Source organism: Periweissella ghanensis (assembly GCF_918814755.1).
GTDB classification, from domain to species: Bacteria; Bacillota; Bacilli; order Lactobacillales; family Lactobacillaceae; genus Periweissella; species Periweissella ghanensis.
Genome location: NZ_CAKKNT010000012.1, coordinates 1 through 53,967, shown reverse-complemented (window position 1 = coordinate 53,967; position 53,967 = coordinate 1). Strand labels below are relative to the sequence as shown.

49 protein-coding genes, 8 tRNA genes, 2 rRNA genes, 1 other RNA gene and 1 riboswitch are annotated in these 53,967 nt (G+C 40.1%); of the genes, 8 read left to right on the top strand and 52 right to left on the bottom strand.

Annotated features, from left to right (window positions below; translation table 11 throughout):
- Positions 1–137: 137 nt before the first annotated feature.
- Together LQZ76_RS05455 and LQZ76_RS05450 are read right to left on the bottom strand one after the other, a co-directional pair.
- A complete protein-coding gene (locus tag LQZ76_RS05455) occupies positions 138–1,076 on the bottom strand; it encodes a GRP family sugar transporter (RefSeq protein ID WP_230098744.1) in 939 nt (312 codons plus the stop codon).
- A 142-nt stretch (positions 1,077–1,218) separates the two neighbouring features.
- Complete coding sequence (locus LQZ76_RS05450; RefSeq protein ID WP_230098743.1) at positions 1,219–1,926, bottom strand: winged helix-turn-helix transcriptional regulator; 708 nt, start codon at positions 1,924–1,926, stop codon at positions 1,219–1,221.
- A 134-nt stretch (positions 1,927–2,060) separates the two neighbouring features.
- Between LQZ76_RS05450 and ssrA the strand changes: the two genes are divergently transcribed.
- Positions 2,061–2,425, top strand: a transfer-messenger RNA (tmRNA) gene (ssrA, locus tag LQZ76_RS05445).
- Positions 2,426–2,563: 138 nt separating this feature from the next.
- Here ssrA and LQZ76_RS05440 read toward each other — a convergent pair.
- From LQZ76_RS05440 to LQZ76_RS05340, 21 genes are all read right to left on the bottom strand, one after another.
- Positions 2,564–2,860 (bottom strand): glycine cleavage system H family protein, encoded by a 297-nt coding sequence (locus tag LQZ76_RS05440; protein WP_230098742.1) that lies wholly within the window; start codon positions 2,858–2,860, stop codon positions 2,564–2,566.
- Between the two features lie 9 nt (positions 2,861–2,869).
- A complete protein-coding gene (locus LQZ76_RS05435) occupies positions 2,870–4,081 on the bottom strand; it encodes an FtsW/RodA/SpoVE family cell cycle protein (RefSeq protein WP_230098741.1) in 1,212 nt (403 codons plus the stop codon).
- A gap of 49 nt (positions 4,082–4,130) precedes the next feature.
- On the bottom strand, positions 4,131–4,340 hold the full coding sequence (locus LQZ76_RS05430) for a DUF2969 family protein (protein WP_230098740.1): 210 nt from the start codon (positions 4,338–4,340) through the stop codon (positions 4,131–4,133).
- Between the two features lie 20 nt (positions 4,341–4,360).
- Positions 4,361–4,642 (bottom strand): membrane protein insertion efficiency factor YidD, encoded by a 282-nt coding sequence (yidD, locus tag LQZ76_RS05425; protein ID WP_230098739.1) that lies wholly within the window; start codon positions 4,640–4,642, stop codon positions 4,361–4,363.
- Positions 4,642–5,637, bottom strand: coding sequence for a rod shape-determining protein (locus LQZ76_RS05420; protein ID WP_230098738.1), 996 nt, complete (start codon positions 5,635–5,637; stop codon positions 4,642–4,644). Before LQZ76_RS05420 ends, yidD begins: the two co-directional genes overlap by 1 nt.
- A 106-nt stretch (positions 5,638–5,743) precedes the next feature.
- The gene (locus LQZ76_RS05415; RefSeq protein ID WP_230098737.1) at positions 5,744–5,968 is read right to left on the bottom strand and encodes a DUF1146 family protein; all 225 of its coding nucleotides are present in this window, start codon (positions 5,966–5,968) and stop codon (positions 5,744–5,746) included.
- 92 nt (positions 5,969–6,060) lie between these two features.
- On the bottom strand, positions 6,061–6,483 hold the full coding sequence (locus tag LQZ76_RS05410) for a F0F1 ATP synthase subunit epsilon (RefSeq protein WP_230098736.1): 423 nt from the start codon (positions 6,481–6,483) through the stop codon (positions 6,061–6,063).
- 11 nt (positions 6,484–6,494) lie between these two features.
- Complete coding sequence (gene atpD, locus LQZ76_RS05405) at positions 6,495–7,895, bottom strand: F0F1 ATP synthase subunit beta (RefSeq protein ID WP_230098735.1); 1,401 nt, start codon at positions 7,893–7,895, stop codon at positions 6,495–6,497.
- Between the two features lie 36 nt (positions 7,896–7,931).
- The gene (locus tag LQZ76_RS05400) at positions 7,932–8,825 is read right to left on the bottom strand and encodes a F0F1 ATP synthase subunit gamma (RefSeq protein WP_230098734.1); all 894 of its coding nucleotides are present in this window, start codon (positions 8,823–8,825) and stop codon (positions 7,932–7,934) included.
- Between the two features lie 32 nt (positions 8,826–8,857).
- Positions 8,858–10,372, bottom strand: a complete 1,515-nt coding sequence (atpA, locus tag LQZ76_RS05395; RefSeq protein WP_230098733.1) for a F0F1 ATP synthase subunit alpha — start codon at positions 10,370–10,372, stop codon at positions 8,858–8,860.
- 21 nt (positions 10,373–10,393) lie between these two features.
- The gene (atpH, locus tag LQZ76_RS05390) at positions 10,394–10,936 is read right to left on the bottom strand and encodes an ATP synthase F1 subunit delta (RefSeq protein WP_230098732.1); all 543 of its coding nucleotides are present in this window, start codon (positions 10,934–10,936) and stop codon (positions 10,394–10,396) included.
- On the bottom strand, positions 10,926–11,444 hold the full coding sequence (gene atpF / locus LQZ76_RS05385; RefSeq protein WP_230098731.1) for a F0F1 ATP synthase subunit B: 519 nt from the start codon (positions 11,442–11,444) through the stop codon (positions 10,926–10,928). Before atpF ends, atpH begins: the two co-directional genes overlap by 11 nt.
- Positions 11,445–11,481: 37 nt before the next feature.
- Positions 11,482–11,712: a F0F1 ATP synthase subunit C gene (gene atpE, locus LQZ76_RS05380; protein WP_168722341.1), complete on the bottom strand. Its 231-nt coding sequence runs from the start codon at positions 11,710–11,712 to the stop codon at positions 11,482–11,484.
- Positions 11,713–11,764: 52 nt separating this feature from the next.
- Positions 11,765–12,484 (bottom strand): F0F1 ATP synthase subunit A, encoded by a 720-nt coding sequence (gene atpB, locus LQZ76_RS05375; protein WP_230098730.1) that lies wholly within the window; start codon positions 12,482–12,484, stop codon positions 11,765–11,767.
- Positions 12,485–13,040: 556 nt separating this feature from the next.
- Positions 13,041–14,318 carry a solute carrier family 23 protein gene (locus LQZ76_RS05370; RefSeq protein WP_230098747.1) on the bottom strand — a complete coding sequence of 426 codons (1,278 nt, stop codon included), beginning with the start codon at positions 14,316–14,318 and terminating at the stop codon, positions 13,041–13,043.
- A gap of 236 nt (positions 14,319–14,554) precedes the next feature.
- The gene (upp, locus tag LQZ76_RS05365; RefSeq protein WP_230098729.1) at positions 14,555–15,184 is read right to left on the bottom strand and encodes a uracil phosphoribosyltransferase; all 630 of its coding nucleotides are present in this window, start codon (positions 15,182–15,184) and stop codon (positions 14,555–14,557) included.
- Between the two features lie 128 nt (positions 15,185–15,312).
- Positions 15,313–16,542 carry a serine hydroxymethyltransferase gene (gene glyA / locus LQZ76_RS05360; RefSeq protein WP_230098728.1) on the bottom strand — a complete coding sequence of 410 codons (1,230 nt, stop codon included), beginning with the start codon at positions 16,540–16,542 and terminating at the stop codon, positions 15,313–15,315.
- A 103-nt stretch (positions 16,543–16,645) separates the two neighbouring features.
- Positions 16,646–17,671 (bottom strand): L-threonylcarbamoyladenylate synthase, encoded by a 1,026-nt coding sequence (locus tag LQZ76_RS05355; protein WP_230098727.1) that lies wholly within the window; start codon positions 17,669–17,671, stop codon positions 16,646–16,648.
- Positions 17,672–17,676: 5 nt separating this feature from the next.
- Positions 17,677–18,504 carry a peptide chain release factor N(5)-glutamine methyltransferase gene (prmC, locus tag LQZ76_RS05350; protein ID WP_230098726.1) on the bottom strand — a complete coding sequence of 276 codons (828 nt, stop codon included), beginning with the start codon at positions 18,502–18,504 and terminating at the stop codon, positions 17,677–17,679.
- Entirely contained in the window at positions 18,497–19,582 is a 1,086-nt protein-coding gene (gene prfA, locus LQZ76_RS05345; RefSeq protein ID WP_230098725.1) for a peptide chain release factor 1, read from the bottom strand. Before prfA ends, prmC begins: the two co-directional genes overlap by 8 nt.
- Positions 19,583–19,640: 58 nt before the next feature.
- Positions 19,641–20,231, bottom strand: a complete 591-nt coding sequence (locus LQZ76_RS05340; protein ID WP_230098724.1) for a thymidine kinase — start codon at positions 20,229–20,231, stop codon at positions 19,641–19,643.
- A gap of 204 nt (positions 20,232–20,435) precedes the next feature.
- Here LQZ76_RS05340 and LQZ76_RS05335 point away from each other — a divergent pair, with 204 nt between their 5' ends.
- A complete protein-coding gene (locus LQZ76_RS05335) occupies positions 20,436–21,785 on the top strand; it encodes a Mur ligase family protein (RefSeq protein WP_230098723.1) in 1,350 nt (449 codons plus the stop codon).
- Positions 21,785–22,498, top strand: a complete 714-nt coding sequence (locus LQZ76_RS05330; RefSeq protein ID WP_230098722.1) for a type 1 glutamine amidotransferase — start codon at positions 21,785–21,787, stop codon at positions 22,496–22,498. Before LQZ76_RS05335 ends, LQZ76_RS05330 begins: the two co-directional genes overlap by 1 nt.
- A 208-nt stretch (positions 22,499–22,706) precedes the next feature.
- On the opposite strand, the gene htpX is transcribed toward LQZ76_RS05330, so the two are convergent.
- Genes htpX through LQZ76_RS05310 form a run of 4 tightly spaced genes read right to left on the bottom strand, consistent with a single transcriptional unit; the run spans position 22,707 to position 26,334 of the window.
- Entirely contained in the window at positions 22,707–23,603 is an 897-nt protein-coding gene (htpX, locus tag LQZ76_RS05325; protein ID WP_230098721.1) for a zinc metalloprotease HtpX, read from the bottom strand.
- A 14-nt stretch (positions 23,604–23,617) separates the two neighbouring features.
- Positions 23,618–24,187, bottom strand: a complete 570-nt coding sequence (locus tag LQZ76_RS05320) for a LemA family protein (protein ID WP_230098720.1) — start codon at positions 24,185–24,187, stop codon at positions 23,618–23,620.
- 51 nt (positions 24,188–24,238) lie between these two features.
- A complete protein-coding gene (locus tag LQZ76_RS05315) occupies positions 24,239–24,928 on the bottom strand; it encodes a JAB domain-containing protein (RefSeq protein ID WP_230098719.1) in 690 nt (229 codons plus the stop codon).
- A 47-nt stretch (positions 24,929–24,975) separates the two neighbouring features.
- Entirely contained in the window at positions 24,976–26,334 is a 1,359-nt protein-coding gene (locus tag LQZ76_RS05310; protein WP_230098718.1) for a bifunctional folylpolyglutamate synthase/dihydrofolate synthase, read from the bottom strand.
- 174 nt (positions 26,335–26,508) lie between these two features.
- On the opposite strand from LQZ76_RS05310, the gene LQZ76_RS05305 reads away from it, so the two are divergent.
- A complete protein-coding gene (locus tag LQZ76_RS05305) occupies positions 26,509–26,961 on the top strand; it encodes a GAF domain-containing protein (RefSeq protein ID WP_230098717.1) in 453 nt (150 codons plus the stop codon).
- A 213-nt stretch (positions 26,962–27,174) separates the two neighbouring features.
- On the opposite strand, the gene adhE is transcribed toward LQZ76_RS05305, so the two are convergent.
- The 3 genes from adhE to LQZ76_RS05290 all read right to left on the bottom strand — a co-directional run bounded on the left by adhE (position 27,175) and on the right by LQZ76_RS05290 (position 31,894).
- Positions 27,175–29,865 carry a bifunctional acetaldehyde-CoA/alcohol dehydrogenase gene (gene adhE, locus LQZ76_RS05300; protein ID WP_230098716.1) on the bottom strand — a complete coding sequence of 897 codons (2,691 nt, stop codon included), beginning with the start codon at positions 29,863–29,865 and terminating at the stop codon, positions 27,175–27,177.
- A 346-nt stretch (positions 29,866–30,211) separates the two neighbouring features.
- Positions 30,212–31,186: a phosphate acetyltransferase gene (gene pta / locus LQZ76_RS05295; protein ID WP_230098715.1), complete on the bottom strand. Its 975-nt coding sequence runs from the start codon at positions 31,184–31,186 to the stop codon at positions 30,212–30,214.
- Between the two features lie 33 nt (positions 31,187–31,219).
- Complete coding sequence (locus tag LQZ76_RS05290; RefSeq protein WP_230098746.1) at positions 31,220–31,894, bottom strand: uracil-DNA glycosylase; 675 nt, start codon at positions 31,892–31,894, stop codon at positions 31,220–31,222.
- A 157-nt stretch (positions 31,895–32,051) separates the two neighbouring features.
- On the opposite strand from LQZ76_RS05290, the gene LQZ76_RS05285 reads away from it, so the two are divergent.
- The gene (locus LQZ76_RS05285) at positions 32,052–32,603 is read left to right on the top strand and encodes an LURP-one-related/scramblase family protein (RefSeq protein ID WP_230098714.1); all 552 of its coding nucleotides are present in this window, start codon (positions 32,052–32,054) and stop codon (positions 32,601–32,603) included.
- Between the two features lie 194 nt (positions 32,604–32,797).
- Here LQZ76_RS05285 and LQZ76_RS05280 read toward each other — a convergent pair whose 3' ends face one another.
- The 5 genes from LQZ76_RS05280 to pepV all read right to left on the bottom strand — a co-directional run bounded on the left by LQZ76_RS05280 (position 32,798) and on the right by pepV (position 39,382).
- Entirely contained in the window at positions 32,798–34,255 is a 1,458-nt protein-coding gene (locus LQZ76_RS05280) for an ABC transporter substrate-binding protein/permease (RefSeq protein WP_230098713.1), read from the bottom strand.
- 20 nt (positions 34,256–34,275) lie between these two features.
- A complete protein-coding gene (locus tag LQZ76_RS05275) occupies positions 34,276–35,013 on the bottom strand; it encodes an amino acid ABC transporter ATP-binding protein (protein ID WP_230098712.1) in 738 nt (245 codons plus the stop codon).
- Positions 35,014–35,382: 369 nt separating this feature from the next.
- Complete coding sequence (locus LQZ76_RS05270) at positions 35,383–36,840, bottom strand: ABC transporter substrate-binding protein/permease (RefSeq protein WP_230098745.1); 1,458 nt, start codon at positions 36,838–36,840, stop codon at positions 35,383–35,385.
- 21 nt (positions 36,841–36,861) lie between these two features.
- Positions 36,862–37,599: an amino acid ABC transporter ATP-binding protein gene (locus tag LQZ76_RS05265; RefSeq protein WP_230098711.1), complete on the bottom strand. Its 738-nt coding sequence runs from the start codon at positions 37,597–37,599 to the stop codon at positions 36,862–36,864.
- A gap of 373 nt (positions 37,600–37,972) precedes the next feature.
- Positions 37,973–39,382 (bottom strand): dipeptidase PepV, encoded by a 1,410-nt coding sequence (pepV, locus tag LQZ76_RS05260; RefSeq protein ID WP_230098710.1) that lies wholly within the window; start codon positions 39,380–39,382, stop codon positions 37,973–37,975.
- A 109-nt stretch (positions 39,383–39,491) separates the two neighbouring features.
- On the opposite strand from pepV, the gene LQZ76_RS05255 reads away from it, so the two are divergent.
- Positions 39,492–40,340, top strand: coding sequence for an NAD(P)H-hydrate dehydratase (locus LQZ76_RS05255; RefSeq protein ID WP_230098709.1), 849 nt, complete (start codon positions 39,492–39,494; stop codon positions 40,338–40,340).
- 234 nt (positions 40,341–40,574) lie between these two features.
- Here LQZ76_RS05255 and LQZ76_RS05250 read toward each other — a convergent pair whose 3' ends face one another.
- The 4 genes from LQZ76_RS05250 to leuS form a co-directional block, all read right to left on the bottom strand.
- Positions 40,575–41,801 carry a carboxylate--amine ligase gene (locus tag LQZ76_RS05250; RefSeq protein WP_230098708.1) on the bottom strand — a complete coding sequence of 409 codons (1,227 nt, stop codon included), beginning with the start codon at positions 41,799–41,801 and terminating at the stop codon, positions 40,575–40,577.
- A gap of 16 nt (positions 41,802–41,817) precedes the next feature.
- On the bottom strand, positions 41,818–43,476 hold the full coding sequence (locus LQZ76_RS05245) for a putative polysaccharide biosynthesis protein (RefSeq protein ID WP_230098707.1): 1,659 nt from the start codon (positions 43,474–43,476) through the stop codon (positions 41,818–41,820).
- A 243-nt stretch (positions 43,477–43,719) separates the two neighbouring features.
- Positions 43,720–44,784 (bottom strand): lipid II:glycine glycyltransferase FemX, encoded by a 1,065-nt coding sequence (locus LQZ76_RS05240; RefSeq protein WP_230098706.1) that lies wholly within the window; start codon positions 44,782–44,784, stop codon positions 43,720–43,722.
- 247 nt (positions 44,785–45,031) lie between these two features.
- Positions 45,032–47,446 (bottom strand): leucine--tRNA ligase, encoded by a 2,415-nt coding sequence (leuS, locus tag LQZ76_RS05235; RefSeq protein ID WP_230098705.1) that lies wholly within the window; start codon positions 47,444–47,446, stop codon positions 45,032–45,034.
- A 363-nt stretch (positions 47,447–47,809) separates the two neighbouring features.
- On the opposite strand from leuS, the gene mnmM reads away from it, so the two are divergent.
- Entirely contained in the window at positions 47,810–48,373 is a 564-nt protein-coding gene (gene mnmM, locus LQZ76_RS05230) for a tRNA 5-(aminomethyl)-2-thiouridylate-methyltransferase MnmM (RefSeq protein WP_230098704.1), read from the top strand.
- A gap of 173 nt (positions 48,374–48,546) precedes the next feature.
- Here mnmM and metK read toward each other — a convergent pair whose 3' ends face one another.
- Positions 48,547–49,752 (bottom strand): methionine adenosyltransferase, encoded by a 1,206-nt coding sequence (metK, locus tag LQZ76_RS05225; RefSeq protein WP_230098703.1) that lies wholly within the window; start codon positions 49,750–49,752, stop codon positions 48,547–48,549.
- Between the two features lie 78 nt (positions 49,753–49,830).
- Positions 49,831–49,924: riboswitch (SAM riboswitch) on the bottom strand.
- Positions 49,925–50,014: 90 nt separating this feature from the next.
- Between metK and LQZ76_RS05220 the strand changes: the two genes are divergently transcribed.
- Entirely contained in the window at positions 50,015–50,806 is a 792-nt protein-coding gene (locus tag LQZ76_RS05220; protein ID WP_230098702.1) for a hypothetical protein, read from the top strand.
- Between the two features lie 89 nt (positions 50,807–50,895).
- On the opposite strand, the gene LQZ76_RS05215 is transcribed toward LQZ76_RS05220, so the two are convergent.
- The 12 genes from LQZ76_RS05215 to LQZ76_RS05160 all read right to left on the bottom strand — a co-directional run.
- Positions 50,896–51,918, bottom strand: coding sequence for an LTA glycolipid anchor biosynthesis glycosyltransferase, IagA/BgsA family (locus LQZ76_RS05215; protein ID WP_230098701.1), 1,023 nt, complete (start codon positions 51,916–51,918; stop codon positions 50,896–50,898).
- Positions 51,918–52,733: a Cof-type HAD-IIB family hydrolase gene (locus tag LQZ76_RS05210; protein ID WP_230098700.1), complete on the bottom strand. Its 816-nt coding sequence runs from the start codon at positions 52,731–52,733 to the stop codon at positions 51,918–51,920. The genes LQZ76_RS05215 and LQZ76_RS05210 overlap by 1 nt, the downstream gene beginning before the upstream one ends.
- A 93-nt stretch (positions 52,734–52,826) precedes the next feature.
- Positions 52,827–52,897 (bottom strand) — tRNA-Cys (locus LQZ76_RS05205).
- 125 nt (positions 52,898–53,022) lie between these two features.
- Positions 53,023–53,106 (bottom strand) — tRNA-Leu (locus LQZ76_RS05200).
- Between the two features lie 38 nt (positions 53,107–53,144).
- A tRNA-Gln gene (locus LQZ76_RS05195) sits at positions 53,145–53,216 on the bottom strand.
- A gap of 7 nt (positions 53,217–53,223) precedes the next feature.
- Positions 53,224–53,296 (bottom strand) — tRNA-His (locus LQZ76_RS05190).
- A 4-nt stretch (positions 53,297–53,300) separates the two neighbouring features.
- A tRNA-Trp gene (locus LQZ76_RS05185) sits at positions 53,301–53,374 on the bottom strand.
- A gap of 42 nt (positions 53,375–53,416) precedes the next feature.
- Positions 53,417–53,490, bottom strand: a tRNA-Asp gene (locus LQZ76_RS05180).
- A gap of 6 nt (positions 53,491–53,496) precedes the next feature.
- Positions 53,497–53,569, bottom strand: a tRNA-Val gene (locus LQZ76_RS05175).
- 38 nt (positions 53,570–53,607) lie between these two features.
- Positions 53,608–53,679 (bottom strand) — tRNA-Glu (locus tag LQZ76_RS05170).
- A gap of 6 nt (positions 53,680–53,685) precedes the next feature.
- Positions 53,686–53,802 (bottom strand): 5S ribosomal RNA (rrf, locus tag LQZ76_RS05165).
- A gap of 75 nt (positions 53,803–53,877) precedes the next feature.
- A 23S ribosomal RNA gene (locus LQZ76_RS05160) occupies positions 53,878–53,967 on the bottom strand; the annotation flags it as partial.

Genomic DNA, 53,967 nt, shown 5'->3' with positions numbered 1-53,967 from the left:
GTTGCACCCGATGCTTTTTTCTTTTGATTATATCTAAAAGGGCCACTAAATGAAATTTAAAATTTCATTTAGTGGCCCTTTTTTTATAGGGTTATGTCACAACCCCTTTTTGCTTTATTTATTTTTTAATCAATGCCTTACTTAGGTAAGTTACTAATTAAGATACCACCGATAACAATCAAGATTGAACCAGCGACGATGAAGCCCATTTGTTTAGACGTTTTACGTTCCTTCAAGATGTAGATGCCACCAAATGTTCCCACAATAATTCCCATTTGGGCAATTGTTACGGCAACCGCTTGACCAATTGTGGCTGTAGAAATGAACATTGCTAAATTACCAACACCCCAGACACCACCAGTCAAGATATTACGCCAAGTTGGTGCTTGGAACATAATTTTACCTTCACGCATAAAGAATAATACAATGATGAAGGCTCCAACAACCATCCCAATTGATTGTGGGAAAATGGTAGCCGTTAAGTAATCAACACCGTGGTTACGATTAGCAACTGCATTTGAGATGTACCCAAATTTGCGCATCATGTTTGGTACGATAAAGTAACCAGCATAACCGATTGTAGAAATAACTAAGGCAATGATTCCACGCGTTGTTTCCGTTGATTTAGCGGTATCACCAGCCGCAAGGGCTGCATCACGCTTAGCTGTAAGGATTGCTCCAATCACAACTAATAAAACGGCTAATGAACCAAACAACCAGGCTTTACCAGTTTGCCATTCACCAAGCACTGTAGCTGCTAAAGCGGCGTTACTTACGATTTGCCCCGCATTTGACCAAGGAATTGCATTTGAAACGCCCATTGCCTTAATCGCTGTAAATTGACCAGCTTGACCCACTGCCCAAAGTAATCCAGATAATAAACCAACTACCCAGATGTTTGACGCCATGTTAATGTGATTTGGTAGCACAAAGCAAAGGAATGTAAGTAATCCAAATACCATGGCACCGAAAGTCATTCCTAAAGTTTGTTGACCGGCTGAACCACCTAGTTTAGTAGAAAATAAACCAGTTGAACCCCAAGCTAACGCAGGAATTAACGCAATAAGTATAAACATAATTCTTCTCTCTTCTCTCTTCTCTCTAAAAGTCAATGAATAATATCAACTTAGATATTTTATACTATTGTAAACGTTTACACAAGTAGGTAACTGAATTTATTTTACAATTTATCAAAATAATAAACCTATAAATTAAAGGTTACTTAAGTCCTTCATCAAACTTATAACCAACGCCCCAAACCGTTTGAATTACTTGTGCTCCATATACTGGAATCTTTTTACGTAAGGTTTTTATGTGGACATCAATTGTTCGTTCATCACCAGCGAAGTCCAAATCCCAAATCAAATTTAGTAAATGTTCTCGACTGAAGACTTGGCGTGGTTTTTGAATCAAAGTTTTCAATAATTCATATTCTTTTAAGGTCAAATGTTCTAAGACGTGATCATCCACTAGTACTTCCCGCGTGGCAAAATTTAATTTAAAATGGCTCGTTTCAATATCATATGTCTTAAAAACTTGGATATCTTCTACTAGTACTGGATATTCATCCCCATACTCGGGTACTAAGTCGCTAAAAATAATTTGCTTTATTTTTCCAACTAAAGTTCTTGGACTAAATGGTTTTGTGATTATATGAACATTATTTTGCTTAATAATCTCACTAACATTAACCGTTAAATAAATAACTGTCTGCTGTTGCATAATTTCCACATCATTCAGTAACGTCAAATCATTGTGATAATTGATATCGATAATAATAAAATCATACCAGCTTAAATTATTTTTTATTTCATTGTTAAATAAGCTTGTCTCCGTCACAAAATCAATTTGCCAATCTTGTTTATGCATAACAGGTTCAATTAATTCACGGATAATTTGCTTTTCTTCAAACATTAATATGCGCATTGTAACCTCCATAAATAATTATGTATTTATAGCCTTTATTTTATATTATAAAAGTAATTAGCCGTTTTAGCGACGTTTGATATTAAAAAAGCTTTTTTGATTATTTTATGATACAATGAAACTTGTTATCTTACGGGGCCGTTTTGGATTCGACGGGTATTGGTCGCGCTATGACTGCATTTAGGGGTTGTGGCCCTATAATCCACTCAGTCAGAATAACTGCAAACAATTCAAACAAAACTTACGCATTAGCTGCTTAATAACCAGTTAGCGTAGTCTAGGGCATGTTTGTCCATGGCGTGCTTTAGACCACTATTAGTGGACTACGCTTTTAAACTTTGATCCAGAGTGCAAAAGCGGAATTTAATTGGATTAGCTTGCTTGATCACGAAGTTAATTCCGTGTGCATGTAAGTGAAATTTAAATAGAATTACTATGAATGTAGATGTTGTAGTAGTGAGATATTCGGACGCGGGTTCGAACCCCGCCGGCTCCATTTAAAACAAGAAAAACGTCGCTAAATTAAATTTTAGCGACGTTTTTCTTTGACTCTAAATTTTCCTATACTTAGTAAAAAATAACGGCTATAGCGCATGCTACAGCCGTTATTTTTTAGTTAATTATCATATGGAGAACGTTACTTTTTCAAATCGACTAACCAATTATCAGCTTGGCTAGTCTTATTTAAAGTTGCTGGGGTTGCAAGTGCAGCTGTGTTAACGGCCACAATTGTCCCAGCAAATGGGGTATCAAAGTCTAAGACGGCTTTGGTGGCCTCAATGCTTGTTAGTGCATCACCCTCTGCTAAAATTGTACCAATCTTTGGTAAATCAACAAAGGTAACCTCACCCAATTCTTCTTGGGTCTTTTCTGTTAAACCAATTCGAACTGTTCCATCAGTGCTTTCAACAGCCCAATACCACTTCTCACTCATAATAATCTCCTATTTATTACTAAATGAACTTCGATTTGTAAACATGTAACTCTTATAATGATACCGCATTGACATGATTAACCCAACCCCAATTAAGTTACCTAAGAGTGCTGAGCCCCCTTGCGAAATAAATGGTAATGGAATCCCTGTCAATGGTAATAATCCGATACTCATTCCGACATTTTCAAAAACGTGGAAAAGAATCATCATCACAACTCCCGTGGCGATATTGGCGTAAAATTCATTACGTGTATCAAAGGTCACGCGAATCATTTGGTAAATAAGTAAAAAGTATAACAAGATTAACAACAAACCACCAATGAAACCAAAGTTTGAGCCAATTACTGAAAAAATCATATCGGATTCTTGCACTGGTACGTGCACGTGCATCACGTTAAAACCATTCCCAGTAATTTGACCAGAGCCAATCGCTTTCATTGATTGCCATAATTGATACCCAGAATTAGAAGTATCACCAGATGGATTTAACCACACATCAACCCGTTGGAATTGATATTGTTGGAAACCAACATGATACAAAAGTTGCCGCCCCCAGTTGGTCGTCACAAACGTTAAAGCAGTCCCACCAATTACGGCAAATGAACCAATCATTGGTCCTAAAATACGCCATGATATCCCTGAAACAATAAGCATTCCACCAAAAATCGCAACGAACACTAACATCGTCCCAAAGTCATTTTGGGCCTTTAACAGCACAATTACCGGTAACAACCACAACACCATCACTCCAAATAATTTGAAATCTGAACGCAAATCACGTTCAGGGTGTTTTGAGTTATATAAAGTAATCACACGGGCCATCATTAAAATGAAGGCTGGTTTCATAACTTCGGAAGGTTGAAAAGTCAGTGGCCCTAACGCAAACCAACTTTTCGCCCCCGTTTTGGCTTCATACGCCCGCGAGTATAAGAACAAGACCGCGAAGAGTAAAAAGACCCCGAGCCCATAAGCATATGGTGCGATTTTCCATAATTGTTCGGCATCAAATTGCATAATTACGACCACAATTACGACACCGATAAAATACCAGACTGCTTGTGGTTTAATCATCGCCATCACATTGACCACATTAGGATCATGTGAGGCAGCAACATAAATCGATATTAGGCCAATGATGGCTAACATCATGACAACAAAAATAATTCCCCAGTCAATTCGAGCTTCATCAATTTTTGTTGTCTTTTTAATCCGCGCTTGCATATTAACCAAGCCTCCATCTCAAATTCAACTTTTTAAAGCACCGTGACTTTTAACTGTGTAAATTGTATTCCGCAATTACCTGACCTAATACTTCGTCAAAACTTTTGCCTTCCAATTGACCACCATCTTCAAATTTAGCAACTACGCCGTCTTCTTTGCTGGTAATTTGGCCAATTTTACGTTTTCCAATCATTACATCAAGAGCCCCGTTCTTTTGCTCTTCAAGTGTAACAGGAACTGTTCGATCTTTTTTTCCCATAGTCTTTCCTTTACAAAATCCTAACCTAATTTATGTTCTTGTTGTGCTTTAGCTATATCGGCAGCATTGGTATTTCGCTGGAGGGAAAATTGATCCGGTACTGGATCGTATCCTCCTGGTACGAATGGATGACACCGCAAAATACGGGCAATTGCCATTAATGTACCCCGCATCGCTCCGTGCTTTTCAAGCGCAACTAAGGCGTAATTAGAACATGTCGGATAGTATCGACATGAAGGCGGAAATAGCGGTGAAATAAATTTCTGATATAAACGCACAAGACCAATGAATGTCTTTTTCATTAATTAAGGTGTTTTTTCTTACTGTTCATGTGTTCGAGTAATTCACCAGCTCCTTGAGCAACGTTATCAAGAGGTGCTTCTGAAATTACTACTGGTACTTGTAAGGCTTCTGATACTAATTCGTCCATTCCTTTAAGTAATGAACCCCCACCAGTCAACATAATACCACGATCAACGATATCTGAAGCTAATTCAGGTGGCAATTGCGCCAAGACACCGTGAGCGGCACTAACGATTTGGGTTAATGTATCATGTAAGGCTTCTTCAATTTCATTAGCATTGATTTCAATTGAACGTGGCATACCATCATAAGCATCCCGACCACGAACTTCCATCGTATCAGGGTTCTTTTGTGGCATCGCTGTTCCGATTTGAATCTTAATCGTTTCAGCAGTCCGTTCACCGATAATCAAGCTGTGGTGACGTTTGATGTAGCTAACGATTTCTGAGTTCATTTTGTCCCCAGCAACCCGAATTGAATCTGAGGCCACAATATCACCAAGTGAAAGCACCGCGATGTCAGAAGTACCACCACCCATGTCAATCACCATGTTACCAGTTGCTTTAAAGATATCTAAACCAGCCCCCACAGCGGCAACCTTTGGTTCGTATTCAAGGTACACTTTGGCCCCACCTGACTTTTCAGCCGCTTGAATAATCGCCTTACGTTCGATTTCTGTGATGTTAGTTGGGGCACAAATCATAATGTTTGGTTTTGACAAGAATCCTTTAACATTCAATTTGTTAATGAAGTATGTCAACATTGCTTCTGTAACATCAAAGTCTGAAATAACCCCATCACGTAATGGGCGAATGGCCCGGATGTTACCCGGTGTCCGTCCAACCATTTGGTATGCTTCTAGTCCAACTGCTAAAACGCGATCAGTTTTTGCATCAACTGCCACAACAGATGGTTCATTCAATACGATACCCTTACCTTCAACATAGATCAGCACATTTGCTGTTCCTAAGTCAATCCCGATATCTTTTGCCATGCTCTTTTTCTCCTTAATTCCTAACTGTTTTACAAAATAATTATAATTATACCATTACCAATGGCGGGCTTCCAAACGCTATCCATGATTTTTATTACTTTTATAGTTAATTAACTAACCCACGTAGTGCTTGGACTTGTTCCACGAAATTAATGAAGAACAAACTAACCAAATAACCGATAATAATTGCCAAAAATATTTTTAACATTTGGGCATAATTTGCCTTAGCAATTACTCGTTCAAATGGGATCGCATTCATAAGTAAAAATGCGACATAGATTAAAATAATTTCTAGACCAATTTGTAGTAGTGCCACAATTCCTGAAGTCATCTATATTCCTCCCTATAAATCTACTTGCTAATCATACCATATCAGCCTAAATAAAAAAGATTGGGAGGCAAAATGCTTCCCAATCTTTTTATTTACTTACCGGTAACAATCTTAATCCGATTAACGGCTCGAGCTAACGCCACTTCAGCGCGCGCAAGTTCGTTTGGATCATGTACCTCATTGGCATGACTAATATGCTGTTCGGCACGTTGCTTAGCCGATTCAGCGCGTTGCACATCAATTGCTTGCGCTGTTTCGGCACTTTCAGCCACCACTGTTAAAGTGTTGTTTGAAAATTCAGCAAAGCCACCATTTACCGCAATATATTCATCATCACTGTCGGCAAACGTCACCTTGATTGCATCAATCTTCAAAGCTGACACAATTGGTTGGTGATTGGCCATCACCCCAATTGCCCCACTAATCGTATTAATAACGGCTAATTTTACGGCATCCCGCGCGAAAACCACGCCATCGGGGGTCACAATGTTGACTGTTAATGTATGTTCAGCCATTGAAAGCCTCCTTACTTAGCCAATGTTTTGGCCTTTTCAACTGCTTGCTCAATTACCCCAACGTTACGGAAAGCATCTTCAGGAAGCTCATCGTGCTTACCTTCTAAGATTTCCTTGAATGAACGGACTGTTTCCGCAACAGGCACATATTCACCCTTCAAACCAGTAAATGTTTCCGCAACTGAGAATGGTTGTGACAAGAAGAATTGAATCCGACGAGCCCGGTTAACAACCGTTTTTTCTTCATCTGATAATTCATCCATCCCAAGAATTGAGATGATATCTTGTAATTCACGGTAACGTTGCAAGACGTGTTGTACTTCAGTCGCAACATCATAGTGTTCTTGACCAACAACTTGGGGATCAAGGGCTGATGATGTTGAAGCAAGTGGATCAACGGCTGGGTAAATACCTTGTTGTGTCAAGGCACGTTCCAAGTTAGTTGTGGCATCCAAGTGCGCAAAAGTCGTGGCTGGTGCTGGGTCGGTGTAATCATCGGCTGGCACATAAACGGCTTGAATTGAAGTAACTGAACCCTTCTTAGTTGAAGTGATGCGTTCTTGCAATTGACCCATTTCAGTTGCCAAAGTTGGTTGATAACCAACGGCTGAAGGAATCCGTCCCAAAAGGGCAGAAACTTCAGAACCGGCTTGCGTGAACCGGAAAATGTTATCGATGAACAAGAGTACGTCTTGACCATTAACATCACGGAAGTGTTCGGCAATAGTTAAACCCGTCAAGGCAACCCGCATCCGGGCACCAGGTGGTTCGTTCATTTGACCATAAACCATGGCAGTTTTTTCCAAAACACCAGATTCTTTCATTTCGTGATACATATCGTTACCTTCACGAGTCCGTTCACCAACCCCAGTAAAGACTGAGATTCCGGCGTGTCCTGAAGCGATGTTGTGGATCAATTCTTGAATTAAAACGGTTTTACCAACTCCGGCACCCCCGAACAAACCAATCTTACCACCACGAACATATGGGGCAAGCAAATCAATAACTTTAATTCCTGTTTCAAGGATTTCAGTTGAGTTTGCCAATTGGTCATAGGCTGGTGCTTCACGGTGGATTGGGTCACGTGGTGCATCAGGCCCAAATTCTTCACCGTTATCGATTGTTTCCCCTAAGACATTAAACACCCGACCAAGGGTTGCTTCACCAACAGGGACCGAGATTGATTCCCCAGTATCAGTAACGCTCATTCCACGTTGCAACCCATCAGTTGAATCCATCGCGATAGTCCGAACAACCCCATCTCCAAGGGCAAGTGAAACTTCAACCGTTAAGGTTACACCTTCACCTTTGTCAATAACTAACGCATTGTTAATGTCTGGCAATTTGCCATCAAGCGGGAATTCAACATCGACAACTGGCCCGATAACTTGTAAAACTTTACCAGTACTCATAATTATGTTAATTCCTTTCGCAAATAAATAAATTTATTAATCTAATGCAGCCATCCCACCGGTAATTTCAGTAATTTCCGTGGTAATCGCTGCTTGCCGTGCACGGTTAAATTGTAGTTCAAGACTACTAATAACATCCTTGGCATTGTCAGTTGCTGAACGCATGGCATTAGCACTCGCGGCATGTTCAGCTGTTTTGGCATCTAAAATGGCGCCGTAAAGCATTGCCTCAACATATTGGGGTAACACTGCTTTTAAAATTGCTTCTGGTGATGGATCCATTTCATAGCTCGCAAGCGAAGCTGTCTCACCAGTTTGTTCAGCATGAATTTGAAGCGTATCTTCTGTAATTGGCAACATTGGCATCACTCGGTATTCATTTGAAATCCGATTAACAAAGTGATTGTAGGCAATTGTTAATTCATCAAAAACATCACTGGCAAACATTGCAATAACAGCTTTCACAATTTCACGAATTTCCATGAATTGGGGAACATCACTAACACCACGGTATTCATAGGTAACATTGAAACCACGTTTCTTAAAGAAATCAGCTCCAACGCCCCCGACCGCCAAAATTTCTGTATTGGCAGGTGTCAAATGCTTTTTAGCAATTAAATCCAAGGTTTGTTTTAATACCGTACTATTATAACTTCCCACTAAGCCCCGATCAGACGTTACCACCAGAATACCCGTTTTGTTGATAGGGCGAACTTCAAGTAGTTCCCCTTGGGCATTAGCTAATACATGGGCTTGTGCCAAGTGGGCTACCACCGCTTTAACGTGTGTTACATAGGCTTGATATCCCGCCGTATGACGTTGAATTTGACTCAACTTTGCAGTTGATACCATTTGCATCGCCCCGGTAATTTGACCAGTTTTCTTAGTCGACGTAATCCGTCGTTGAATATCTTGTAAAGATGCTGGCATGCTATTTCTCCTTCCTCAAATTTCAATTTGCTTTATTTAGCATCAGAAGCTTGGAAGGTTTTCTTGAAATCAGCAATGGCTGCATCCATTTTATCTTCAGCTGGTAAATTGTGGGTTTCAAGAATTTCATCAAAAATTGCTTTTTGTGACGCTTGCACGTAGCCAATTAATTCATCTTGGAACCGTTGAATATCTTCAATGGCAATATCATCGATAAATCCGTGCGTCAAGGCGTACAATACCAACACTTGTTGTTCAACTGGCATTGGTTTGTGAAGTGGTTGTTTCAACACTTCAACCGTCCGACGACCACGGGCTAATTTAGCTTGCGTTGCAGCATCAAGATCCGAACCAAATTGAGCAAATGATTCAAGTTCGTGATATGAAGCTAAGTCAAGTCGCAAGGTTCCGGCAACTTTCTTCATCGCTTTAATTTGGGCATCCCCACCAACACGTGATACGGAAGTACCGGCATCAATCGCTGGGCGTACCCCTGAATAGAATGAATCTGAATCCAAGAAGATTTGACCATCAGTGATTGAAATCACGTTCGTTGGAATGTACGCCGAAACGTCCCCGGCTTGGGTTTCGATAAATGGTAAGGCAGTCATTGAACCACCACCCAATTCATCACTTAACTTCGCTGCCCGTTCAAGTAAACGTGAGTGCAAGTAGAAAACATCCCCAGGGTACGCTTCACGACCAGGTGGCCGACGAAGAATCAATGAGAGTTCACGGTAGGCCGTTGCTTGTTTTGATAAATCATCGTAGATAATCAAAACGTGCTTACCATTAGCCATGAATTCTTCCCCAATAGCTGCTCCAGAATATGGTGCAAGGAATAACATTGGCGCTGGTTCAGAAGGTCCAGCTGACACAACGATGGTGTAATCTAACGCACCTAAACGGCGTAAAGTTTCAACTTGTGTCCGCACAGTTGAGTCTTTTTGGCCAATGGCAACGTAGATAACAATCATGTTTTGATCTTTTTGATTCAAGATTGTGTCAATGGCCAATGAAGTCTTACCAGTTTTACGGTCACCGATAATCAATTCACGTTGCCCACGACCAATTGGTACTAAAGCATCAATCGCTTTAATCCCTGTTTGTAATGGTTCAAAAACTGATTTACGTTCCATAACCCCGGGTGCTTTGTGTTCAACGGGGCGCGTTTTTGTCGTTTCAATTTCGCCAAGGCCGTCAATTGGTTGACCAAGCGCGTTAACAACGCGTCCAATCATCGCTTCCCCAACTGGAACTTCCATGATTCGTCCAGTTCGTTTAACAGTATCGCCTTCACGAATGTCATCAAATTTACCAAGAATAACGATACCAACATCGTTTGATTCAAGGTTTTGCGCCATCCCAAAGACACCGTTTGAAAACTCAACCAATTCACCAGCCATAGCATTGTCAAGACCGTGCACGCGGGCAACTCCATCCCCAACGTAGGTCACGGTCCCAGTTTCTTCAACTGTAAGCTCATCTTGGTAACTAGCTAATTGTTGCTTGATGAGAGCACTGATTTCCTCAGCCTTAATGCTCATACCGGTTTCACCTCTTCATGTTTATTTGACCAACATCTGGCGAATTTTAGCAATTTTAGTTGCTAAGCTACCGTCAATAATCTTGCCGTCAGCTCGCACAATCACCCCTGCGATAATATCAGGATCAATTGTCGTATCTAAAACCACTTTATTAGCACCGAGATGTTGGGCTAAGCGTGCTGCTAATTGATCTTTTTGGTCAGTTGAAAGTTCAACTGCTGTGGTCGCGTTAGCATGCACAATTTTATTTTTATCATTCACTAATCGATTAAAGTATTCAATAATCAACACGACTGCATCAAGATGTTGATATTCAAAAATCATTTGAATAAAATTTGCCACCAACGGATGGGCATCTTGTTTAAGCGTATTAATAATGGCTTGCTTCGCTGAACTTGGCAAGCTTGGGCTCGCTAAATCTTGAACGTAAGCCGGATTACTTACAAAAATTTCGTGAATCGCGTTTAAATCATTTGTTACAAGTTCTAATTCATTATTATCACTGGCTAATTCAAATAAGGCCCGTGAATAACGTTTAGCTAACGTTAGTGAATTAAGCTTCATTGTGCGCACCTAACCCTTCGATATAAGAGTCGATTAACGCTTTTTGATCATCCAACTTTAATTCTTTTTGAATAATCTTGGTTGCGATTTGAACAGATAAATCGGCAACTTCATTTTGAACACTAGCTAAAGCATCGCGGCGAGCTTGTTCAATTTCGGCTTGCGCTGAAACTTTAAGTGAACTTGCATCAGCCTGTGCTTTATCAATAATTGCTTGGCGTTGTTCATTACCTTGGTTCTTGGCATCAGATACAATTGTGGTTGCTTCTTGACGTGAAGCCTTCAATTGTTCTTGCCGCTTAGCTACCAAGTCTTCGGCTTCTTTACGGGCATCTTCAGCCGAATCAATATCTGCGGCGATTTTATCAGCCCGTTCTTGCATCATCTTAGTTACCGGACCCCAAGCAAATATTCTTACTAGGACTAGTAAAAGTGCAAATGAAGCTAAGATAAAGAGCATATCACCGAAATATAATTGATTACTTGCTAAAATATCAACTGAAAACATTATGCCACCTCACTTTCTTCTAAATTTTTAAAGCCGCTTACTTGAAAAGCAAAAGAAGTGAGATAACGAAACCTAAGATTGGCACGGCTTCAACAAGTCCAACCCCGAGGAACATCGCCCCACGTAACTTACCTTCTAATTCAGGTTGACGGGCAGTTCCTTCAATCATAGCTGCGATAACGTGACCATTACCAATACCGGCACCAATAGCGGCACCACCGGCTGCAATACCGGCACCAATTTGAGCTAAGTGACCAATGTTTTCCATTTTGATAAATCCTCCGAATAATATATATTCCAAATTTTTTGATTAAATAAGCTTATAGTTCTTCAACTATTGTTTTCTCAGAGATATAAACCATTGCTAGTGTAACAAAGACATATGCTTGCACACTACCGATGAAGACTGAGAAACCTTGCCAAATGACTTCTAGAATGATTCCTGGAATAAATGTTAATACTCCATGTGAGAATGCAAAACTAGCAATCAAATTAAGCAACATTTCACCAGCCATGATGTTACCGAACAACCGCAAACCTAAAGTCAGGAAGCTTGTAAATTCTTCGATAAGGTTAACTGGGAATAAGAATACGTAAGGACTTAAGTAGTTGTTTTTGAAATACTTCTTAAATCCCAGTGTTGCTACCCCAAGATAGTGAGCCATTACAATCATGATCATCGCTAAGGTCATGGTTACAATTGGATCAGCAGTTGGACTCTTTAAGAATGTAAATTCACCGATTTTAACTTGGAAAATTAATCCAAGTTGGTTGGCGATGAATATAAATATGAAGAGTACAAATGCTAATACGCGCATATTTTGCCCCGTGCGGTTTGGCAATGAAGATTCAACAATTTTATTTGTAAAATCGATAATCCATTCAAGGACGTTTTGTCTGCCGCTTGGACGAATCTGCGGCCGCCGTGACAACCACAAGATTAGGAAAAACGTAATTAACATAACAACCGTGATTGAAATAATGTTTGTTAAGTTAAAGGTTAGTCCTAAAAAGTTAAACAACGGAGCTTTTTCACCCACACTAATTCACCTCTTTTCTCCTTCAAAATTTAGTTTACCGATACTTTGTAATAAATAAATTATCGTTTTTTGTTACTTGTGATAATCATTACTCAAAATACAAACCAAATACTACTCCTTTGCTATAAAAAATACAATCATATTTTTTTAATAAAATTCAGCTTCAAAAGCCTATAAATCAACATATCTAAGTGAGTAAGCGTTTTCATTTAGTTTTCAATTTTTTTTAATTTTACAAAACTAAATTATTAACTTCACAAATTCGTAATATTTAACCATATTTATTATAAATTATATCCAAATAATCTTATGATAATTGTCATTTACTTTTCGTTATGAATAAGGGTCAACATTAGGTTTGTAACATCATAAAATTTTATTTTAGGGACCTCACACTCCTTGTTTAGGTCTGTCTAAACCTTGTGATTTAATTACTATCTTCCATTTTTCTCATTACCTAAGACTCATTACTTACATTATTTTCTGAAAAAAATACGCTATTTTTACAATCAAAATAGCGTATCAAATATTTAAATTTTTCTAAGCAAACTGTACGTTACTCTTTTTCGGACGCAGCTTGCTTTGGCAATACCAAATTAAGGATAATCCCTAAAATTGTCGCCACTGCTAGGCCAGAAAATTGGGTTTGTCCGAGTTGTAAGTAGGCATTACCAATCCCGATAACAAGAATTGTTGAAGCAATCATCAAATTACGTTTAACGTTGAAGTCAATTTTGTTGTCCACGATAATCCGTAAACCAGATGAGGCAATTACCCCAAACAATAGGAAACTAATCCCACCGATAACTGCTCCCGGAATTGATTGAATCAAAGCTGATAATTTACCAACAAAGGCAAACAAGATGGCAAAACTAGCTGCACCACCAAGCACCCAAACTGAGTGCACACGCGTGATTGCTAAGACCCCAATGTTTTCACCATATGAAGTTACCGCTGGTCCACCAAAAATCCCCGCAAAAATTGAGGCAGTCCCATCCCCAGCTAACGTGCGCTTGAGACCTGGATCTTGGAAGAAATCCCGGTTTGTTAACTTGTTAAGCACCATGATGTGACCCATGTGTTCAGTCATCGTAACTAATGCTAATGGTGCCATTGCTAAAATTGCACCTAATTGAAACGTTGGTTTGTAATTAACAAATGGAAGATCAAAAGCTGGTAAAGCAAACCAGTGGGCCGCCATAACTGGAGCAAAATTTACTAAACCTGCGAAACACGCAATAATGTAACCTGTTACAATTCCAAGTAAGATGGGAATTAAACCAAGAAACTTACTCAAGAACATATTGTACGCAATTGTAATTAATAAAGTTGCAATTGCGACCATGAACACCCGAATATCGTAAACACTCTTAGTGGCACTAACGTGTAACATCGTTGCATTAGTCGCCGCTGAACCTGCTAATGATAACCCAATTACCATAACAATTGGACCAACCACTACTGGTGGCAAGATTTTATTAATCCATTCAGAACCAATCACCGTCACTAATAAAGCCACAATTAAGTACACGGCCCCAACTGACCAAATCCCTTGGGCAATCGCTGGATATCCACCAGTTTTCATTAACGCCAACATTGGGGTAATAAAGGCAAAACTTGATCCCATGTAAGCCGGAATCTTCCCTTTTGTAATCAAAATATATAATAGCGTGCCGACCCCGGAACTAAAAAGGGCCACCCCAGGGTTTAAACCAACCAACAAAGGTACTAACACCGTTGAACCAAACATTGAAAACATGTGTTGGAGTGATAATCCAAACCACAATCCCAATTTAGGTCGCTCGTTAACATCCAAAACGACATTGCGCTCCATTTGTTCCATTTTTCTTCCTCCAAAAAATAAAAAAAGACTGCATCCTAGTTTGTACCAGAACACAGTCGTATCATGCCAATCAAATAATTACTCTTAATCAGTTATAAACGAACCTTCTGTGTCTCACAGGACAATGTTAAAGGACAATAAAATTATTACTAAGTATATTACTAGAATTTTGGTTAAAAAGCAACAAAAAAGTTATCTAACATGTTATTAGATAACTTTTTACTTATTTATTTGGTACCAAACAACCGATCACCGGCATCACCAAGGCCTGGAACAATGTAACCGTGTTCGTTTAAGCCATCATCAAGGGCCGCTGTGTAAATATCAACATCCGGGTGTTCGTCTTGAACAGCTTTAACCCCTTCTGGTGCTGATACGAGTACAACTAACTTAATAATCTTGGCGCCACGTTTTTTAAGGGCTTCAATTGCCATATTCGCTGAACCACCAGTTGCTAACATTGGATCAACAATTAAAACTTCCCGTTGATCAATGTCTTCAGGTAATTTAACAAAGTATTCAACTGGTTGTAATGTTTCTTCATCGCGGTACATGCCGATGTGACCAATTCGCGCGGCGGGGATCATGCTAACAACCCCGTCAACCATTCCAAGACCAGCCCGTAAAATTGGCACTACCGCCAACTTTTTACCTGCCAAACGCTTTTTAACCGTCGTGGTAATTGGTGTTTCAATTTCCACGTCTTCCAATGGCATGTCGCGCGTTACGTCATATGCCATTAACATCGCAATTTCATTGACCATTTCACGAAAGACTTTTGTACCGACTTTTTTGTCGCGAATAATCGACATCTTGTGTTGAATCAAGGGATGATCCAAAACTTCAAGCTTACCCATTGTATGTACCTCACTATTCATTTTATCAATGTTAAGTATAGCAAACTGCCGGCAGGGTTTAAACTTAAATTAACTAATAATACCCCAATGTTTATTATTTTTTACTTATTATCAATAAACTTGGCTTGTCAGTTAATCGGATGGGCACCGGTTAATTCGCGTACTGCTTGTTGGTACTGTTCTTTATTAGCAGTGATTTGATCATGGTGCATAAGCACATCAATCATTAACCGGACAACGGCACGAGACGCATGTTCATCAAAGCCCCGCGTCGTAATGGCTGGACTCCCAATCCGAATACCTGAAGTTCCCGCCAAGGTTTCATTAGGAATTGGTTCTTTATTAGTCGTAATGCCAATTGAATCTAATAGCGTTTCCGCTTGTTGGCCATCTAACCCAGATGCAGTGATATCAATATTTAATAAATGATTATCGGTTCCCCCAGTAATCACTCGGAAAGTTCCATCCGTCGTGAATTCATCAGCCATCGCCGCCGCATTTTTTAAAACTTGCTCAATGTAGTGTCCAAATTCTGGTTGTAAAGCTTCACCAAAGGCAACCGCTTTCCCGGCAATCGCATGTTCATGGGGGCCACCTTGAGTACCTGGAAAGACGGCCTTGTTTATAATATCGGCATATTGTGCTTGCGCTAAAATCAAGCCGGCACGGGGGCCACGTAAGGTTTTATGCGTTGTTGAAGTCACCACATCGGCATATGGGATTGGACTTGGGTGCGCACCGGTCGCGACTAAACCAGCAATATGCGCCATATCAACCATTAACAGTGCGCCGACTTCATCAGCAATTGCGCGAAAACGCTTAAAATCAATCACCCGACTGTAAGCTGACGCCCCGGCAATAATCATTTTAGGTTGGTATTTACGTGCTTGTGCTAACACTGCATCATAATCTAATAACTCAGTTGTTGGATCAACACCGTAATGAACAAAATTATATAACTGACCCGAAAAACTAGTCGGTCCACCATGAGTCACATGCCCACCAGCGGCCAAGCTCATTGATAAGACGGTATCACCAGGCTGTAAAAATGCCTGATAGACAGCCGCATTGGCTTGGGAACCTGAATATGGTTGCACATTGGCAAATTCAGCACCAAAAAGCTTTTTAGCACGTTCAATTGCTAAAGTTTCAATCGCATCAATGACTTCATTCCCACCATAATAGCGTGCGCCAGGTAGCCCTTCGGAATATTTATTCGTCAACACCGAACCTTGTGCTTGGCGGACCCCTTCTGACACAATATTTTCTGATGCAATCAATTCAATATTATGTGCTTGACGTGCTTCTTCTTGCTGAATTAACGCCCATAAAGTTGGATCTTGTTCTTGATACGTCATATTTTTCACCTCATTATTTTTTATCATTTTAACAAATTTTAATGATTTAGAAAGCAAAAAAATCCACCAAAATTTCTTTTGGTGGATTAATTACAATTAAATTTTACATGTCCGCATCAAAATATTGACCACTTGATGCTTTACCGAGGCGGTTATTATAAGCTAACCCAACCCCTTCATTGGCAAAATGATGCACGAGGATTGTTTCAACGCCGTCACGTTCATCAAAGTACCGTAAGCCGGCAAAAAGCTTCGCATTAGCCGTTGTCACATCGGTTCCTAATGACCAGACAAAATCCATTCCGGCTAGATGATTAGCTTCAATCACTTCATCCGGAGCCATAATACCAACCGGTTCCAGTTGTTGTTGGGCCCAAATAATAGCGGCGGGCCATGCTTCCGGCGTGACCATGTAAACTGGGACATCTGGTGCATAGTGGCGATATTTCATTCCCGGAGCCTTAGGGGTTTCATCCGCACCAACTTTACGGTGTTCTGAATTAACTGGGCCAATCACAGCTTCTAAGGCTTCTTGAGTAACTGCACCCGGCCGTAAAATAGTTGGCACATCCGTCGTAATATCAATTACCGTTGATTCGACCCCAACTGAGGTTGCTCCATCATCAACAATCCCCGCAATTTTGCCTTGCATATCGTGCCAAACGTGTTGGGCTGTCGTTGGCGATGGTTTACCGGAAGTATTGGCACTTGGGCCCACAATTGGCGTATCAGCAAGCGCAATTAATTGCCGCGTTACATCGCTAGCTGGTAACCGGAAAGCAACAGTTGGCAAGCCACCCGTCACAATAGGTGACAACGCGCCTTCGTTATAACGCATGATAATTGTCAATGACCCCGGCCAGAAGTTAGCAATCAATTTTTCAGCGATTGTTGGAATCTCAGATACAAAACGTTTAACCATATCTACATTGGCCACGGTGACAATCAATGGGTTATCAGAAGGACGATTTTTAGCAGCAAAAACTTTTTTAACCGCACTCTCCTTCGTTGCATCAGCGCCAAGTCCATAGACTGTTTCCGTGGGGAATGCTACGACTTGACCTTTTTTAATTAATTCGGCCGCCGCAGCTAAATCAGTTGTAGCGGTTTTAAACATTTTGGTTTCCAAAATTATTACTCCTTTTCTTGTTTGTTAAATACCCGGATCATCCGATCATGGCTACTTAAATCTTTAATAATATCAACTTGGGCTTGTGGTAAACTAGCTTGCATTATTGCGGCTACTGTTGGCCCTTGGTGCAAGCCAATTTCAAAGTATGCCCGGCCATTAGGCAGTAAATACTGGGCCAAATTTTGAGCGATTGCTTGATAAATTGCTAATCCGTCATTTTCCGCAAAAAGGGCTAAATGTGGTTCGTACTCAAGGACATTTTGATCCATAATAGCCGTTTCAGAAGTTGCAATATATGGTGGATTAGACACAATAATATCATACGTGCCGGTAATGTTAGCAAACACATCACTTAGTGTAAAAGCTAAGTCGACATTATTGGTCGTTGCATTTTGTTTAGCAACGGCTAACGCATCCGGTGAGATATCACTTGCCAGCACTTGCCATTCTGGTCGTTCACTTTTTAAAGTTACGGCAATCGCACCCGAGCCCGTCCCAATATCTAACACCTTTTGGGTCGTAATTGGATTGTCATTTAAAATCAATTCGATTAATTCTTCAGTTTCAAGGCGCGGAATTAACACCCGCTCATCGACCATAAAATCACGCCCAAAAAACTGGGCTGAGCCTAAAACATATTGGACTGGTTCACCAGCATGTACCCGGAGCACAGCGGCTTTAAAATCAGCAAAATCTTCAATTTTATCACGAAGATGCAAAATTAATTGAGAATACGTCCATTGATGTTGGGTCATCAAAATTAAATTAACATCCGCTTCGGCGAGATAAGAAAAAGCCCATTGACGGGCTTCAAAATAATTATTAGGCATTGTTTTTCAACGCTTCCATCTTGGCCGTTTGATCGGCAATCACGAGGGCGTCAATCACATCCCCAAGTTCACCATTCACAATGCGGTCAAGCTTGTTTAACGTTAAGCCGATTCGGTGATCAGTTACCCGGTTTTGTGGGTAGTTGTAAGTCCGAATCCGTTCTGAACGGTCCCCAGTACCAACGGCTGATTTACGTTCTTCAGCATAAGCTGATTCATTTTGTTGCGCAAAGTGATCGTAAACCCGCGCCTTCATGATTTGTAACGCTTTGGCCCGGTTTTGTTGTTGTGAACGTTGATCTTGCATTGATACGACAATCCCAGTTGGCAAGTGCGTCATCCGCACGGCTGAACTGGTCTTATTAATGTGTTGTCCACCGGCCCCTGAGGCACGGAACACATCAACCCGTAAGTCTTTGTCTTCAATTTCGATTTCGACATCTTCAAATTCAGGCATCACCCCAACTGTCGCCGTTGAAGTGTGAACCCGGCCAGCTGATTCAGTTGATGGAACCCGTTGTACCCGGTGTGCACCACTTTCATACTTCAACTTAGAGTAAACGTTAGTTCCTGAAATCATCACTACAACCAACTTGTAACCACCAACTTCGGTCATTGTTTCATCAATAATTTCCGTCTTCCAGCCTTGACTTTCAGCATAACGCATGTACATGTTTAACAAGTCACCAGCAAATAATGAGGCTTCATCCCCACCAGCGGCTCCGTGAATTTCCATGATAATATTTTTATCATCGTTTGGGTCTTTTGGTAAAAGCAAGATTTTAAGTTGTTCTTCAAGTTGACCTTTTTCAGTCTTTAATTCACTTAATTCTTCTTTAGTCATTTCAGCTAATTCAGCATCAAGACCTTCTGATAACATCTCTTCATCTTCAGCAATCGTTTCAATAACGGTTTTGTAGTGCTTGTAAACTTCGTTAGTTTCACGTAATGAACCTTCTTCTTTTGAAAGATCCATAAAACGATTAGTATCAGCAATCACCGCGGGATCACTAAGCATTTCAGCAACTTCATCATAACGGTCTGCTACTGATTGTAATTTTTGAAAAATCTCATCCATTAAAATTGTCTCCTATATAGTACATATCATTTACTTTGTATTTTTAAGCCCACGCCAATTAATCTTCATCAGCTATTGTATCAAGTAATGGGTGGAAATAGTGTTCGCGACATACTGGATAGTAACTTTCATTACCACCAATTTGCACTTGTTCACCTTCATAAACCGGTTTACCATCAGTAACGCGTAAATTCATACTTGCTTTACGACCACAGAACCAGCAAATGGTTTTGATTTCTTCAATCTTGTCCGCAAAAATTAATAATGCTTCGGAACCTTCAAATAAGTGATTTTGAAAATCATTTTTAAGCCCAAATGCTAAGACCGGAATGTTTAACTCATCAACAACCCGCGTTAATTGCAAGACATTTTCACGGGTTAAAAATTGGGCTTCGTCAACTAAGATGGCATAAGCACCTTGATTTAATTCGTTGACCAAGGCAAAAACATCCGTATCCGCAAAAATTGGATGGGCTGGTCGTGACATGCCAATCCGCGAAGCTACTAAGCCTTCACCATACCGATTGTCTAAGCCACTAGTTAAAATAATGACTGATTTCCCTTGTTCTTCATAGTTATGGGCAACTTTCAAAATTTCAATTGTCTTACCACTATTCATTGCGCCGTAACGGAAAAATAATTGTGCCATCGTTAGTCCCTTTCAAATAATAAATTATCTCGTTCGAATTTAATACAATACTATTTACCATTATAGCGGAAATCAAACCGAAACGTAACGAAAAGCCGTGGAAAACTTTTGCTTTTTTTACTAAATCGGCTTTCTCTGGGTATCATCAATAATTTTAAACATGTATAATGATAGCCATACATGGAAATCTAAAGGAGTCACAACATGACAATTCGCAGTTCATTTGCAAGCTTCGTTGGTAAATCAACCTATTGGTTACTCCGTGATGTTTTACATCGTGGTGGTACTTCATTACCTGGGAAAATTGCTACTAATATCGATCCCGATATTTTAAAAAATCTCGCTCAAGACTTCGATGTCGTCTTGGTTACTGGTACAAATGGTAAAACTTTGACCACCGCTTTAATTACCCGCGTATTACGCGAAAAATACCCTGATATCATCACGAACCCCTCTGGTTCAAATATGATTCAAGGAATTACCGGGACGTTATTAACGGCCAAAACTTCTAAAAACCAACGCCCATTAGCCGTCCTTGAAGTTGACGAAGCCAATGTGGTTTTAATTACAAAATATATCAAGCCAAAAGTATTTGTATTAACAAATATTTTCCGCGACCAACTTGATCGCTACGGTGAAATTTACAGTACTTATCAAAAAATTGTCGATGGGATTAAATTAGCCCCTGATGCCACAATTATTGCCAATGGTGATTCACCCATCTTCATGCGTGATGATTTACCAAACAAAAAATTGTTCTATGGTTTTGATCACATGGATCAAAGTGCCGACTTTAAAGTACCAGCCAACACAGATGGGGTCTTATCACCAACGGATAACTCAATTTTGCACTACCACTCAATCACTTACGCTAACCTTGGTGATTACTTCTCAGTGACGGATGGCTTCAAACGACCACCCTTGGCCAATGCGGTCACAAAAATTAATCAATTACACCCTAAATTTTCAAACTTTGATATCAATGGCACCACTTTCCAAATCGAAGTTGGGGGCTTATATAACATTTACAATGCCTTAACAGCCTATGCGGTTGGGCGTTTCTTTGATGTAACTCCAGCACAAATTCACCATGCCTTTGAATCAAATGCGCAAATTTTTGGGCGCCAAGAATCAATTAATGTTGATGGTAAAGATGTCACGATTGTCTTAGTTAAAAATCCCGTTGGGGCTAATCAAATTATTGATATGATTGCTACGGAAGCCGATGATTATTCATTGATGGCGTTACTAAATGCCAACTATGCTGATGGAATTGATACTTCATGGATTTGGGATGCCAACTTTGAAAAGCTCCACCAAACGAACATTAAAAATGTGATTACGGGTGGTGAACGCTACAAAGACTTTAACGTCCGGTTAAAAATGGCTGGCTTCACTGACCAAGCGGTTTATCCTGATTTAAATGATGCCATTGGCGCCATTAAAGCGGTCCCAACTGAAAAAGTTTATGTCATGGCAACTTATACGGCGATGCTCCAATTACGAGCCCACTTATTGGAACAAGGCTACATTAAAGGACGGGTAACAGAATAATGAATGAACAACAATATAACCTACGCGTCGCCCATTTATATGGGGACTTAATGAACACATACGGTGACTACGGTAATATTATTGCCTTACGTTACTATGCCCAACAAATTGGTGTGGACGTCACTGATCAATTAGTTTCGCTCGGGGATGATTTTAATCCTGATAACTTTGATTTTGCCCTTTTTGGGGGTGGTCAAGATTATGAACAATCAATTGTCGCACCTGATTTACAACGTATTGGCCGTGAAGTAACCCGTTTTATTGAAAATGATGGACCAATCATTGCCGTTTGTGGCGGTTATCAATTACTTGGTAACTACTTTATCATGGCTGATGGTACCCGCGTTGAAGGAATCGGTGCCATGAATATTTACACTGAAAACCAATCCACGAGTCGCTTTATTGGTAATGTGACCATTAAAAATAGTGAAACTGGTGAAGAATACCACGGGTTTGAAAACCACCAAGGCCGAACATATTTAAGTGATCAAGAACGGCCCCTTGGCCAAATTGTTGTCGGTAACGGTAACAATGGTGAAGATGGTAGTGAAGGTGTTATTTATCGAAATGTCTTTGGAACCTACTTCCACGGCCCAATTTTAACGCGCAATGGTAATTTAGCCCTTCGCATGCTTGAATTGGCCTTAGTACGTAAATATCCAACGATCGATTGGCATAGTAAATTAGCCAATGTCACACCGGAATTCTTTTAAATAGATCAAAAAGGGAGCGTGACAGAAGTCGGGCGATATCGAGAAATACTAGCAAAAAAGCCGGGAAAAATGAATTTTCTCGGCTTTTTTGTGTATATTTCGAATATATCGGACTTCTGGAGCGCGTTTTGGCAGCAAATTACCACCAGAAAAGCGTTATGTCACAACCCCTTTTTATTCCCGTTATAACTAACTGAAATCTATTTAATTACATGTGTTCAAGCCGGGCAATCCGATCTTCTGTCGCTGGGTGCGTTGAGAATAAATTAGCCGCTGACTTACCTTTAAGGGGATTTTCAATATACAATGCTGCCGAACTTGGATCAGCACTTTCCATTGGCTCAGCCATCGCAATCTTTTTAAGAGCATTAATTAGCCCTTGGGGATTACGTGTTAACTCGACGGCCGTGGCATCAGCTAAATATTCCCGATTCCGTGAAATCGCCATCTGCACAATTGTGGCTGCAATTGGTCCAAAAATAATCAATAAAATTGAAAAGATTAGCCCAAAAATTTGCATCCCATTATTGTTTTCACGTTCATCATCATCTTCACGAACACCACCAAAGAACATAAAGTTGCTACCAAAATTGGCTAGCATCGAAATAATGGCCGTTAAAGCAATCGCAATCGTTGAAATTCGAATATCATAATTCCGAACGTGTGCCATTTCATGGGCCATTACCCCTTCTAATTCTTCACGAGTTAATCGTTCCAAAATACCACTAGTTGCGGCAACCGCGGCATGTTTAGGATCACTTCCAGTCGCAAAAGCATTCGGACTTGGATCATCGATAATAAATACTCGTGGCATTGGGACTTGGGCGACCAAGGCCATATCTTCAACAATATTCCACAATTGTGGTGCTTGTTCTTTTGCCGTTACTTCTTGGGCATTGTTCATACTCATAACGATTTCCGTTGATTGTTCAATCATTAACCAAGCATAGATACCACCGGCAATAACTGCCAAGATGGCCCCAACCATGGCTGACCGAAAAAACATATAACCAATGGCAGCCCCAACAAGCACGACCAAGAACATAAACCCGACTAATAGATAAACTGTCCGCCGTTTATTTTGGGCAATTTGTTCAAATAACATCTTTCGCCTCGCTATTACTTACCGTCTGGTCCAAATGATACCTTTGGTGCTGCTTTTTCTTCTTCAGGGGTTTCCAAGAATTGACTTGGTTCAAAGTGGTGAACTTTGGCAATCATATTCGTTGGGAAAGTTTGTAACTTACCATTATATGCCGCCGTACTTGAGTTAAACAATTGGCGTGAGTAAGCAATTTTGTTTTCAGTATTTGAAAGTTCTTCCATTAACTGACTGTATTGTACGTTCGCCTTTAAATCTGGGTATGCTTCAGCAACCGCAAAGATACCTTTAAGTGATGAAGTCATTTGGTCTGATAAAGCCATTGTTTCAGCGTGGTTATCAGATGGTGTTTGCGCAATTTGGTTACGCAAGCCGATTACTTTTTCTAAAGTACCTTGTTCAAAGTTGGCGTAACCCTTAACAGTTTCTACTAAGTTTGGAATCAAGTCATTCCGACGTTTTAATTGGACATCAATTTGACTCCAAGTTTCTTGCGTGTTCATCCGTGAACGCACTAAACCATTGTAAATTGAAATCCAGATAAATACTAAGATAACAATCACAACAATTGCGATAATAATTCCCATGAAATACTCCTCCGTTTCTCATATAAGTATATTCTACCATATAAACATAATTTATTTCAGCTTCATATTCGCTTCAAGCGTTTTTAACTCATCAAACGTCGTAAAAGCGCCATCCTCACGTAAGCTTGTATAATCATCTGCACCAACAATAAACGAATCTAATAAGGCTATTTCAAAGACATCCGCGGCTTTAGCCATTTCCTTTGATAATCGCATATCATTGGCTGAGGCTTCTGCTTGGCCACTTGGATGATTGTGCGCCAAAATAATACTTTGCGCATTGTACTTCAACGCTTTGCGTATTATATCTCGAATATGAAACGGGCACGTCCGCAACGATCCAATATGAATCACATCAGTGGCCACAATTTGATGACGGGTATCTAATGAAAATAACCAAAGCTGTTCTTGTTCAAGTCCCCGCATTGAGGTAACTAGTTCATTCCCAAAACTTTGACTTCCTAAGACCCGCCCTTGAATTTTAGGCATTGCACGGGCAACACGTTGACCAAGTTCAATTGCAGCTAATAAACTTTGGCGGATTGCTTGATTGGCGGTGACATACTCATCAAGGCATTCCCGTGAAGCGTGTTTAAATCCTTCAAGCGTTTTGAATTTAGCAAAAAAACTGCTAATTTCTTGCTCTTGGGCCGTAGCCGTTAATTGTTTTGACTGAAAGTACGCTTGTAGTAATTCATGATCTTGTAACTGATTTACCGAAACATTATTTTTTTGCACCATCGTTGTTCTCCTTTTGCGTGATGCCATTAGAGTACGATGGTTACTAATTATTTAACCAAAGTCTGCAGCTTTTTTTCATCAAAAGCCGCCCGGACCTCACTAACAAAGTACAATGAACCGGTTAAGAGGATAAAACTATTTTCAGTTGCCGTCGCTTCCGCTGTTACTAAGGCACTTTGCCAATCAGGTGCGGTCTTGATTGCATGCTTAACTTGCGCCGCCACATCGGCTTCATTCACCACATTGCGTTTCCCTGGCCCCGCAAATTCGGTGGCAATTAATTCAACATTCGGAATACTTGCCAATTCATCAGCCATTTTGGCAAATTCTTTATCTGCAAGGGCCGCAAAAATAATCGTAATTTTATCCATAGCCGTAAACTTGCGATCAAACAATTCATGTAAGCCATTGATGGCAGCTACGTTATGTGCCCCATCAATCACTACTCGTGGATTTGTTTGAAGGGTTTCAAATCTACCAGGCCAGTTCGTGTTTTTAAGCGCATCTAAAAGAACTGTTTCATTAAATGTTACAATATTTTCATTTGCTAAATAATAATAGGCTAAGATTGCTAAACTAGCATTCTCAACTTGATATTTACCCAACATTTTAAGTTCAACTAGCGGTAATTGACGTACGCCTACCAACGGTAAAACATCCGCATTTAAAGTCCAGCCAAAAGTTTCATGCCACGGATTAAGACTTGTTTTAAGGTCCATCGTAAAATCATCAAACGACCAAAATGGGACCCGTAATTGATGCGCCGTGGCTTTAATAACACTCCCCGCTTCATCAAGCGCATGCCCACCATAGATCACCGGCACCCCTGGTTTAATAATGGCTGCTTTTTGTTGGGCAATCGCTGTTAGCGTATTACCTAACACATGCATATGATCAAACCCAACTGACGTAACAATACTTAAAATTGGTGTGAACACATTGGTTGAATCAAATAAACCACCAATACCAACTTCTACAATCACGACATCCACTGGATGGGTTGCGAAATATAAAAACATCATCGCCGTAATGACTTCAAATTCCGTTGGTCCACCTTCAATCTCACTTGCGTCCATTGCGGTCACTAATGGTTCAATTTGCTGGACTAAGGCTAGTAATTCAGCATCACTAATCATGACCCCGTTAACCGCAATCCGTTCATTAAATTTAGTAATAAAGGGTGACGTATAAGTCCCCACTGACAAGCCACTAGCAACTAACACATCGCGTAGATATGCTGTTGTTGACCCTTTACCATTTGTACCGGTAATATGAATCCCTTTAATCGTATTTTGCGGATTACCTAAAGCTGCTAAAAGCGCATCCATGCGGTCAAAAGTGGGCGTTTTTTTCCAAACCATCCGTCCATGAATAAAATCAATTGCTTCTGCATATGTTGTAACCATTCCCATGCCTCACTAACTATATTTTAATGATAATCTTAGTTAAAATATTGCTAAAAAGCTATCTTAATTTTATAAATCAGCTAAAAAAACAGCATTTTTACACTTAGCCCTTGCGTTTTATGGTTCAGTTGGTACAATATTTTTAACTTATTAAAAAGAAGTGAGATGAAAGCCATGGAAGATTTAACTTTATTACCTGCTCAACTTGATGCCCTTTTAACTGGTGAAAACAACACCGTTGCCAACTTATCAAATGCGTCAGCTTTGTTGATGCAAACATTACCTGACCTTAACTGGGCCGGCTTTTATCTCTTTGATGAAGCTGCTAATGACTTAGTCCTTGGCCCATTCCAAGGAAAAGTTGCTTGCATGCACATTGCACCTGGTAAAGGTGTTGTTGGCGCTAGCTTTGACAAAAAACAAGTCTTAGTCGTGCCAAACGTGCACGAATTTGCTGGTCACATCGCATGTGATAGTGCTTCAAACTCTGAAATTGTCGCACCAATTGTCGTTGATGATAAAATTGTCGCAATTTTAGATATCGACTCACCTTCACTTGATCGTTTCAGTGAAAGTGATGCCGCCGCAATTACTGAATTTGCAGCCGTAGTTGCTAAACACTTTTAATTTAAAAAGGGTTGTGACATAACTCTTTTCAAGTACTAAATTGCTACCAAAACGCGCTCCAGAAGTCCGATATATTCGAAATACGACAAAATCCTCTGTGAAGAATTTTCTTCATAGAGGATTTTTAGTGTATTTCTCGGTATCGCCCGACTTCTGTCACAGCTCTTTTTTATTTTACATAGATGCGGGGGAGCAAGTATGTCTTATTTAACTTTAAAACTGATCACGTAAAAGTTGTTTAATTTCATCTAAAGATGGTTGGCGTGGATTACCTGGGGTGCATTGGTCGTTGTAAACTAAATCAACCAATTTATCTAATGAATCTTCAAAATGCTTCTTATCAACGCCGTTACCTGATAAAGTTGGATCGATATCAACACTCTTAACCAACGTAGCGATTTCTTTGAGTAAGGCATCAACTAATTCAGCATCCGTTTTACCAGTAAGGCCAAGGTGCCGGGCAATATCGGCGTAATCTTTTTGGGCGGTGTAAGTTTCGTAACGTGGGAATGGGGTCCGTTTAACATTACCGCTAACCGCATTGAAGGCCACCACATGCGGCATCGCAATCGCAATTGCCAAACCGTGTGGTAAATCAAATTCTCCACCAGTCTTGTGGGCAAGTGAGTGGTTAATCCCTAAGAAAGCATTGGCAAATGACATCCCAGCTAACGTTGCAGCGGTGTGCATGTTAGCCCGAGCGGTTTGACCTTCTTTGTTAGGATGGCTTGGATCATAGTTGTATGAAGCGGTTAAGTTTTCAAAAATTAATTTAATCGCTTGTAAAGCCCATGGACGCGTAAAATCAGATGCCATTACTGAAACGTATGATTCAAGCGCGTGTGATAATGAGTCTAAACCTGAGTAAGCCACAGTCCGCTTTGGCACTGTCATCACAAATGATTCATCAACAATTGCCACTTGTGGGGTTAATTCATAATCAGCTAATGGATACTTCACGTGGGTTGCATCATCTGTAATAACTGCAAATGGTGTTACTTCTGAACCCGTTCCAGAGGTCGTTGGAATGGCGACCATTTGTGTTAAGCTTTGGTGTTCAAATTTCACAATCCGTTTCCGAATATCCATGAATTTTTGCTTCAATTGTCGGAATAAATCAGCCATCACAAGTTCGTCATCTAAGGCACCAGGGTGCGTTGCTGAGTATTCGTAAAGTAAGCGCGCGATTTTGGCAGCATCAAGCGCTGAACCCCCACCAATGGCAATAACGGTATCGGGTTGGAAATCAGCCATTTGCTTAGCAATTTCAATGGCTTGATTAATCGTTGGGTCGGGCTTAACGGCCCCATAAATTGACGTTTTCACATGGTTTTGACGGAGGGCAAATTGATCAAGAATCTTATCAACAAAGCCAAATTGAACCATCCCTGGATCAGCCACGATAAAGGCCCGATCAACATTTGCTAATTCTTGCAAGTACGTAATTGAGTTGTTTTCGTAGTAAATGTCTTTAGGTAACCGAATCCATTGTGGGCGGTTACGACGACGAGCGACTGTTTTGATATTCAAAAGATCATACGTTGACAAGTTGTGTGACAATGAGTTCTTCCCCCATGTTCCCGTTCCAAGTGTCATACTTGGGCGTAATGCGTCAGTATAAATATCACCAACCCCACCAATTGAATCTGGTTGGTTAACTAAAATCCGTGATGCTTCAACCGCATCCGCGTATTCTTTAACAAATGGATCATCTTGGGCGCCAATTTGAATTGCAGCATTGTGACCGGCCCCTTGGTAGTTAAGTAAGGCGCGCACAATTGCGATTGTGTTTTGACGATCCTTTGACTTGTAAACCGAAAGAATTGGGCAAAGTTTTTCAGAAGAAAGTTTTTCACCAATATTCTTTTCATCTAGTTCAACTAAAATAACGTCTTTACCAGCTGGCAATTCAATGCCCGCTTGTTGAGCAATCCAACGGCCACTCATCCCAGCGACTTGTCCATTGACACCGTGTTTTTCATTGAAAACAAAGTCTTCCAATTTCTTGTAGTCGGCTTTAGGTAATAAGTATGCCCCTTGTTCATCTAATTTTTTAAGAAAATCTTTGTAAACTTTTTGATCAATTACGACTGAGTTTTCAGTGGCACAAATCATTCCGTTATCAAAACGTTTTGATAAGAGTAAGTCTTCAGCAGCCCGATCAATGTTAGCTGTATAATCAACATAGACGGCCCCATTCCCAGCTCCAACCCCCATTGATGGGTTACCTGAACGTAAGGCTGCATTAACCATGGCTGGACCACCAGTTGCCAAAATTGATGCAATCCCTGGGCTTTGAATTAACGCTGAAGTGTTGTAAATTGATGGTTTTTCGATCCATTGAATAAAGTTGGCTGGTGCCCCCGCAGCAATCGCAGCATCATAAACAATTTTTGCGGCGTGCACAGATGATTTTTGTGCTTGGGGGTGGAAGGCAAAGATAATTGCATTCCGAGTCTTAGCAGTTAACATTGATTTAAAGATTGTCGTTGAAGTTGGGTTCGTGGTAGGCACGATTCCGGCTAACACACCAAGGGGTGCGGCAATTTCAACTTTTCCAGTGACAGGATCTTCATTAATAACGCCAACGGTTTTATCATTTTTAATGGCGTTAAACACAGATTCTGATGCAAAACGATTCTTGGTATCCTTATCTTCGACAACACCCCGACCAGTTTCGTCGTGGGCTTCATGAGCTAATAACAATGAGTTTTCACTACCAGCTAACGCCATTGCCGCAACAATTTTGTCAACTTGTGCTTGTGTAAAACTTGAAAATTCAATCAACGCTTTTTCAGCCTTGCGAACTAAATCAGTTGTAAGAATTTCGGCTTGTAATGTTAATTGTGCTTTTTCTTCGTCAGTTAGAACTTTTTTAGGTGCTTTTTTAATAGCTTCTACCATTTTTCAATCCTCGTTGTATAAAATACTTTGTGCATCTCTTAACAAACTTTATGATACACGAGAATATTATTTTTAGCAAGTTATTTGTGTAATTATCCTCAAACTTTTTAAAAATCAACTAAAACGCCTATATAAAGCTATTATAAGACCTTTTAAAGCCTTTAGAAATAATAAAAACACTAAATTATATTGTTTTTATTATTTGTTAAATAAATCACTAAATATTTAAAAACAGCTAATTAGTTAAGCACCTTGTGGTCAGTGGAAGCTACGATTAGCCACCAAAAAAAGCCTGAATTTACAAAATTCGGGCTTTTTTTGTTTTATGCGGGAACAATCCCGGCTTTTATAAGGCTTGGGCAGCAGTAATTAATGCGACTTTATAAACATCATCGGCGTTACAACCGCGTGATAAATCAGAAATTGGCTTAGCCAGGCCTTGGAGAATCGGACCAATGGCTTCAAAACCACCAAACCGTTGCGCAATTTTGTAGCCAATATTTCCTGATTGTAAATCGGGGAATATAAAGACGTTTGCATGGCCGGCTACATCAGAACCCGGTGCTTTGGCTGCCGCGACACTTGGTACAAACGCCGCATCAAATTGTAGTTCCCCATCAATGGCTAATTGTGGATCCATTTCATGGGCTAGTTTAGTTGCTTCAACCACTTTGGTTACTTGATCTGCTTTCGCTGAACCTTTCGTTGAAAATGAAAGCATGGCAACTTTAGGATCAATGCCAAAGACTTGGGCAGTGTGGGCTGATTGAATGGCAATTTCAGCCATTGTTTGTGCATCAATATCAATGTTGATTGCTGCATCGGAAAAGACATAGCGTTGTTCATCTTTTTGCATAATAAAAGCCCCCGAAATCCGGGTTGAACCAGGCGCTGTTTTAACAATTTGTAAAGCTGGGCGTACAGTATCACCAGTCGGATGCTTAGCACCAGATACCATCCCATCAGCTAATTCCATGTAAACCATCATTGTCCCGAAGTAGTTCACATTGGTAACCCACTTTTCAGCGGTTTCAAAATCAGTCTTACCCTTCCGGCGCTCTACAAGCGCTTTGACCATGGTTTCTAATTGTGCTTTGGGATACGTTTTTGGATCAATAATTTCGATACCAGTTAAATCGAAATGATTTTCATTAGCAGTTGCGGCAATTGCTTGTTCATCCCCTAGCAAAATTGGCTTAATTAAGCCTGTCTGTGCTAAGCGAATGACCGCTGCTTGAATGCGCGCATCTTCCCCTTCAGGAAACACAATTCGTTTGTTGGCGCCTTGAATCTTAGTTGCTAATTCTTCAAATAATCCCATGAGATTACTTCCTCCAAAAATAAGTTATTGCATTTATGCTGGCAAATGCCAATTGATTGGTTGTTGACCATGCGCAATTAAATACGCGTTAGTCTGTGAAAATGGTTTGGAACCAAAAAAACCACGATAAGCTGATAATGGCGATGGATGCGGACTAGTAATAACTAAATTCCGTGATTCATCAATCAGTTTTTGCTTCATTTGGGCCGGTTTACCCCAGAGGATAAAGACGACTGGTTCCGGTTTATCAGCCAATGCTTGGATAGCCGCATCAGTAACTGCTTCCCAACCATGTTGGCGATGTGAATTAGCCTGTCCTTCGCGGACGGTTAAAACTGAATTTAATAATAACACACCTTGTTGCCCCCAAGCTGTTAAATTACCATGCGTAACCGGGGGAATATTTAAATCGGTTGCCAGTTCTTGATAAATATTGCGTAAACTTGGTGGAATCTTAACACCTGGGGCCACTGAAAAACTTAATCCTTGTGCTTGATGTAATTCATGATAAGGATCTTGCCCTAAAATAACCACCCGGGTGTGACCAAAGTCAGTTAAGTTAAACGCATTAAACACTTCTTCCTTGGGTGGGAAAACATTAAACTTTTCTCGCTCACTTTGTAAAAAAGTCGTCAATGCCTTAAATTCTTCGGTTGCAAGCTTTGGTGCTAATACCGCTTGCCAATCATTATGTAACAGTGTGTTCATTAAATTCAAATTTCCATTTCTTCGTTGTCCAAGACCGGTTTTTGTCACAACCATATTATAACTGTTCTTAATTTATTTAGAAACCAATTATCCACAATGCTAGTTAACATGCTAAAATAAGGATAAATAGCAGCCAGCATTTAAAGGAGGTCAAGGGATGCGTAAGTTGTATTTAAAACAAGTTAATACTCGTAGTTCACAAACAGCAACCACTGTTCGTGATATTAATGGTAAAGCTGAATACTTAGTTACCGGTAATTTTGGTCGTGAAGATGCTTTTATTCACGTCTACAATAACCTCGGGCAACTTGTCGTTGAACTTAAACAAACCTCCTTTGGCCTCCTACCCCGTTTTAATATTAAATTTCAAGATGAAGTGGTTGGTTCAATCGGGGTTTCCTTAGGTAGTTTACTGGATGTAATTTATGTCCGTGATCTCAATTGGTTTATCCGTGGTAGCTTGACGTCTGGAACGTATTACGCTTACCATAAGCAAAGTCGCTTAATGAAAGTTAAACCGGTAAAACGCCCAAATGGTTTATTTAATGAACTGGCAATTAAAAATAAAAGCCAAGAGCCCATTTTAATTGGCATTGCGGTTATTTTAAATCGTTGGTTGTTTAATACTAAGCCATCACCTTTAAAAGATATCTTACGGCAACCAATTACATTCGCCTATTCTGATAAGATTACGCTTAAAAATCACTAGTGCTTAATTGGCCCAAATACAATAAAAAAGGGTTGTGACATAACGCTTTTCAAGTACTAAATCGCTACCAAAACGCGCTCCAGAAGTCCGATATATTCGAAATAAGACAATAACCGCCTTGAAGAAAATTCTTCAAAGCGGTTATTTAGTGTATTTCTCGGTATCGCCCGACTTCTGTCACGCTCCCTTTTTATTTAGTTATTACCAAACTTTTTGTCGGCCCATTTAGCAAGGAACGTCAATAAAGTAATCATAATTAAGTACATCATCGCGACTAAGAACCACACGCGGAAACCTTGTGAATTACGTGAAATAATCACCGTTCCTGTTTGCGTCAATTCAATAATCCCAATGGCGGAAAGAATTGATGTATCTTTTAACGTAATAATAAATTGGTTCACAAATGATGGCACCATCAACTTAATCCCTTGCGGCATCACCACTTTACGCATCGCTTTCCAGTAACTTAATCCAAGTGAACGGGCTGCTTCCATTTGCCCATTATCAACTGATTTAAGCCCACCAGCAACAAAGGCTGCGATATAGGCACCTTCATTTAGCATTAACGTAATTAACCCCGCTAAAAGTGCTGAGAATTTATGGCCGGTTAATGATGGAATCCCGATGTAAATAAAGAATGCCAACACCAATAATGGTAAGCCACGGAAAATATAGATAATCGTACTTGCAAAGCCATGACTAAATTTGTTAGGCACAATCGCTAAAATACCAATAATCACCCCAAAAATCGTGGCCAAAATAATCCCCAAAATTGTTAGCATTAAGGTTTGACCGATACCGGCTAAGAATTGGTTTTTGTTTTGTTTAAGCAAACCCCAAATTGAGTTATTAACTGCTGCACTCCCAGCAAACGTTGATTCTTTAGCACCAATATATTTAGCAACAATTTTGTCATACGTACCATCTTTTTTAATCGCGGCAAAACCGGCATTAAATTTGGCGATTAATTCTTGGTTGTGACCCTTTTTAACCCCAAAACCGTAATAACCTGAATTGGCTGGTTTCGTCAAAATTTTTAGTTTAACCCCATTTTGAATCGCATATTTCATAACCGGTTCGTCTTCAAATGTGGCCACGGTATTTCCTAACGCCACATCGTTATACATCGTGTTGGAATCATTAAAGTACGTTACTTTAAAGCCATATTGCTTCTGAATCGATAACGCATAGGCCGCTGCTCCAGTACCGGTTTTAAGTGCGACCGTTTTACCCCGTAAATCATTTAATGACTTAATTTTACTGTTTTTGGCAATGGCGGCAATCACGCCAGTTTTATAGTATGGTGTCCCAAAATCATAGACTAACTTTCGGGCCGGGGTAATGGCCATCCCCGCCATAATCGCATCAAACTGCCCAGATAAGACAGCTTGGGCCCCAGAGTTAAACGAAATTGGTACCAGCTTGTAAGTAAAATGTTCCCGTTTAGCAATTGCTTTTAAAATATCAATATCAATCCCAACATATTGGCCATTTTTATCTTGCAATTCAAATGGGGGATAAGTTGTATCAGTTGTAATCACGTAATGCGGCTCTTTGGTCGCAGCGGCCGCCCCAGTCGTTGTGGTGGCAAGCGTTCCTAATATTACGGCTAACGTTAGCATCACATATTTAATCCAGGCTTTTTTAAACATTTTCCTCTTCCTACTCTCTTTTAAACGTTCAATACTTTGTTTAAGAAATCTTGGGCGCGTGGATCTTGGGGGTTATTGAAAACCGCGTCCGGCGTACCTTCTTCACGAATATATCCATCCGCAAAAAATACCACGCGATCGGCAACTTGTTTAGCAAAGCCCATTTCATGCGTTACGACAATCATGGTCATCCCATCTTCGGCTAAATCACGCATAACTTTCAAAACTTCCCCGACCATTTCCGGATCAAGGGCTGAAGTTGGTTCATCAAATAACATAATACTTGGTTTCATGGCTAAGGCCCGGGCAATCGCCACCCGTTGCTTTTGCCCACCTGATAATTGGGTGGGTTTAGCATCGGCTTTATCAGCTAAGCCCACTTGGGCCAATAATTGACGACCTAACTCATTGGCTTCATCCTTTGTTAGTTTGCCAAGTTCAACTGGCGCTAACGTTACATTTTCCAAAACCGTTAAATGTGGAAATAAATTAAAATGTTGGAAAACCATCCCAATATTTTCACGAACTTTATTTAAATTAGTTTCTTTAGCGGTTAAATCAATACCATCAATTGCAATGCTACCAGCTGTGGGTTCTTCTAATTTATTCAATGTACGCAAAAAAGTACTTTTACCGGAACCAGAAGGTCCAATCATTACTACTACTTCATTTTCTTGAACTTCTAAATTGATCCCTTTTAAAACCTCATTATCGCCATACGATTTATGTAAATCAGTAACCTTAACTTTCGTTGCCATTTTGATACCTCCATATCAATAATTCCAGCATTTCTCAAACTTATCCCGATGAAACCAAACTAATTCATATATTTACCACTAAAAAGAAAAATATTAAGAACAATCTTATCAATTTATAAAATAATGTTCGTTAATTTTTTGAACATAAAAAAAGTAGACTGACTCGAGCGTCGTCTACTTTCTAAAGTGCTAAACTGATAAACCAGTCCCAGAAAATAACCGTCGCAAAAACCCTAATTGATTAGGTAAATTTCGCGCGTTATTATTATTTTCTTGGTACATAGTCATTGATAAGTACTTCCTAATTTCTTGATTATTAAAATTCTATCATTTTTTAGCAATCTTGTCATTAGTTTTATGCTTAATTTATTAGTTATTACCAAATTTTTTGTCGGCCCATTTAGCAAGGAAGGTTAACAAAGTAATCATGATCAAGTACATCATTGCAACTAAGAACCACACCCGGAAGCCTTGTGAGTTACGTGAAATAATCACCGTTCCCGTTTGCGTCAATTCGATAATCCCGATAGCTGAAAGAATTGAAGTATCTTTCAAAGTAATGATAAATTGGTTAACAAATGATGGGATCATCAACTTGATTCCTTGCGGCATGATAACTTTTAACATTGCCTTGCGATATGGCAACCCTAATGAACGGGCCGCTTCCATTTGACCAACATCAACACTCTTTAATCCTCCGGCCACAAAGGCGGCAATGTAGGCCCCTTCATTAAGCGTTAACGTAATTAACCCCGCGGCAATGGCCGGAATCTTAGTCCCAGTTAATGAAGGTAACCCAATGTAAATAAAGAACGCTAACACCAACAATGGTAATCCACGGAAGATGTAAATAATGGTACTTGATAACCCATATGCAAATTTATTTGGCACGACTGCAAGGACCCCGATTAAGACCCCAAAAATTGTGGCAAAGATAATCCCAAAGACCGTTAATTGAAGGGTTTTAATAATTCCACCAATAAATTGATCCTTATTTTGCTTCAATAAGCCAATCAAAGAGTTGTTTTCTTTGGCACTTCCTGCAAAAGTTGATTCCTTGGCACCAAGGTACTTAGCGACAATTTTATCGTACGTACCATCTTTTTTAATCGCGGCATAACCAGCATTAAACTTAGCAAGTAATTCTTGATTTTGACCCTTTTTAACGGCAAAACCATATTGTCCTGCATTAGCTGGTTTCGTAATAATTTTTAATTTAATCCCGTTTTTAATCGCATATTTCATCACTGGATCATCTTCAAACGCTACGGCAGCATTACCAAGCGCAACCGCATTGTACATTGTGTTTGAATCATTGAAATACGTTACTTTAAAGCCATATTTCTTTTGAATTGAAAGTGCATATTGAGCTGAACCCGTCCCGGTCTTTAAAGCCACCGTTTTACCACGTAATTGATTTAAACTCGTAATGCCACTCTTTGGACTAGCAGCGGCAATAATCCCCGTTTTGTAATACGGTGTCCCAAAATCATACACTTGTTGCCGTTCGGGGGTAATGGTCATCCCCGCAATAATGGCATCAAATTGGCCTGACAAAACACCTTGGGCCCCGGAGTTAAAAGCAATTGGGACTAATTTATACGTAAAATGTTCCCGCTTAGCAATTGCCCGTAACATATCCATATCAATTCCGACATATTGCCCATTTTGGGCTTGAAACTCAAACGGGGCATACGTCGTATCCGTGGTAATTACGTAGTGAGGCTCCTTCTTATCAGCATGTACATTAGTCGCACTAAAGACAACTAAGCCTAACAGCATCGTCACTATTAGTGTCCCAAATTTAAGCCATGTATGTTTTTTCATCATATTTTCTCTCTTTCTCGCCTAGACATTTAACACTTTATTTAAGAAATCTTGCGCCCGTGGATCTTGTGGGTTATTGAAGACTTCTTCTGGCGTTCCTTGTTCACGGATGTATCCATCGGCAAAGAACACCACGCGGTCAGCCACTTGCTTGGCAAAGCCCATTTCGTGGGTTACGACAATCATGGTCATCCCTTCTTCGGCCAAGTCACGCATAACTTGTAAAACATCCCCTACCATTTCTGGATCCAAAGCAGAAGTTGGTTCATCAAACAACATAATACTTGGCTTCATTGCCAACGCCCGGGCAATCGCCACCCGTTGCTTTTGGCCCCCTGATAATTGCGTTGGTTTGGCATCAGCTTTGTCGGCTAAGCCCACTTGGGTAAGTAATTGCATCCCAAGTGTCTTAGCGTCTTCTTTTGATAATTTGCCTAATTCAACTGGTGCAAGAATTACATTTTCTAAAACTGACAAATGGGGAAAAAGATTGAAATGTTGGAAAACCATTCCAATATTTTCACGAACTTTGTTAATATCAGTTTTTTTATCGACCAAGTTGTAGCCATTAATTAAAATTTCACCACTCGTAACGGCCTCTAAGTTATTTAACGTCCGTAAAAAAGTACTCTTTCCTGATCCAGACGGACCAATCATTACGACGACTTCATTTTCCTGGACCTCAAGATTAATCCCTTTAAGCACTTCATTATCACCATATGCTTTGTGTAAATCTTTTACGGTTACCTTTGCTGTCATGTTAGTTCCTCCGGCTCCAAGCCATTTATTTTAATCAAAGTTTGGGTTTATTAGTTTTAAATCGCATATTAAGTTTACATCTATCTTTTTTATACATATTTATGAACAATAAAGCAAATAATATGCTAAATATTCGTTTGCTGAAATTATATAAAAAATAGACTTACGTAATTTTACATAAGTCTACTTTCGAAGATTTAATAACTCCATGAGTATCAATCGCTGAAAATAACAAATGCAAAATAAACACAATTACTCGTGGTTTTTTGATTATTATTCTCACTATTCTGCAATTGAAATTTCATGTTTAATTTACCTCAAAACTTTCATTAATAAAAGCTTACCAGTTTTTAAGGAAATTGTCATTATTTTTTTATTTTGTAGCTAAACGTTCAATCGCTTCACCGTAAATGGCAGCGGCCTTCGTTAATGATTCAATGGTCATGAATTCATTAACTTGGTGCATCGTATCTTGGTCCCCTGGGAATAATGCTCCAAAGGCGACCCCACGGTCCATCAAACGACCATAAGTACCACCACCAACAACTTCTGGCTTACCGTCTAAACCAGTTTGGCCATTGTAAACATCAATCAATGTTTTAACGATTTCATCATCTTCAGGCACAAAGTGTGGGGCCATGTGGTGACCTTGAATTTCTACTTCAGCATCAAAGTTATCCAAGTGTTCACCAATCCCACGACCAATGTTTTCAAAGTCAACACCCTTAGGGTAACGGAAATTCAAGTTAATGAAGCCAGGTTGATCAGCTTCGAAACGTTGAATTCCGATGTTCATCGTAAGTGGTCCCATGATGTCATCAGTAAAGTTAATGCCTAACTTAGTTGCAAGCGCGTCATCGTGCACTGCGTGACCTAAGAAGTGAATGTAACCCTTAGCAGTCCCACCAAATGCGAATTGGTCTAAGAAGTTAGCCAAGTAAGTTCCAGCATTTTCACCAATTTCAGGTGAAGCTCCGTGAACTTGCTTACCGTTAACTGTAAATTCAACACCTTCTGGCAATGGATCAACTGAACCAGTTACTTGTGGGTTAGCGGCTAAGTACTTGTTGAACGCATCAATAAGTGCACTTGCATCAGGTGCAGCGACTAACGCAACGGCCTTACCAGGCACCATATTTGGTCGTAAACCTGATTCAAATTTAATTAATTCAAAGTCACCTTCGTTGGTAGCATTAAATTTAACTTCGTAAGTCACGTTTCCTTTTTCACCGTTAATTACTGGGAATTCAGCATCTGGTGAGAAACCCATTGTTGGTTGTGGTTCAACTTCAAAGTAACGATCCATGTCTTTCCAATCGTTTTCTTCATCAGTCCCAACAATAAAACGAACCCGGCGCTTCAATGGTGCACCAGAATCCTTAAGAATCTTCATACCGTAAAAGGCGGCCATTCCGGGACCTTTGTCATCAGAAGCACCACGGGCAAATAATTTACCATCTTTGATCACTGGTTCAAATGGGTCAGTATCCCATCCTTCACCAGCTGGCATTACATCGACGTGGGCCAAAACAGCGACTGATTCTTCAGCATCTTCAGGACCAATTTCAGCATAACCAACGATGTTATCAATGTTTTTAGTCCGGAAACCGGCGGCAGCAGCAATTTCCAAAAACTTTTCAAGGGCGGCTTTTGGTCCAGGACCTACCGGTGCGTCCTTAGTTGCCAGCGCATCATCACGAACACTTTCAATTCGTAACATAGTTTGTAAATCATTTAAAAAATCATCTTGACGTTTCGCAATTTCTGCTTTCCAATCCATCATTGATTAATCCTCCATTTAGTAAGTTAAAATTATTTTATCACAATCTGGTTTGATATAATGTAGTTAATTAATATCAAACGTAAAATTCATCTCCAGGAGGCTTACTTAGATGCAAATCATCGCTGAATCACTCGTCAAAAACGTTATTACGCCCCGCCCAGTTGATTCCTACAAAGGAACCTACGGCCGGGTCATGTTAATTGGGGGCTTTGAGCATTATCATGGGGCGATTATTCTAGCCAGTAAAGCCGCCGTTTACGGTGGTAGCGGCCTCGTTACCGTAGTAACTGCCCCGCAAGCCATCGTCCCTATTAACACCCAATTACCCGAAGCGATGGTGCTTAGTTATCAAGATAATTATCAAGCACTCTTAGCCAGCCAAGATGTGATTGTCATTGGACCGGGCTTAGGAACTTCTACAACGGCCTTAACCATTTTACAAGCGGTATTAGCCCAGATTACACCTCAACAAAGTTTAGTGCTTGACGGCTCGGCGTTAACCTTACTAGCAAGTGAACATTTAACCTTACCGACTACTCGTATAACGGTGCTTACCCCGCACCAGATGGAGTGGCAACGGATTAGTGGTATCAAAATAGCTGATCAAACACCAGCGGCTAACCAAGCCGTCACTGACCAATTAAAGGCCGTTGTCATTGTTAAAAAGCATCACTCGGAACTTTATACGCCCCACGCACCGGCCCAAAAAATTCTCGTTGGCGGGCCTTATCAAGCGACTGGGGGGATGGGTGATACATTGGCTGGCTTAGTGGGATGCTTTTTAGGTCAATTTAACGCCACACCAACTAGTGTTGCCGCCGCCCTTTACTTACATAGTGCGATTGCTGATACATTAGCCCCCACCCACTATGTTGTGTTACCTAGTCAAATCAGTGAACACTTACCAGCAGCTATGGCTCGCCTAACCATGCAAACGTCATCTAATGGGCTGGCTTAAAAAAAGCAACTACTCGCGTAGATACAAATGGTGTTGTGACATAACTCTTTTCAAGTACTAAATTGCTACCAAAACGCGCTCCAGAAGTCCGATATATTCGAAAATACGACAATAACCGCCTTGAAGAAAATTCTTCAAGGCGGTTATTTAGTGTATTTCTCGATATCGCCCGACTTCTGTCACAGCTCCATTTTAGTTTTAGCTAGTGTTTAATGTTGATAAGCACACACTTTTTTATGGCTTAAAATACTTCGCATAGTATTTCGCAAAATTACGATTAGCCCGCCAGTAGTTCATAAACCGTTGGTAGTTCCAATCAGCAGCATACTTATAAGTATACCCATATTTACCTTCATCAAGTAATTTAAGGGCTAAATCGGTCGCCGGATTTTTACGCACATATTTTTTAAAGAGGCGTGGACTGATTGCCATCCAAACTTGCCACTTACTTTGATCAGCATTAGCAAAGACCACATCATCGTTACCAAGCGTGCCATCATAATCACTAATCAAGTAACGCATCCAGTTAACGCCATTTAAACTTGCCCAGAAATTTGAACGCCCTAACCGGACATTCATTTCAAACACTTTAAATTTATGGTCTCGTTCATCGTACTTCAAATCAAAATTAGCAAAGCCGGTAATATTAAGTGATTCCAAGAAGCCCACATATTGGCGATAAATGTCTTCGTTATAATCAGGCATGATTGCCATATGATTACCACGACCTTGGGGACCGGGATCTTCAATTAACGCATGTCCCATCGAAATGACCCGAACTTTATGATTTTGATCAATGTACGCCGTTAAGTTACGTTCATATGAATCATCACCTGGAATCATATCCTGCATCGTAAAGGTACTAGTATAGCCATTTTGATATGCCAATTTAATAACTTCATTTAATTCAGCCGTTGAATTAATGAAATAAATTTTCTTGTGACCTGGGAAATATAAATCCATCCATTCAACTGAGTTGTCTGATTTTAAAATCACGGGATAGCCCCATGGTGAGACAACTTCACGCGTCACATCAGCGGCGGAAATTCGTTTCGTGGCTGGCATATCTAAACCATACGCGGCGGCCAATGGTTCAAAAGTTTCTTTGTGATTTAATTCAATCATCCGGTCATAATCAACATATGGCACCACAAAATATTCACTAAGGGCCGTTTTATGTTTGGCAATTAACGCGGCATACTTATCACCAGAACCAACTAAAATCGTCGATTTACCGGCAGCTTTAAGTGCTTGCCCAATTTTAGTAATTTCCGTAATAAAGATGGGATCATCATTAATCCCTGGTACTAATTGAATATCCACAATCTCACTATTCCGCGTCGCTGTCATCGGATTGGCAGCGGCTAAAATCGTTGATTTAATGCCATAGGCTTCATGAATTTCTCGGGCTGACCCGTAGATACTTTCATCACTACCTAAAAATAAAACTTGGTGTTGCATATTATGCCCCTCTTCATTACTTAATTTTTAATTTACGTTTGAGACCAACGATGCGTTGACCAAAAAGTTGTTCGGCAAATTTAGATTTTAAAATTAAAAATGCATAAACACTACCACCCACGGCCATCGCCAACATCGCTAAGATAAATTGGGTTGCCCGCCCAGTTGAAGTCAAGACTGTGCCTAAACCATACACAACTGCAAGGGCCACTCCGCCCATCACAATGGCACTAATAATTACATAAATGACCATTGGCATCATCGCTTTATAATTAATTTCATACAACGCATTAAGATGGTACAAGATTACGATACTTGCAATCCCAAAACCAATAAACGATGCCACTAATGGTCCCATGGCACCAAATGAAGCGGTTGCTGGTACTTGTAAAATTAATTTTACGATAATCCCAATTACCAATGATTTTAACGCTAAGGCATTATTTGATAGTCCTTGCGTTACCGTTGATAAAATTGTGAATAACCCAAACAAAATGCCTAAGTATGATGAGAATTGTAAAATTAACGTCCCCATCATGGCAATCGTATTGTTACCAAAACCATAAAAAGTAATGTAAAGTGGTCGGGCAATGGCGGCCATCCCAATCGCAGCTGGAATCATAATGACGACAAATAATTCTAACGTAAACCGTACTTGAGAAGCAATTTCTTGCTTATCATTACGCGTATGCGCAGCTGCTAACAAGGGAATGGTCGTACTTCCCATCGCAACGGCTAATGAAATAACAATCATAATTAATTTATTAGCATTAAAATCAAAAATCGCATATTGGCTATTTAATTCAGCATACGTAAAGTTGGTAAACCGTTGCATGATGTCAAAGAATGAATATTGGTCAATAATTTGAAAAATTGGAATCGCTGAACCCACAACAACAAATGGAATCGCTTGGAAAATCACTTGCGCAAAAATCCGTTTGTTAGAAATCACGGCTTCGTCTTTACTGCGTAAACTTAAATCACGGAAATATGAACGTTGGCGATATAAGACCCACATTAAAACGGCAATCCCACCTACCGCCCCAACGAAGGCTGCAAAAGTTGATTGGACAACCGCATTTTGCCACTTACCCTGGTTTAATACTAAAATAAACCAAGTCATAAAGAGCAAGTAGACTACCCGTAAAAGTTGTTCAATAAATTGTGAAAATGATGACGCTGCCATTTGATTGTTTCCTTGGAAAAAACCACGCGTCATACTAAGAATTGGAATAACTAAAATTGCCGGTGCTAATGAGTGCAATACGGGAATCACATTTGGATCACCACCCGATAATTCAGGTGCAAAAAGCCACATCCCACCAGCAGCAATGACCCCGGTAATTAACCCAATAATTAACGATGTCCGGTACAGCTTTAAAGATAAGTTATACTCCTCTTCGGCATTATAACGTGCGACTAATTTTGAAACGGCTGAGGGGACCCCAGCTGTAGCCGCCATTAGCGCTAACGCATATAAATTATAACCCTTTGAAAACAACGCATTTCCTTGGTATTGCGAAGCCCCAAACATGGCTGCCCACGGAATAATATATAGTGCTCCGATTAAGCGCGACATGATACTTCCCGCGACTAACCAAAAGGAGCCTCGTAACATTTGTTTTTTATTATTTTGAATGTTTTGTTGCTCCACTTGAAGCGGTTTTTCAGACATTTCAACTTCCTACTTTCATAACTATACAATCCCTTCATTTTATCTAATTTTTACGCGAATAACAATAAAGCTTTAATTAATAATTACTTACTTCACAAATTTAACCTATGTGCGGATGCCATAACCACGTTAGCTTAAAAATGGCCGTTAGCAAAAAAACGTCCTCGGAAAATTCTCCCAGACGTTTTCTAGCTTTACCACTGCCGTATTTACTTTAACCAAGCGCATACTGCATCAATTTTATTATTCAGCGCTATCAACACTATCAATTAAGTGTTTAGCATCCTTTTGCCGAACCAATTGATCATAAACGGCATCATCAAGGACACAATCGATTTCACCAATGTAAACGCGCGGACTTTCATCCTTACCTAAGAAACCACTCTTAAAACGGTAAAGACTATCTTCAGCATCAGCTGCTCCAACCCCACCAAGGTCATAAGCAGACATACCTTCAGCAACGGCCCATTCCATCATCGCCACTTGAATTACCCGTGGAGCTTCAAAAATTGGCCCTGAAATTGAACCAGCGTACATGTACCAAACTTTATCACCAAAGGCAAAGCCTAACCCGACGGCTAACGTTGCACCATCTTTTTCAGCAACGTAAATCCGCATGATATCATCCGGACCAAAGGTTGCTAACATCCGTTGGAAGTAGTCATATGGTCGGTATGAAATATCGTGACGGTGCGCCATTTCTTCATAGATATCGTAAAAGATTTTTAAATCAGCCTCATCATTGCTGTAACGGGTTGTCACCCCATCACGCCAACCTTTACGAATTTTAGTCCGGACCCGACTTGAAAAGCCAGCTAAGATTTCATCTTGGGTTTGCTTCCCTTGTAAATCAACAACGATGTTAATTCGTGGTTGAATCGTGCCATGTAAGCCTTCTGCTTGAACATTACGCGTTTCGTAACCATGGGCTTTAATTTCGGCATCAAATGCTTCATCATAAGCCACTTCGGGATCCATTCGTAAAACATATACATTTTTTTCAAGTAACGTTGGCTTAACTTCAGCCACTAAGCGATCTAATAAATCTAAGTTATGGGCATCCATAACTGGTCCTTTTGATGCATAAGCAAAGCGCGAACCATTTGCTAATTTAGTCATCAAAATTGAAATAGCGGCGACAATTTGGCCATCGTCCTCAACATATGCATGGAATTGTTCCCAATTATCTTTAACGGCTGCCCAACCTAAATCTTGTGTAATTTGGCCATACTTTGAGCCACGTACAAAATCTTGGAACCGTGAAACTGCATCTTTATCGGTAATATCTAAAATCGGCACTTTTATCATCCAACTTTCTTTTAAATTTCTTCTTTAATCATACACTTTTTACGGCTTAAACTCCGTATTCTGTGAACTTTTTTACTAAAAAATTCCTATTTTTCAGTAATCTCCACAGATTTTAACTTCGCTATAATAAAAATTTAAGGTCGCCTTAAATTATCTTTTTAATTAATAAAGACGCCCAATTCATTTAACGAATTGACCGTCTTTATTATAACTTATTTGTTATAATTTCGGCTAAAATAACCCTTCATTAGTTAGCAACAATGTTGATTAATTTACCTTTGATGTTAATTACTTTACGAACCGTTGCATCGGTAATTTGCTTTTGAATCGCTTCATCGGCAAGCGCTAATTTTTCAAGTTCATCCCCAGCAATATCCGCTGGTACCGTAATCTTGCTACGAACTTTACCGTTAACTTGTAAGACTACTTCGACTTCATTTTCAACTAATTGACTTTCATCATATGTTGGCCAAGCAACAAATGAAATAGTGTCTGTGCCACCAAGGATTTGCCATAATTCTTCACCCATGTGTGGTGCCACTGGTGCAAGTAATTGGACAAACCCTTTAATGTATTCAAGTGGTAATTTTTCCGCTTTATAAGCGTCATTAACAAAGACCATCAATTGTGAAATGGCCGTGTTAAAGCGAAGACCTTCAAAGTCATTGGTAACCTTTTTAACCGTTTGGTGGTAGCTCTTAGTAAGGGCCCCATCATTTTCAGTCGTGATGTTTGCGTTAAGGTGACCATCTTCATCAACAATCATGCGCCAAACACGATCTAACCAACGGCGTGAACCTGAAAGACCATCTTCAGACCACGCAATTGATTGTTCCAATGGTCCCATGAACATTTCATACATCCGTAAAGTATCCGCACCGTATTCGTTAACGATATCATCGGGGTTAACCACGTTACCTTTTGATTTAGACATTTTTTCGTGGTTTTCACCTAAAATCATTCCTTGGTTAACTAACTTTTGGAATGGTTCGCTAGTAGGAACCACCCCTAAATCGTACAAGAATTTGTGCCAGAAACGCGCGTACAACAAGTGTAAGACGGCGTGTTCTTGGCCACCGATGTACAAGTCAACATTGCCCCAGTAGTTTAATTTTTCTGGTGAAGCAAGGGCTTCGTCGTTAGTAGGATCGATGTAACGTAAGAAGTACCATGATGAACCAGCCCATTGTGGCATCGTGTTTGTTTCACGTAATCCTTTACGGCCATTTTCATCTTCAACTTGTAACCAGTCCGTTGCATTAGCCAATGGTGATTCACCATTTCCAGAAGGTTTAATATCTTCCATGTATGGTAATTGCAATGGCAATTGATCTTCAGGAACTAATGTTGCTTCGCCATCTTCCCAGTGAATAACCGGAATTGGTTCCCCCCAGTAACGTTGCCGTGAGAAAATCCAGTCCCGTAGCCGGAAGTTAACTTGCTTGTGACCACGGTCATGTTCTTCTAACCAATCAATCATCGTCGCAATCGCCGTGGCTTTATCCATGCCATCAAGGAACCCTGAGTTAATGTGCGTGCCATCCCCAGTGTAGGCTTCTTCACCATTACCACCTTCAATAACGGGTTTAATTGTTAAAGCAAATTTTTCCGCAAATTCAAAGTCACGCGTATCGTGAGCTGGTACAGCCATAATTGCTCCAGTACCGTATGAAGCAAGCACGTAATCGGCAATCCAGATTGGTAATTTTTCACCATTTACTGGGTTAATAGCGTAGGCACCAGTAAAGATTCCTGACTTGTCTTTGTTAAGGTCCGTCCGTTCCAAATCAGATTTAGAAGCGATTTCTTTACGGTATGCTTCAATTGCGTCTTTATTATCGTCAGTCGCAATTTGGTCAACCAACACATGTTCAGGTGAAAGCACCACATAACTAGCTCCAAATAAAGTATCAGGGCGGGTTGTGAAGACTTCAATCTTGTCTTGGGCGTTTTCAACATCAAAGAAGACACTCGCACCAATTGAACGACCAATCCAGTTACGTTGTTGTTCCTTAATTGATTCTGGCCAGTCAAGACCTTCCAAATCATCAATCAAGCGATCAGCATACGCCGTAATTTTAAGCACCCATTGGCGCATTGGCACCCGGTAAACGGGGAAACCACCGCGTTCAGTCTTACCATCGATAACTTCTTCGTTGGCAACCACAGTTCCACCCATCAAATCAGGGGCCCAGTTAACCATAATTTTATCTTCGTAAGCCAAACCTTTTTTGTAAAGTTGTTCAAAAATCCATTGCGTCCACTTGTAGTACTTAGGATCAGTCGTATTAACTTCACGATCCCAGTCATATGAAAGCCCAAGGGTTTGCATTTGTTTGCGGAAGTTAGCCACATTTTCCTTAGTAATATCAGCTGGGAAACGGCCAGTCTTCATCGCATATTGTTCAGTTGGCAAACCAAAGGCATCAAATCCCATTGGGTGCAACACGTTAAACCCTTGTGAACGTTTCATCCGTGAAACAATATCTGTAGCCGTGTAACCTTCTGGGTGCCCCACGTGAAGTCCTTGACCAGATGGGAATGGGAACATATCCAAAGCATAGAATTTAGGCTTTGATGTATCTTCACCCGTTTTGAAAGTGTCGTTTTTGGCCCAGAAATTTTGCCATTTTTGTTCGATATCTTTATGTTGATAACTCATAGTGTACTCCCTTGTATATATAAAATAAAAAAGTCCCGTAACGTAACTCATAAGCTACGTTACGGGACGATAAAGTCGTGGTACCACCCGAAATTCATGTCAATTTGACATCTCGTGCGTTCTGTATCGGAGAACAAACCCGGCACTCAATGATTCAGTTAACAAGTTCGTTAAACAACAACGTGAATTTACAGCAACCATTCACTCTCTGCGCATGTCTTTTTAACTACTACTTTAACTAAGTGCAAAATGTATATGCATTTATTTTAACAACTAATGAGCATTTGAACAACCCTTTACCGTGCTATAATTAATATCAATTAAATTAAGCGCTTAAGTAAACATAACTTATCGAGGTAATTCATGAAATTAGCAAATGCCCTTACATATAGTCATACCCTTTTAACCACGACTGTCGAACGTGGTGATTATGTCATCGATGCGACGGTCGGTAATGGTCATGATACCGAATTTTTAAGCCAATTAGTTGGTCCCAAAGGCCATGTGCTTGGTTTTGATGTCCAGGCCGCAGCAATTGATTCCGCCACCGCGCGCTTAAAGGCCGCTAAGGTTGCTAATGTGCAACTAGTTTTAGCCGGCCACGAAAATGTCGCCCAATATTTACCCGCCAATCAACCAGTGGGCGGGGCGATTTTTAACCTGGGTTACTTACCTGGGGCGGATAAAGATGTTATCACACAAGGTGAAACAACCTTAGCCGCAATTAATGGGATCCTCCCCAACTTAAAAAAGAATGGTTTAATTGTCCTCGTGGTCTATTATGGCCACCCCGGTGGGCAAGCCGAAGTTAACCAACTCCTCAGTTTTACACAAAAATTACCACAAAAAGCCTACCATGTTTTACAATATCAATTTATTAATCAAGCGAATCAACCACCTTATATTATCGCCATTCAAAAACGGTAATTAAAAAAGAGCTGTGCCAGAAGGCGGGCAATATCGAGAAATACACTAAAACAGGCTGAAGATTTATTCTTCAGCCTGTTTGTCGTTTTATATTAGTATCTACCTTTTGAAACACGTTCTAGCAGTACCTTACTACTAAATTTTAGTTGTGCCACAACCTTTTTAACTTGAACCTAGGCAAAGTAGGCTTTAAGTGCATCCACTTTATCCAATGCTTCCCATGGTAAATCAAGGTCAGTCCGACCAAAGTGACCATAAGCCGCCGTTTTAGCGTAAATTGGACGTTGTAAATCAAGCATTTTAATAATTCCGGCGGGACGTAAGTCAAATAATTGACGAATGGCCGCAACTAATAATTGATCATCAACTTTACCAGTGCCAAAAGTTTCGACCGCGATTGAAACCGGTTGAGCCACTCCAATTGCATATGCTAATTGAATTTCAATTTTATCAGCTAAACCAGCAGCAACAATGTTTTTAGCAATGTAGCGGGCCGCATATGACGCTGAACGGTCAACTTTGGTTGCATCCTTACCAGAGAAGGCCCCACCACCGTGACGCGCCGCTCCACCGTAAGTATCAACAATGATTTTCCGACCAGTTAAACCAGCATCCCCTTGTGGACCACCAATAACAAAACGGCCAGTTGGGTTAATGAAGTACTTAGTATTTTCATCAAGTAATTCGGCTGGGATAACTTTTTCAATAATTTGTTCTTTAACATCTTGGCGAATTTGGTCTAATGAAGCTTCGGCATCGTGTTGCGTTGAAAGCACGACAGTATCAACCCGGAATGGCTTACCGGCTTCATCCAATTCGACAGTCACTTGCGCTTTAGCATCTGGACGTAAGTAAGCCAATGCTTCTGATTTACGTAATTGAGCTTGTTTAAGCATTAATTGTTGGCTTAAAGCGTGCGCCAATGGCATGTAGGTACTGGTTTCATTCGTTGCGTAACCATACATTAACCCTTGGTCCCCCGCACCGATTTGATCAAGTGGGTCAATTCCACCGTCTTCACGGTTTTCAATCGCGGTATCAACCCCTTGGGCAATATCAGGTGATTGTTCATCAATGGCAATCATTACCCCGGTATTGTCACCATCAAAGCCAAATTCGGCATGGTTGTAACCAATTTCCTTAATTTTATCACGGACAACTTTGTTAATATCAACATAGGCGGTCGTTGATAACTCACCAAATACTAGCACTAACCCCGTCGTAACTGAAGTTTCAACCGCAACACGGGCATCTTTATCTTGAGTTAAAACCGCATCTAAAATAGCATCACTGATTTGATCAGCAATTTTATCGGGGTGCCCTTCTGAGACGGCTTCTGAGGTAAATAAGTGTGGTTCTTTGTTCAATTCTTGTGACATGATTCTCTCCCTTAAAATAAAAAAATACGACCATCCTTGACTCGGATAGCCGCATTGAAAGAATTCAATAATCAACTATCTTCATCGGAAATCTTGTTTTACCACCTTGCAACTATGGTTGTAGGTTGGTGTGCGATCATAGGGCAAGTCCCTCCCGCACTCTCAATGAAGAATGATACCTAAATAGTATAGCACTTATGTTGTTAAATGCAAAGATGCTTGTTAAAATTAGGTTTAATGTATTAACTTTGGAGGTTGATTAATGGAAAATCCAACATTGAATTCACAACCACAGCAACGCACCCCAAAAGGTGTTAATTTAATCGAAAAATTAAAGCAATCACCGTTGCAAAAACAGCTCCTTTTAATTATTATCACCGTTTTAAGCCAAAATATTATTTGGTGGACGTACCCGCTTATTTACAGCAAACATTTGGATGGCCAATTACCTGCTGGGAGTTTTGTCTTAGTCGCCTATTCAGTACTAATTGCCCTTGCAATGCATTTTATTTTTAGTTCGCGCTTTCATTCTTTTTGGGCGATGCTCTTTTGTGGTTTAAGCGGCATTGTGACCTTTTCAAGTTTAATTAAGGGCAGTTTTGAAGTTTTTTGTTTATTACTACTTTTCACTGTCTATCTAATTATTCTACAAGTTAAATGGATGCGTTTAAAATCAATTATTGGTTTAGTTGGTTTAGCAATTTTAGCGGCCTTTACAATTCCGTTAGCAATTTTCTACCTGCAAAATAATTATGTCACGAGTAAATTTATTATCACGCTAATTCCATTGGTATTTAGTTATTTATATTTTTTAGTGCCACTATTTTTACCTTCCTCAAAACTACGAACAATTAGTAGCCTGGTGTTAGGTATTGCTTTTTTAATTAATATCATGTTATTACCATTTAATTTATGGACGCTTTTGGCCATCATTATTGTTGCTGGTTCTTGGTTGATTCTTTTTAACCTAGAACTTGATATCCACTTCCAAGTTCCCTTGTACTTCGCTTTACAAACCTTAACCGTGATGGTTATTTTCTTGCAACAACACTAAGCATTGGGCGTTATCGCTGGTATAAATTTTAAAAAGGTCCCCTGAAGTTTTTCTTCAAGGGACCTTTTTTATCTGTTACTAGCGAGCAATTACTTTCCTAGTTGGGTTTTATCAAGTAAAACTTGTTCGTACACTTGCTTAAGTTGCGCACCAACCACCTTTAAATCACGATCAGTTGCTGTTTGGTAGCCCGCTTGTACAATTGTACTCATATCGGTTGTTAACGCCCGTTGGAGCTGTTGATTAAAGGAAGCTACATCATTGGCTTTTAAAACATTCTGCCCATTAAATAACCAACCATCATAGACCGGAATATCACGGACAAGCACGTTTTGTTGCGATGCTAAGGCTTCTAATACCACAATTCCCTCCGTCTCTTCATATGATGGGAATAAAAAGGCATTGGCGCCACTATAGGCCCCTTCAATCACATCACCTGTGATATAGCCTGGGAAAATAACATTATCCGAGTGATCTTCTTTAACAATCCGACGAATATTAGCTGGAATTGCGGCTAAATTAATATGGCCAAACCAAATGAACTTAATTTCAGGATTCAACCGCGCAATCTCAACAAAATCAACAATTCCTTTCCGTGCAAATAACAACCCAACACTAATTACGACTTTAGTATCATCATCGAGGTTAAAATGGGTCCGAAAAGCTTGTTCTTTTTCTAATTTTGGCTCGTATTTCACTAACTCAATTCCATTTGAAATCGGATAAATAGGTTGCTTTAATCCGTAACCAGCAATTAATTTTTTCGAATATGGCGTTGGCGTAATTAAAACATCCGCTTGGCGATACAAACTAACTAAATAGCGCCGATACAATGGCGCGATTAAATTTGAACCAATAAATGAATTCCGAAAATCTTCTTCAGTTGAATGAGCATGATAAATGACCGGCTTATGTTTGCGTTTAGCATCACGAATAACTTTCCAACTATTAATACCATACGTATTGATGTGTAAGACATCATAGTCGTCATTGGGATCAAGTGTGTATTCAACATCATTTGCTGCCAAGGCTTTCATCTGGTGATGCATGGCGTGCCCAATGCCTGAATTCGCAATTAACTTTTGCCCTTCAAAATACAACAATACTTTCATTATAAATTCTCCAACAAACTATCAATCGTTGCTAAAACACCATCATGATTATTATCAGTTAGGGCTTTTAATGGGATTTTGGGCTGCATTTCATCATATGCATTAGGCATCAAAATTCCTTGACCAACGTATTGCAACATTTCTAAATCGTTTTCATTGTCCCCAAAGGCCACAATTTCACTTTTATCAATACCATACTCACGTTGTAATACTTGTAGCCCAGTTGCTTTATTAACGCCACGGGCCAAAATATCAACGCTTCCAAAGCCAGAACCAGTCGCATGTAATTCGTCGCTAAACATTGACCGCAAACTTGCTACATACGGACTTACCTGCTTACTTGGCCAAACAAAGGTGATTTTAAAAATGATATCATCAATTTCCAATAATTTTTCGACTTGATAAAGCGGTGTATAAAAATGCTTTACCTCTGCAAGGGTTGCTCCCGTTGCATGATTACTTACATAGGTACCTTTTAAACCAGATAAAATAATCATATTATCAATACTAGCTGGATTAGTCGCATTCCAAGTAATAACTTTAGCTAATTGATCATTAGTAATTGGGGCATCATAAATCATCGTGTCATGTTGATAAATACGGGCCCCATTATCAGCCACAAAATCAATGGCAAAATCTGCACGGACCGGATCAAAATAACGTGCAAGCTGGCGATAGGGGTTACCACTCGCTGCCACGAATCGAATGTCATGCTGCTGCATAAAAGCTAATTGTTCACGAAAACGTTGTACATCGTAGTCTTTATTGTCACGTAAAAAAGTTCCATCCATGTCTGTTGCAATCATTTTAATCATTTGCCGTACTCCCTTTTATATCATTTTTGCTAAAAAAAAGAACCCAACAGATTAGTATAGCTAACCAACTTGAGTCCTTTCAACAATTTTTAAAGATGGTAATCGGATTCGAACCGACGATCAGGGTGTTGCAGACCCATGCCTTACCACTTGGCTATACCATCATAATATCAATAACCATATTATTATAAAACATATGCACTATGCCTGTCAATACTAGGTTACTGATGACTTTTAAAAGAAAAAAGATTGAATCAACCTTGAGGGCGCTTCAATCTTTTTTACGTTATGCCGTCGGTGGGGGTCGAACCCACACTCCCGTGAAGGAACTGGATTTTGAGTCCAGCGCGTCTGCCAATTCCGCCACAACGGCATATCTATTAAACTATACGGTAATAATTCTATTACCAACTGGGCTAGCTGGATTCGAACCAGCGCATGACGGTACCAAAAACCGTTGCCTTACCGCTTGGCTATAGCCCAATAAAAGGGCGGTATATGGGAATCGAACCCATGCGTGCTGGTACCACAAACCAGTGTGTTAACCACTTCACCAATACCGCCATATGGCAGGGATAGAGGGAATCGAACCCCCACTGATGGTTTTGGAGACCATAGTTCTACCTTTAAACTATATCCCTATTCTCCAGAAATGAATCAATAATTTATCATTATTAATTCAACGGTCACAACGGGACTCGAACCCGTGATCTCCCGCGTGACAGGCGGGCGTAATAACCAACTATACCATGCGACCATTGAATGGAAGATACAGGGCTCGAACCTGTGACCCTCTGCTTGTAAGGCAGATGCTCTCCCAACTGAGCTAATCTTCCAGATATTTAATTTTACCAAAGTACATTTACTTTGTAAATGTCCCGTACGGGATTCGAACCCATGTTACCGCCGTGAAAGGGCGGTGTCTTAACCACTTGACCAACGGGACATATAAGCATGGCGACGTCCTATCCTCGCAGGGAGCGATCCCCCAACTACTTTCGGCGCTACAGAGCTTAACTTCTGTGTTCGGCATGGGAACAGGTGTATCATCTGCGCCATCATCACCACACTTATTATCTGAGAAATACTTGACCTCTCAAAACTGAATATTATCATTTAAATCTTTTATACCGGACACCACTTCGTGGTTAAGTCCTCGACCGATTAGTATTAGTCCGCTACATGTGTCACCACACTTCCACTTCTAACCTATCTACCTCATCATCTTTGAGGG

Bases quoted from the DNA above. Each gene is read 5' to 3' on its own strand.
- LQZ76_RS05320 (WP_230098720.1), bottom strand. From the start codon at position 24,187: ATGGGAATTATTATCGCAATTGTTGTGATTGTTATCTTAGTATTTATC.
- LQZ76_RS05455 (WP_230098744.1), bottom strand. From the start codon at position 1,076: ATGTTTATACTTATTGCGTTAATTCCTGCGTTAGCTTGGGGTTCAACT.
- LQZ76_RS05335 (WP_230098723.1), top strand. From the start codon at position 20,436: ATGACAATTCGCAGTTCATTTGCAAGCTTCGTTGGTAAATCAACCTAT.
- LQZ76_RS05290 (WP_230098746.1), bottom strand. From the start codon at position 31,894: ATGAACACACTGTTACATAATGATTGGCAAGCGGTATTAGCACCAAAG.
- atpD (WP_230098735.1), bottom strand. From the start codon at position 7,895: ATGAGTACTGGTAAAGTTTTACAAGTTATCGGGCCAGTTGTCGATGTT.
- LQZ76_RS05255 (WP_230098709.1), top strand. From the start codon at position 39,492: ATGCAAATCATCGCTGAATCACTCGTCAAAAACGTTATTACGCCCCGC.
- LQZ76_RS05240 (WP_230098706.1), bottom strand. From the start codon at position 44,784: ATGATAAAAGTGCCGATTTTAGATATTACCGATAAAGATGCAGTTTCA.
- LQZ76_RS05430 (WP_230098740.1), bottom strand. From the start codon at position 4,340: ATGGGAAAAAAAGATCGAACAGTTCCTGTTACACTTGAAGAGCAAAAG.
- LQZ76_RS05250 (WP_230098708.1), bottom strand. From the start codon at position 41,801: ATGCAACACCAAGTTTTATTTTTAGGTAGTGATGAAAGTATCTACGGG.
- htpX (WP_230098721.1), bottom strand. From the start codon at position 23,603: ATGTTATTTGAACAAATTGCCCAAAATAAACGGCGGACAGTTTATCTA.
- atpA (WP_230098733.1), bottom strand. From the start codon at position 10,372: ATGAGCATTAAGGCTGAGGAAATCAGTGCTCTCATCAAGCAACAATTA.
- leuS (WP_230098705.1), bottom strand. From the start codon at position 47,446: ATGAGTTATCAACATAAAGATATCGAACAAAAATGGCAAAATTTCTGG.
- LQZ76_RS05280 (WP_230098713.1), bottom strand. From the start codon at position 34,255: ATGTTTAAAAAAGCCTGGATTAAATATGTGATGCTAACGTTAGCCGTA.
- pta (WP_230098715.1), bottom strand. From the start codon at position 31,186: ATGGGATTATTTGAAGAATTAGCAACTAAGATTCAAGGCGCCAACAAA.
- upp (WP_230098729.1), bottom strand. From the start codon at position 15,184: ATGGGTAAGCTTGAAGTTTTGGATCATCCCTTGATTCAACACAAGATG.
- LQZ76_RS05285 (WP_230098714.1), top strand. From the start codon at position 32,052: ATGCGTAAGTTGTATTTAAAACAAGTTAATACTCGTAGTTCACAAACA.
- mnmM (WP_230098704.1), top strand. From the start codon at position 47,810: ATGAAATTAGCAAATGCCCTTACATATAGTCATACCCTTTTAACCACG.
- atpE (WP_168722341.1), bottom strand. From the start codon at position 11,712: ATGGAAAACATTGGTCACTTAGCTCAAATTGGTGCCGGTATTGCAGCC.
- LQZ76_RS05310 (WP_230098718.1), bottom strand. From the start codon at position 26,334: ATGGTTACAACATATGCAGAAGCAATTGATTTTATTCATGGACGGATG.
- LQZ76_RS05330 (WP_230098722.1), top strand. From the start codon at position 21,785: ATGAATGAACAACAATATAACCTACGCGTCGCCCATTTATATGGGGAC.
- LQZ76_RS05315 (WP_230098719.1), bottom strand. From the start codon at position 24,928: ATGGTGCAAAAAAATAATGTTTCGGTAAATCAGTTACAAGATCATGAA.
- LQZ76_RS05275 (WP_230098712.1), bottom strand. From the start codon at position 35,013: ATGGCAACGAAAGTTAAGGTTACTGATTTACATAAATCGTATGGCGAT.
- atpH (WP_230098732.1), bottom strand. From the start codon at position 10,936: ATGAAGCTTAATTCACTAACGTTAGCTAAACGTTATTCACGGGCCTTA.
- prfA (WP_230098725.1), bottom strand. From the start codon at position 19,582: ATGGATGAGATTTTTCAAAAATTACAATCAGTAGCAGACCGTTATGAT.
- LQZ76_RS05270 (WP_230098745.1), bottom strand. From the start codon at position 36,840: ATGAAAAAACATACATGGCTTAAATTTGGGACACTAATAGTGACGATG.
- LQZ76_RS05340 (WP_230098724.1), bottom strand. From the start codon at position 20,231: ATGGCACAATTATTTTTCCGTTACGGCGCAATGAATAGTGGTAAGACA.
- LQZ76_RS05245 (WP_230098707.1), bottom strand. From the start codon at position 43,476: ATGTCTGAAAAACCGCTTCAAGTGGAGCAACAAAACATTCAAAATAAT.
- LQZ76_RS05305 (WP_230098717.1), top strand. From the start codon at position 26,509: ATGGAAGATTTAACTTTATTACCTGCTCAACTTGATGCCCTTTTAACT.
- prmC (WP_230098726.1), bottom strand. From the start codon at position 18,504: ATGCCTAATAATTATTTTGAAGCCCGTCAATGGGCTTTTTCTTATCTC.
- yidD (WP_230098739.1), bottom strand. From the start codon at position 4,642: ATGAAAAAGACATTCATTGGTCTTGTGCGTTTATATCAGAAATTTATT.
- LQZ76_RS05410 (WP_230098736.1), bottom strand. From the start codon at position 6,483: ATGGCTGAACATACATTAACAGTCAACATTGTGACCCCCGATGGCGTG.
- LQZ76_RS05210 (WP_230098700.1), bottom strand. From the start codon at position 52,733: ATGATTAAAATGATTGCAACAGACATGGATGGAACTTTTTTACGTGAC.
- LQZ76_RS05450 (WP_230098743.1), bottom strand. From the start codon at position 1,926: ATGCGCATATTAATGTTTGAAGAAAAGCAAATTATCCGTGAATTAATT.
- LQZ76_RS05400 (WP_230098734.1), bottom strand. From the start codon at position 8,825: ATGCCAGCATCTTTACAAGATATTCAACGACGGATTACGTCGACTAAG.
- glyA (WP_230098728.1), bottom strand. From the start codon at position 16,542: ATGACGTATCAAGAACAAGATCCAACTTTATGGGCGTTAATTCAGCAA.
- metK (WP_230098703.1), bottom strand. From the start codon at position 49,752: ATGTCACAAGAATTGAACAAAGAACCACACTTATTTACCTCAGAAGCC.
- pepV (WP_230098710.1), bottom strand. From the start codon at position 39,382: ATGATGGATTGGAAAGCAGAAATTGCGAAACGTCAAGATGATTTTTTA.
- LQZ76_RS05415 (WP_230098737.1), bottom strand. From the start codon at position 5,968: ATGACTTCAGGAATTGTGGCACTACTACAAATTGGTCTAGAAATTATT.
- adhE (WP_230098716.1), bottom strand. From the start codon at position 29,865: ATGGTAGAAGCTATTAAAAAAGCACCTAAAAAAGTTCTAACTGACGAA.
- LQZ76_RS05440 (WP_230098742.1), bottom strand. From the start codon at position 2,860: ATGAGTGAGAAGTGGTATTGGGCTGTTGAAAGCACTGATGGAACAGTT.
- LQZ76_RS05215 (WP_230098701.1), bottom strand. From the start codon at position 51,918: ATGAAAGTATTGTTGTATTTTGAAGGGCAAAAGTTAATTGCGAATTCA.
- LQZ76_RS05265 (WP_230098711.1), bottom strand. From the start codon at position 37,599: ATGACAGCAAAGGTAACCGTAAAAGATTTACACAAAGCATATGGTGAT.
- atpF (WP_230098731.1), bottom strand. From the start codon at position 11,444: ATGTTTTCAGTTGATATTTTAGCAAGTAATCAATTATATTTCGGTGAT.
- LQZ76_RS05420 (WP_230098738.1), bottom strand. From the start codon at position 5,637: ATGGCAAAAGATATCGGGATTGACTTAGGAACAGCAAATGTGCTGATC.
- LQZ76_RS05435 (WP_230098741.1), bottom strand. From the start codon at position 4,081: ATGCAAGCGCGGATTAAAAAGACAACAAAAATTGATGAAGCTCGAATT.
- LQZ76_RS05370 (WP_230098747.1), bottom strand. From the start codon at position 14,318: ATGGAGCGCAATGTCGTTTTGGATGTTAACGAGCGACCTAAATTGGGA.
- LQZ76_RS05220 (WP_230098702.1), top strand. From the start codon at position 50,015: ATGGAAAATCCAACATTGAATTCACAACCACAGCAACGCACCCCAAAA.